This is a genomic window from Pseudomonas sp. RGM2987, assembly GCF_022952855.1.
Lineage (GTDB): Bacteria > Pseudomonadota > Gammaproteobacteria > Pseudomonadales > Pseudomonadaceae > Aquipseudomonas.
The window spans coordinates 53,779-103,785 of sequence record NZ_JALJDX010000221.1; the positions used below are offsets into that span (position 1 = coordinate 53,779).

78 protein-coding genes and 2 tRNA genes (2 of these 80 cut by a window edge) are annotated in these 50,007 nt (G+C 59.6%); 47 read left to right on the top strand and 33 right to left on the bottom strand.

The features are described 5' to 3' along the window. From purC to RGM2987_RS25510, 3 genes are all read left to right on the top strand, one after another. A protein-coding gene (gene purC / locus RGM2987_RS25500) for a phosphoribosylaminoimidazolesuccinocarboxamide synthase (RefSeq protein ID WP_245145629.1) crosses the window boundary here: on the top strand, positions 1 to 384 show its 3' portion. 330 nt of this gene lie to the left of the window's left edge; only the last 384 of its 714 coding nucleotides appear in the window; the start codon falls outside the window, past its left edge; it ends in the stop codon at positions 382 to 384. Positions 385 to 467: 83 nt separating this feature from the next. Next, positions 468 to 557: transfer RNA gene (locus tag RGM2987_RS25505), tRNA-Ser, on the top strand. A 110-nt stretch (positions 558 to 667) separates the two neighbouring features. Beyond that, entirely contained in the window at positions 668 to 1,645 is a 978-nt protein-coding gene (locus RGM2987_RS25510; RefSeq protein WP_245145630.1) for a site-specific integrase, read from the top strand. Positions 1,646 to 1,647: 2 nt separating this feature from the next. On the opposite strand, the gene RGM2987_RS25515 is transcribed toward RGM2987_RS25510, so the two are convergent. The 27 genes from RGM2987_RS25515 to RGM2987_RS25645 all read right to left on the bottom strand — a co-directional run bounded on the left by RGM2987_RS25515 (position 1,648) and on the right by RGM2987_RS25645 (position 15,584). Continuing rightward, entirely contained in the window at positions 1,648 to 1,899 is a 252-nt protein-coding gene (locus tag RGM2987_RS25515; RefSeq protein ID WP_245145631.1) for a hypothetical protein, read from the bottom strand. A gap of 37 nt (positions 1,900 to 1,936) precedes the next feature. After that, positions 1,937 to 2,092, bottom strand: coding sequence for a hypothetical protein (locus tag RGM2987_RS25520; protein WP_245145632.1), 156 nt, complete (start codon positions 2,090 to 2,092; stop codon positions 1,937 to 1,939). Positions 2,093 to 2,129: 37 nt separating this feature from the next. Beyond that, positions 2,130 to 2,513, bottom strand: a complete 384-nt coding sequence (locus RGM2987_RS25525; RefSeq protein WP_245145633.1) for a hypothetical protein — start codon at positions 2,511 to 2,513, stop codon at positions 2,130 to 2,132. Between the two features lie 49 nt (positions 2,514 to 2,562). Beyond that, positions 2,563 to 2,889: a hypothetical protein gene (locus RGM2987_RS25530; protein ID WP_245145634.1), complete on the bottom strand. Its 327-nt coding sequence runs from the start codon at positions 2,887 to 2,889 to the stop codon at positions 2,563 to 2,565. Positions 2,890 to 2,935: 46 nt separating this feature from the next. Next, the gene (locus RGM2987_RS25535) at positions 2,936 to 3,346 is read right to left on the bottom strand and encodes a hypothetical protein (protein ID WP_245145635.1); all 411 of its coding nucleotides are present in this window, start codon (positions 3,344 to 3,346) and stop codon (positions 2,936 to 2,938) included. Continuing rightward, the gene (locus tag RGM2987_RS25540) at positions 3,343 to 3,720 is read right to left on the bottom strand and encodes an ASCH domain-containing protein (RefSeq protein ID WP_245145636.1); all 378 of its coding nucleotides are present in this window, start codon (positions 3,718 to 3,720) and stop codon (positions 3,343 to 3,345) included. The genes RGM2987_RS25535 and RGM2987_RS25540 overlap by 4 nt, the downstream gene beginning before the upstream one ends. A 67-nt stretch (positions 3,721 to 3,787) precedes the next feature. Continuing rightward, positions 3,788 to 4,723, bottom strand: a complete 936-nt coding sequence (locus RGM2987_RS25545; protein WP_245145637.1) for a hypothetical protein — start codon at positions 4,721 to 4,723, stop codon at positions 3,788 to 3,790. Further along, positions 4,720 to 5,034 (bottom strand): DUF4406 domain-containing protein, encoded by a 315-nt coding sequence (locus RGM2987_RS25550; RefSeq protein WP_245145638.1) that lies wholly within the window; start codon positions 5,032 to 5,034, stop codon positions 4,720 to 4,722. The genes RGM2987_RS25545 and RGM2987_RS25550 overlap by 4 nt, the downstream gene beginning before the upstream one ends. A 44-nt stretch (positions 5,035 to 5,078) precedes the next feature. Then, the gene (locus tag RGM2987_RS25555) at positions 5,079 to 6,002 is read right to left on the bottom strand and encodes a DNA cytosine methyltransferase (RefSeq protein ID WP_245145639.1); all 924 of its coding nucleotides are present in this window, start codon (positions 6,000 to 6,002) and stop codon (positions 5,079 to 5,081) included. Positions 6,003 to 6,016: 14 nt separating this feature from the next. Next, on the bottom strand, positions 6,017 to 6,796 hold the full coding sequence (locus RGM2987_RS25560; protein ID WP_245145640.1) for a DUF2786 domain-containing protein: 780 nt from the start codon (positions 6,794 to 6,796) through the stop codon (positions 6,017 to 6,019). A 71-nt stretch (positions 6,797 to 6,867) separates the two neighbouring features. Further along, a complete protein-coding gene (locus RGM2987_RS25565) occupies positions 6,868 to 7,869 on the bottom strand; it encodes an RNA-directed DNA polymerase (protein WP_245145641.1) in 1,002 nt (333 codons plus the stop codon). Positions 7,870 to 8,239: 370 nt separating this feature from the next. Then, positions 8,240 to 8,596 carry a four helix bundle protein gene (locus RGM2987_RS25570; RefSeq protein ID WP_245145642.1) on the bottom strand — a complete coding sequence of 119 codons (357 nt, stop codon included), beginning with the start codon at positions 8,594 to 8,596 and terminating at the stop codon, positions 8,240 to 8,242. A gap of 53 nt (positions 8,597 to 8,649) precedes the next feature. Beyond that, on the bottom strand, positions 8,650 to 9,270 hold the full coding sequence (locus tag RGM2987_RS25575) for a DUF1566 domain-containing protein (protein ID WP_245145643.1): 621 nt from the start codon (positions 9,268 to 9,270) through the stop codon (positions 8,650 to 8,652). Positions 9,271 to 9,348: 78 nt separating this feature from the next. Continuing rightward, positions 9,349 to 9,954 (bottom strand): DUF1566 domain-containing protein, encoded by a 606-nt coding sequence (locus RGM2987_RS25580; RefSeq protein ID WP_245145644.1) that lies wholly within the window; start codon positions 9,952 to 9,954, stop codon positions 9,349 to 9,351. A gap of 26 nt (positions 9,955 to 9,980) precedes the next feature. After that, positions 9,981 to 10,292: a hypothetical protein gene (locus RGM2987_RS25585; RefSeq protein WP_245145645.1), complete on the bottom strand. Its 312-nt coding sequence runs from the start codon at positions 10,290 to 10,292 to the stop codon at positions 9,981 to 9,983. Positions 10,293 to 10,367: 75 nt separating this feature from the next. Further along, a complete protein-coding gene (locus RGM2987_RS25590) occupies positions 10,368 to 10,832 on the bottom strand; it encodes a hypothetical protein (protein WP_245145646.1) in 465 nt (154 codons plus the stop codon). Beyond that, positions 10,829 to 11,071 carry a hypothetical protein gene (locus tag RGM2987_RS25595; RefSeq protein WP_245145647.1) on the bottom strand — a complete coding sequence of 81 codons (243 nt, stop codon included), beginning with the start codon at positions 11,069 to 11,071 and terminating at the stop codon, positions 10,829 to 10,831. The genes RGM2987_RS25590 and RGM2987_RS25595 overlap by 4 nt, the downstream gene beginning before the upstream one ends. 7 nt (positions 11,072 to 11,078) lie before the next feature. Next, on the bottom strand, positions 11,079 to 11,642 hold the full coding sequence (locus tag RGM2987_RS25600; protein ID WP_245145648.1) for a siphovirus Gp157 family protein: 564 nt from the start codon (positions 11,640 to 11,642) through the stop codon (positions 11,079 to 11,081). Beyond that, positions 11,639 to 12,370: a hypothetical protein gene (locus tag RGM2987_RS25605; RefSeq protein ID WP_245145649.1), complete on the bottom strand. Its 732-nt coding sequence runs from the start codon at positions 12,368 to 12,370 to the stop codon at positions 11,639 to 11,641. Before RGM2987_RS25605 ends, RGM2987_RS25600 begins: the two co-directional genes overlap by 4 nt. Before the next feature lie 42 nt (positions 12,371 to 12,412). After that, the gene (locus RGM2987_RS25610) at positions 12,413 to 12,742 is read right to left on the bottom strand and encodes a hypothetical protein (RefSeq protein ID WP_245145650.1); all 330 of its coding nucleotides are present in this window, start codon (positions 12,740 to 12,742) and stop codon (positions 12,413 to 12,415) included. Positions 12,743 to 13,185: 443 nt separating this feature from the next. Further along, positions 13,186 to 13,356, bottom strand: a complete 171-nt coding sequence (locus RGM2987_RS25615; RefSeq protein WP_245145651.1) for a hypothetical protein — start codon at positions 13,354 to 13,356, stop codon at positions 13,186 to 13,188. After that, positions 13,353 to 13,544 (bottom strand): hypothetical protein, encoded by a 192-nt coding sequence (locus tag RGM2987_RS25620; RefSeq protein WP_245145652.1) that lies wholly within the window; start codon positions 13,542 to 13,544, stop codon positions 13,353 to 13,355. Before RGM2987_RS25620 ends, RGM2987_RS25615 begins: the two co-directional genes overlap by 4 nt. Further along, positions 13,541 to 13,969 (bottom strand): hypothetical protein, encoded by a 429-nt coding sequence (locus tag RGM2987_RS25625; RefSeq protein WP_245145653.1) that lies wholly within the window; start codon positions 13,967 to 13,969, stop codon positions 13,541 to 13,543. The genes RGM2987_RS25620 and RGM2987_RS25625 overlap by 4 nt, the downstream gene beginning before the upstream one ends. A gap of 21 nt (positions 13,970 to 13,990) precedes the next feature. Continuing rightward, on the bottom strand, positions 13,991 to 14,188 hold the full coding sequence (locus RGM2987_RS25630) for a hypothetical protein (protein WP_245145654.1): 198 nt from the start codon (positions 14,186 to 14,188) through the stop codon (positions 13,991 to 13,993). A gap of 21 nt (positions 14,189 to 14,209) precedes the next feature. Beyond that, complete coding sequence (locus RGM2987_RS25635) at positions 14,210 to 14,503, bottom strand: hypothetical protein (RefSeq protein WP_245145655.1); 294 nt, start codon at positions 14,501 to 14,503, stop codon at positions 14,210 to 14,212. Positions 14,504 to 14,704: 201 nt separating this feature from the next. Then, positions 14,705 to 15,307, bottom strand: coding sequence for a DUF1566 domain-containing protein (locus RGM2987_RS25640; protein WP_245145656.1), 603 nt, complete (start codon positions 15,305 to 15,307; stop codon positions 14,705 to 14,707). A 76-nt stretch (positions 15,308 to 15,383) separates the two neighbouring features. Next, positions 15,384 to 15,584: a hypothetical protein gene (locus RGM2987_RS25645; protein ID WP_245145657.1), complete on the bottom strand. Its 201-nt coding sequence runs from the start codon at positions 15,582 to 15,584 to the stop codon at positions 15,384 to 15,386. Positions 15,585 to 16,090: 506 nt separating this feature from the next. Between RGM2987_RS25645 and RGM2987_RS25650 the strand changes: the two genes are divergently transcribed. Next, positions 16,091 to 16,396, top strand: coding sequence for a DUF1654 domain-containing protein (locus tag RGM2987_RS25650; protein ID WP_245145658.1), 306 nt, complete (start codon positions 16,091 to 16,093; stop codon positions 16,394 to 16,396). Between the two features lie 52 nt (positions 16,397 to 16,448). Here the strand turns inward: RGM2987_RS25650 and RGM2987_RS25655 are convergent, their stop codons facing one another. Next, on the bottom strand, positions 16,449 to 16,865 hold the full coding sequence (locus RGM2987_RS25655) for a superinfection immunity protein (RefSeq protein ID WP_245145659.1): 417 nt from the start codon (positions 16,863 to 16,865) through the stop codon (positions 16,449 to 16,451). A 137-nt stretch (positions 16,866 to 17,002) separates the two neighbouring features. Here RGM2987_RS25655 and RGM2987_RS25660 point away from each other — a divergent pair, with 137 nt between their 5' ends. Further along, entirely contained in the window at positions 17,003 to 17,224 is a 222-nt protein-coding gene (locus RGM2987_RS25660) for a hypothetical protein (protein ID WP_245145660.1), read from the top strand. A 66-nt stretch (positions 17,225 to 17,290) separates the two neighbouring features. Here RGM2987_RS25660 and RGM2987_RS25665 read toward each other — a convergent pair whose 3' ends face one another. After that, entirely contained in the window at positions 17,291 to 17,623 is a 333-nt protein-coding gene (locus RGM2987_RS25665) for a hypothetical protein (RefSeq protein WP_245145661.1), read from the bottom strand. Positions 17,624 to 17,989: 366 nt separating this feature from the next. Beyond that, the gene (locus tag RGM2987_RS25670; RefSeq protein WP_245145778.1) at positions 17,990 to 18,853 is read right to left on the bottom strand and encodes a LexA family transcriptional regulator; all 864 of its coding nucleotides are present in this window, start codon (positions 18,851 to 18,853) and stop codon (positions 17,990 to 17,992) included. 82 nt (positions 18,854 to 18,935) lie between these two features. Here RGM2987_RS25670 and RGM2987_RS25675 point away from each other — a divergent pair, with 82 nt between their 5' ends. The 13 genes from RGM2987_RS25675 (at position 18,936) to RGM2987_RS25735 (ending at position 24,903) form a co-directional block, all read left to right on the top strand. Then, complete coding sequence (locus RGM2987_RS25675; RefSeq protein ID WP_245145662.1) at positions 18,936 to 19,175, top strand: helix-turn-helix domain-containing protein; 240 nt, start codon at positions 18,936 to 18,938, stop codon at positions 19,173 to 19,175. Between the two features lie 29 nt (positions 19,176 to 19,204). Next, positions 19,205 to 19,393 (top strand): hypothetical protein, encoded by a 189-nt coding sequence (locus tag RGM2987_RS25680; RefSeq protein ID WP_245145663.1) that lies wholly within the window; start codon positions 19,205 to 19,207, stop codon positions 19,391 to 19,393. 20 nt (positions 19,394 to 19,413) lie between these two features. Further along, on the top strand, positions 19,414 to 19,653 hold the full coding sequence (locus tag RGM2987_RS25685; RefSeq protein ID WP_245145664.1) for a hypothetical protein: 240 nt from the start codon (positions 19,414 to 19,416) through the stop codon (positions 19,651 to 19,653). A gap of 168 nt (positions 19,654 to 19,821) precedes the next feature. Continuing rightward, entirely contained in the window at positions 19,822 to 20,550 is a 729-nt protein-coding gene (locus RGM2987_RS25690) for a Rha family transcriptional regulator (RefSeq protein WP_245145665.1), read from the top strand. Beyond that, entirely contained in the window at positions 20,547 to 21,332 is a 786-nt protein-coding gene (locus tag RGM2987_RS25695; protein WP_245145666.1) for a DnaT-like ssDNA-binding domain-containing protein, read from the top strand. The genes RGM2987_RS25690 and RGM2987_RS25695 overlap by 4 nt, the downstream gene beginning before the upstream one ends. After that, on the top strand, positions 21,329 to 22,114 hold the full coding sequence (locus RGM2987_RS25700; protein ID WP_245145667.1) for a replication protein P: 786 nt from the start codon (positions 21,329 to 21,331) through the stop codon (positions 22,112 to 22,114). Before RGM2987_RS25695 ends, RGM2987_RS25700 begins: the two co-directional genes overlap by 4 nt. After that, a complete protein-coding gene (locus tag RGM2987_RS25705) occupies positions 22,111 to 22,563 on the top strand; it encodes a hypothetical protein (RefSeq protein ID WP_245145668.1) in 453 nt (150 codons plus the stop codon). Before RGM2987_RS25700 ends, RGM2987_RS25705 begins: the two co-directional genes overlap by 4 nt. Then, the gene (locus RGM2987_RS25710) at positions 22,560 to 22,757 is read left to right on the top strand and encodes a hypothetical protein (RefSeq protein ID WP_245145669.1); all 198 of its coding nucleotides are present in this window, start codon (positions 22,560 to 22,562) and stop codon (positions 22,755 to 22,757) included. Before RGM2987_RS25705 ends, RGM2987_RS25710 begins: the two co-directional genes overlap by 4 nt. Beyond that, entirely contained in the window at positions 22,747 to 23,217 is a 471-nt protein-coding gene (locus RGM2987_RS25715) for a hypothetical protein (protein WP_245145670.1), read from the top strand. The genes RGM2987_RS25710 and RGM2987_RS25715 overlap by 11 nt, the downstream gene beginning before the upstream one ends. After that, positions 23,214 to 23,444, top strand: coding sequence for a hypothetical protein (locus RGM2987_RS25720; RefSeq protein WP_245145671.1), 231 nt, complete (start codon positions 23,214 to 23,216; stop codon positions 23,442 to 23,444). The genes RGM2987_RS25715 and RGM2987_RS25720 overlap by 4 nt, the downstream gene beginning before the upstream one ends. Beyond that, a complete protein-coding gene (locus RGM2987_RS25725; protein WP_245145672.1) occupies positions 23,441 to 24,037 on the top strand; it encodes a recombination protein NinG in 597 nt (198 codons plus the stop codon). Before RGM2987_RS25720 ends, RGM2987_RS25725 begins: the two co-directional genes overlap by 4 nt. Then, the gene (locus RGM2987_RS25730; protein WP_245145673.1) at positions 24,034 to 24,705 is read left to right on the top strand and encodes a hypothetical protein; all 672 of its coding nucleotides are present in this window, start codon (positions 24,034 to 24,036) and stop codon (positions 24,703 to 24,705) included. The genes RGM2987_RS25725 and RGM2987_RS25730 overlap by 4 nt, the downstream gene beginning before the upstream one ends. Positions 24,706 to 24,817: 112 nt before the next feature. After that, a tRNA-Ser gene (locus tag RGM2987_RS25735) sits at positions 24,818 to 24,903 on the top strand. Positions 24,904 to 25,199: 296 nt separating this feature from the next. Here RGM2987_RS25735 and RGM2987_RS25740 read toward each other — a convergent pair. Next, on the bottom strand, positions 25,200 to 25,622 hold the full coding sequence (locus RGM2987_RS25740; protein ID WP_245145674.1) for a type II toxin-antitoxin system HicB family antitoxin: 423 nt from the start codon (positions 25,620 to 25,622) through the stop codon (positions 25,200 to 25,202). A gap of 51 nt (positions 25,623 to 25,673) precedes the next feature. Beyond that, positions 25,674 to 25,853 (bottom strand): type II toxin-antitoxin system HicA family toxin, encoded by a 180-nt coding sequence (locus RGM2987_RS25745; RefSeq protein ID WP_245145675.1) that lies wholly within the window; start codon positions 25,851 to 25,853, stop codon positions 25,674 to 25,676. A gap of 199 nt (positions 25,854 to 26,052) precedes the next feature. On the opposite strand from RGM2987_RS25745, the gene RGM2987_RS25750 reads away from it, so the two are divergent. The 24 genes from RGM2987_RS25750 to RGM2987_RS25865 all read left to right on the top strand — a co-directional run bounded on the left by RGM2987_RS25750 (position 26,053) and on the right by RGM2987_RS25865 (position 43,347). Further along, a complete protein-coding gene (locus RGM2987_RS25750; protein WP_245145676.1) occupies positions 26,053 to 26,382 on the top strand; it encodes an MFS transporter in 330 nt (109 codons plus the stop codon). Next, complete coding sequence (locus RGM2987_RS25755) at positions 26,379 to 26,723, top strand: hypothetical protein (protein WP_245145677.1); 345 nt, start codon at positions 26,379 to 26,381, stop codon at positions 26,721 to 26,723. Before RGM2987_RS25750 ends, RGM2987_RS25755 begins: the two co-directional genes overlap by 4 nt. Before the next feature lie 58 nt (positions 26,724 to 26,781). Continuing rightward, positions 26,782 to 27,132 (top strand): hypothetical protein, encoded by a 351-nt coding sequence (locus RGM2987_RS25760; protein ID WP_245145678.1) that lies wholly within the window; start codon positions 26,782 to 26,784, stop codon positions 27,130 to 27,132. A 136-nt stretch (positions 27,133 to 27,268) separates the two neighbouring features. Beyond that, positions 27,269 to 27,742 carry a proteasome subunit beta gene (locus RGM2987_RS25765; protein ID WP_245145679.1) on the top strand — a complete coding sequence of 158 codons (474 nt, stop codon included), beginning with the start codon at positions 27,269 to 27,271 and terminating at the stop codon, positions 27,740 to 27,742. Next, positions 27,708 to 28,331, top strand: coding sequence for a putative metallopeptidase (locus tag RGM2987_RS25770; protein ID WP_245145680.1), 624 nt, complete (start codon positions 27,708 to 27,710; stop codon positions 28,329 to 28,331). Before RGM2987_RS25765 ends, RGM2987_RS25770 begins: the two co-directional genes overlap by 35 nt. A 31-nt stretch (positions 28,332 to 28,362) precedes the next feature. After that, on the top strand, positions 28,363 to 28,824 hold the full coding sequence (locus tag RGM2987_RS25775) for a DUF2280 domain-containing protein (RefSeq protein ID WP_245145681.1): 462 nt from the start codon (positions 28,363 to 28,365) through the stop codon (positions 28,822 to 28,824). Further along, entirely contained in the window at positions 28,811 to 30,109 is a 1,299-nt protein-coding gene (locus tag RGM2987_RS25780; protein ID WP_245145682.1) for a terminase family protein, read from the top strand. The genes RGM2987_RS25775 and RGM2987_RS25780 overlap by 14 nt, the downstream gene beginning before the upstream one ends. 2 nt (positions 30,110 to 30,111) lie before the next feature. Beyond that, the gene (locus RGM2987_RS25785) at positions 30,112 to 31,503 is read left to right on the top strand and encodes a DUF4055 domain-containing protein (protein WP_245145683.1); all 1,392 of its coding nucleotides are present in this window, start codon (positions 30,112 to 30,114) and stop codon (positions 31,501 to 31,503) included. Further along, positions 31,504 to 32,619, top strand: coding sequence for a hypothetical protein (locus RGM2987_RS25790; RefSeq protein ID WP_245145684.1), 1,116 nt, complete (start codon positions 31,504 to 31,506; stop codon positions 32,617 to 32,619). Beyond that, the gene (locus tag RGM2987_RS25795) at positions 32,616 to 32,864 is read left to right on the top strand and encodes a hypothetical protein (RefSeq protein WP_245145685.1); all 249 of its coding nucleotides are present in this window, start codon (positions 32,616 to 32,618) and stop codon (positions 32,862 to 32,864) included. Before RGM2987_RS25790 ends, RGM2987_RS25795 begins: the two co-directional genes overlap by 4 nt. 128 nt (positions 32,865 to 32,992) lie before the next feature. Then, entirely contained in the window at positions 32,993 to 33,763 is a 771-nt protein-coding gene (locus RGM2987_RS25800) for a hypothetical protein (RefSeq protein ID WP_245145686.1), read from the top strand. A gap of 13 nt (positions 33,764 to 33,776) precedes the next feature. Next, entirely contained in the window at positions 33,777 to 34,949 is a 1,173-nt protein-coding gene (locus RGM2987_RS25805; protein ID WP_245145687.1) for a P22 coat - protein 5 family protein, read from the top strand. Positions 34,950 to 34,995: 46 nt separating this feature from the next. After that, positions 34,996 to 35,322 (top strand): hypothetical protein, encoded by a 327-nt coding sequence (locus RGM2987_RS25810; protein ID WP_245145688.1) that lies wholly within the window; start codon positions 34,996 to 34,998, stop codon positions 35,320 to 35,322. 3 nt (positions 35,323 to 35,325) lie between these two features. Continuing rightward, entirely contained in the window at positions 35,326 to 35,820 is a 495-nt protein-coding gene (locus tag RGM2987_RS25815) for a DnaT-like ssDNA-binding protein (RefSeq protein ID WP_245145689.1), read from the top strand. Then, positions 35,820 to 36,209: a hypothetical protein gene (locus RGM2987_RS25820; RefSeq protein ID WP_245145690.1), complete on the top strand. Its 390-nt coding sequence runs from the start codon at positions 35,820 to 35,822 to the stop codon at positions 36,207 to 36,209. The genes RGM2987_RS25815 and RGM2987_RS25820 overlap by 1 nt, the downstream gene beginning before the upstream one ends. Continuing rightward, positions 36,206 to 36,775, top strand: coding sequence for a hypothetical protein (locus RGM2987_RS25825; protein ID WP_245145691.1), 570 nt, complete (start codon positions 36,206 to 36,208; stop codon positions 36,773 to 36,775). The genes RGM2987_RS25820 and RGM2987_RS25825 overlap by 4 nt, the downstream gene beginning before the upstream one ends. Beyond that, a complete protein-coding gene (locus tag RGM2987_RS25830) occupies positions 36,775 to 37,197 on the top strand; it encodes a phage tail terminator-like protein (protein ID WP_245145692.1) in 423 nt (140 codons plus the stop codon). Before RGM2987_RS25825 ends, RGM2987_RS25830 begins: the two co-directional genes overlap by 1 nt. 69 nt (positions 37,198 to 37,266) lie before the next feature. Continuing rightward, positions 37,267 to 37,914, top strand: coding sequence for a phage tail protein (locus tag RGM2987_RS25835; RefSeq protein ID WP_245145693.1), 648 nt, complete (start codon positions 37,267 to 37,269; stop codon positions 37,912 to 37,914). Positions 37,915 to 37,923: 9 nt separating this feature from the next. Further along, positions 37,924 to 38,307, top strand: coding sequence for a phage tail assembly chaperone (locus RGM2987_RS25840; protein ID WP_245145694.1), 384 nt, complete (start codon positions 37,924 to 37,926; stop codon positions 38,305 to 38,307). 47 nt (positions 38,308 to 38,354) lie between these two features. Beyond that, a complete protein-coding gene (locus tag RGM2987_RS25845; RefSeq protein WP_245145695.1) occupies positions 38,355 to 38,618 on the top strand; it encodes a DUF1799 domain-containing protein in 264 nt (87 codons plus the stop codon). A gap of 22 nt (positions 38,619 to 38,640) precedes the next feature. Further along, positions 38,641 to 41,478, top strand: a complete 2,838-nt coding sequence (locus tag RGM2987_RS25850) for a phage tail tape measure protein (RefSeq protein ID WP_245145696.1) — start codon at positions 38,641 to 38,643, stop codon at positions 41,476 to 41,478. Beyond that, positions 41,478 to 41,816, top strand: a complete 339-nt coding sequence (locus RGM2987_RS25855; RefSeq protein ID WP_245145697.1) for a phage tail protein — start codon at positions 41,478 to 41,480, stop codon at positions 41,814 to 41,816. The genes RGM2987_RS25850 and RGM2987_RS25855 overlap by 1 nt, the downstream gene beginning before the upstream one ends. A gap of 11 nt (positions 41,817 to 41,827) precedes the next feature. After that, positions 41,828 to 42,580 (top strand): phage minor tail protein L, encoded by a 753-nt coding sequence (locus tag RGM2987_RS25860; protein WP_245145698.1) that lies wholly within the window; start codon positions 41,828 to 41,830, stop codon positions 42,578 to 42,580. A 2-nt stretch (positions 42,581 to 42,582) separates the two neighbouring features. Then, positions 42,583 to 43,347 (top strand): C40 family peptidase, encoded by a 765-nt coding sequence (locus RGM2987_RS25865; protein WP_245145699.1) that lies wholly within the window; start codon positions 42,583 to 42,585, stop codon positions 43,345 to 43,347. A gap of 172 nt (positions 43,348 to 43,519) precedes the next feature. On the opposite strand, the gene RGM2987_RS25870 is transcribed toward RGM2987_RS25865, so the two are convergent. After that, positions 43,520 to 43,996, bottom strand: coding sequence for a hypothetical protein (locus RGM2987_RS25870; protein ID WP_245145700.1), 477 nt, complete (start codon positions 43,994 to 43,996; stop codon positions 43,520 to 43,522). 577 nt (positions 43,997 to 44,573) lie between these two features. Between RGM2987_RS25870 and RGM2987_RS25875 the strand changes: the two genes are divergently transcribed. The 5 genes in view from RGM2987_RS25875 to RGM2987_RS25895 are tightly spaced (at most 59 nt apart) and all read left to right on the top strand, a layout consistent with a single transcriptional unit that may run on beyond the window. Then, on the top strand, positions 44,574 to 44,924 hold the full coding sequence (locus RGM2987_RS25875) for a hypothetical protein (protein WP_245145701.1): 351 nt from the start codon (positions 44,574 to 44,576) through the stop codon (positions 44,922 to 44,924). Between the two features lie 59 nt (positions 44,925 to 44,983). Further along, positions 44,984 to 45,595: a tail assembly protein gene (locus RGM2987_RS25880; protein ID WP_245145702.1), complete on the top strand. Its 612-nt coding sequence runs from the start codon at positions 44,984 to 44,986 to the stop codon at positions 45,593 to 45,595. 57 nt (positions 45,596 to 45,652) lie between these two features. Next, positions 45,653 to 49,222 carry a phage tail protein gene (locus RGM2987_RS25885; protein ID WP_245145703.1) on the top strand — a complete coding sequence of 1,190 codons (3,570 nt, stop codon included), beginning with the start codon at positions 45,653 to 45,655 and terminating at the stop codon, positions 49,220 to 49,222. Next, positions 49,219 to 49,605: a hypothetical protein gene (locus RGM2987_RS25890; protein WP_245145704.1), complete on the top strand. Its 387-nt coding sequence runs from the start codon at positions 49,219 to 49,221 to the stop codon at positions 49,603 to 49,605. The genes RGM2987_RS25885 and RGM2987_RS25890 overlap by 4 nt, the downstream gene beginning before the upstream one ends. Beyond that, positions 49,606 to 50,007, top strand: the 5' portion of a protein-coding gene (locus RGM2987_RS25895; RefSeq protein ID WP_245145705.1) for a hypothetical protein. Its footprint extends 324 nt past the window's final position; the window shows 402 of its 726 coding nt (coding positions 1–402); the start codon lies at positions 49,606 to 49,608; its stop codon lies beyond the right edge, outside the window.

Genomic DNA, 50,007 nt, shown 5'->3' on the forward strand with positions numbered 1-50,007 from the left:
CTGAAGCTCAACCCTTACACCTTCGAACTGTTCCTGAAGGACGACGCCAAGGGCGACCCGTTCATCAACGAATCCCACGTCGTGGCCTTCGGCTGGGGCACCGCCGAGCAACTGGCGCGCATGAAGGAGTTGTCCCTCAAGGTCAACGAAGTGCTGACCAAACTGTTTGATGACGCCGGCTTGCTGCTGGTGGACTTCAAGCTTGAGTTCGGTGTGTTCAGCGACGGCTCCATCGTCCTGGGCGACGAATTCAGCCCGGACGGCTGCCGCCTGTGGGACAAGGACACCAAGAAGAAGATGGACAAGGACCGCTTCCGCCAGGGCCTCGGTGACGTCATCGAAGCCTACGAGGAAGTCGCCCAGCGCCTGGGTGTACCTCTGTAATCAACGCAAGCATCTGATAGCACGGAAAAAAAATCGCTCGGGGGTTCGCTTCCGGCGAATGTGCTGGTATGATGCGCGCCACTGGAGAGATGCCGGAGTGGCCGAACGGGACGGATTCGAAATCCGTTGTACTGGCGACAGTACCTAGGGTTCAAATCCCTATCTCTCCGCCATATTCAAAGGCCCCGAGCGCTTAGCCGCCTCGGGGCTTTTTTGTATTTGGGGGAAATCTGGGGGAATGGCTTCCCTTGCGATTCCCCCAGCCGCACTTCAATATTCCCCCATGGCCTATTACGAAAAGCGTGGCGACGTCTGGCGAGCCCAGATCCGTCGCAAAGGGTACCCAACACTTTCAGCCACCTTCGACACCAAAGCGGAAGCCCAGCGATGGGCCGCCGAGATCGAGGGCGATATGTCGCGCTCGCGATTCGTCGACACCAGGGAGGCCGAGAGCACCACGCTCAATGAAGCGCTGACCCGGTACGTCAACGAGGTGAGTGAGGGCAAGAAGGGATCAGCCCAGGAGAAGGTCAGGGCGAAGAAGTGGCAGAAGTCGGAGTACGCCGGCAAGTCACTGGCGGCAATCCGCTCGAGCGATATGGCAGCGTTCCGCGATGCCGAGCTGAAGGCCGGCAAATCAACTGCAACGGTCCGACTCAACCTGGCGCTGATCAGCCACCTTTATACAGTCGCGGCAAAAGACTGGGGGATTCAGGGGTTGAAGAACCCGTGCACCGGAATCCGAATGCCCAAAGGCAGTAAGCAGCGGGAGCGCCGCCCTAGCACTGCCGAACTCAAGTTGCTGTACAAGCACGCGGGAGCGGTCAATGCCGAGCTTCCGGTGATCATTGAGCTTGCGGTCGAGACGGCCATGCGCCGGTCAGAGCTGGTCATGCTCAGGAAGGACCAAATACGGGGGAGGGTCGCATTCCTCGAGGACACGAAGAACGGCGAGCGCCGATCCGTCCCGCTGTCAACGCGGGCGGTGGAGCTCTTGGAAGGATTGCCGACGCCAATCGACGGCGGCCGGTTCTTTCATTTGAAGCTGGACAGCGTCAGCAATTACTTCGCCCTGGCGTGCGAGGCAGCCAAGATCAAGGATCTTCGCCTGCACGACATGCGCCATGAAGCGACCAGCCGCCTGTTCGAGCGTGGCCTGTCCATCATGGAAGTGGCGAGCATCACCGGTCACAAGACCTTGGCGATGCTCAAGCGGTACACACACCTTTGCCCGACCGCTCTCGCCGAGAAGCTGGGGTAGCATCACGCCACCCCGCGCAGCGTCGGCGGTGGCTGCCGCTTCCTGCCGACCTTCGGCGCCTTATTCTCCCCATCACGGCAACTGCGCAGAAACTCGCGCACATCCTCTTTGAGCCAGCAATGCCTGGTTCCCATCTTGAAACCCTTGGGCAACCAGTCAACGCCCCGGCGGATCCCCTCCCTGACCGAAGCCTCTGTTCGGCCAAGCATCTTGCCCAGCCCCTCTACGTAAACAATCTCTGCTTCTTCGCTCATTTGTTGCTCCTGAATTCGATGCCCGGCGGGGGGGGGGTCAGTGAATGGTCACGCTGTCCTGCCCTACGGCAACTTGGCGAGCCTGCTGTTCGGTGCGGAAGGACATGTGCTGCTTGATGCCTCCGCAGTCGGCGACGACCCACCAGTAACCGCCAAAGCGGTGTGGGCCCTTGATGATTCTGGTGATGGTCACGATTCGCTCCGTGCCGCGCTTGGCGGCAGAAGGTGGGTTATTCGGGTTTTGCGGGGAACCACTCGTTGTCGTATTCGAGCTGGGTCACCAGTTCAGGCGTGAGGCTCGGCAACTGGCGTTCGAAGACCAGGTATCCGTATGGCTTTTCAATCCAGCCAGGCGCCTCTTCCATAAACTTCTTCTTGTAGATCCGAAGAAGGTGGTCAGCTGCTTTCTCGAATTCCTCCTCGCGATAATTCCCTTCACAGATGATCCCGTTGCTGACGCGCCACACGGTGCGCTTGGGCTGGGCCTCGGCGGCCTTGATCTTCTCGGCCATCTGGTCGCGGGCGTAGCGCATCTGGTCCAGGGTCAGGGTCTTCACCCAATCGTCGGTGCCGATGCTCATCGAACAGCCGTGGTGACACTTAATTTCAGGCATAGGAACTCCTCGCCCGCCGTTCATCGGCAGGCATGTAGGGGGAGTGGGGTTAGGAGGTGGCTTTGCCGATTTGGGCAGCAGCCCTGACGATGACGCGTCGGGTGGCCGCGCATGGATCAATACCGCACAGTTCTTCCAGCATGTCACGATCGGTGTGCGCAACAGCCAGTTTTCCGGGCTCTGCCGGAAACGGCGGATAGACGCATATCCCGAGGCTCACAGCCAGGCGCAGCGCATCACCGTCGTCTGTGAGCGGGTTCCAGCTACCGGCATAGCGCATCCCGTTAAACATCTCGTAACGCTGGTAAGCCTCCGACCATTCGATTTGCAGACCGACAGCCTTGGCGGCCAGCTCAAGTAGTTCGCGGTCACTCATGGCTTCGGCCCCCTGTATATGTTCCAGGCAATGAATAGGAGGGCGGCTACTGGGAGCATGGCGTCACCTCCTTGATATGGCTATCGACCCATTTGCGCATCCGCTGCCAGCGCTGTTCTGGGGTTTCGTTCCAGCCACACTCGTCGTTCTCGAACACGACTTCGGCGGCCATGGCTGGCGCTATTCCGAAGGCCCCCGACACCGCCTCTCGGCAATGCGCGTCGATGGTGCTCATGTCGATGCCGCGCTTTGCGCCGAGAACACCTAGGGTGCAGAATTGACCGTCGGCTTCGAGGGTGTCTGCCACCAGCCGCTTTTCAGGCATGGCGTCCAGCGCCTCGCGCAATTCGACCAGGAAAGCCTGACCGCGCTTTCCCTTCAGCGCCGAATTCACGGCACCCCTCCAGCAGATCAGATCCCATCCGCCGCAATCATCGCTGTATCCGCTGCGGCTCATGGCGTCACCAGTTCGTCAGGTACTTCGAAAAAATTGAGCTGACCCTTGAAAGGCGTGAAGGGCAGCGGCTTCGGATCGCGCAGGACGAAAGCTTTCTGGCCCATGTACCAGGGCGAGTCGCTGGTATCCAGGTTATCGACCAGCTCGACAGACCCGACGATTCCGCCACGCAGCAAATCCTCAAAAGGCGGCAGCCTGACGCCGAGCGGACCAGCTACCCAACTTGCTGAGTTGTACTCGGCACGGGTCATGCCCATGGCTGCATGTACCAGGAACCGACCGCGGTGCTTCGTGGGCCAGCTACGGTTTTCGATGTCCTTGCCGCCATGGATGATCAGCCAGGCCCAGGGCTGGCGAATTGAAAGAGCTTTCATTTGGCAATACCTGTTCCATCCCGCCACATGGGCAGGCTTGATAGGGGAAGGGGTTATAGAGGGGTGTTCAGGGTTTGACGGAGTCTGTGCTGTCGGCCAGGGCGACCTTTATGCGTTCGCGCAGCGGTTTCGAGTACCCACCTTTGAGCATAGCGTCGAAGCAATCACGCAACAGCGCATCCCGCTCGGCCAACTGTCGCTTAAACTCTGCGCGGTCCATGTCGTAGTTATAGTCGCTTTGGGAGACCATCAGATCAAGGCGCTGAACCTCGGCTAGCGTCTTGGCGTGGTTCGCCGCTTCTGTATCCAACTGGGCGCGCAGGGTGTCGCGCTCGGCTTCACGCTTAAGATTTAAGTCATGCCAACGCTCAAGCGTCTCTTGAGCGGTTGCCAACCCAGCCCGCAACCGCTCAACCTCGCCCGCATCAGCGTGGGTGTAGAGCAAGAATTCGCCACCTGTTTTCCGGCACGCTTGCAGCCATTGCTGATCAACGATGCTGACCCCGTACTCCCCGGCGCCACCCCACAAGCGCTCCGCCTCAAGCTTCATAACAGGCTTCGCCACCGGCTGCGCATCAGCACGATTCACATTCTCCCTGAGCGCTTGAACAAAATGGCGCTCAGGTTCGGTCAAGGCGATAGCGTCCCCCACTATCTGTGCATCGGCTTGCGGCGGTACAGCGGCCAACTTCCCCTCCAGCTCGTCGATGCGCTGGTCTGCCGTGGTCAGGCGCTGTTGCAGTTCGTTGATCCTCAACTGTTGAGTGTTCCAGGCCAGGGCAGCGTTATCGCATTCCTCCGGGCCGACCTGCTCGCAATGGGGGCAGCGGGCGTCTTCGTGATCGCCGGTGTCGGCAATCTGTCCGCCGCCAAGGCAATGGAAGCTGGGGTAGACCTCGCCGCAACCTTGGCACTCGACCACGAACGGGCCGCCTGTGTTGTCATGCGTCACGAGGCCCAAGGCCTTGCGCTGGGGTAGGTTGTTGCAATGCGCTTCGCTCATCCTGCAATCTCCATCGATACCAGATCATGGGCGTCTACAACCTTCATGCAGAGGGCTTTGGCTATGTGCACCTCCAGGCTGGCGCCGCGGGAGTCCTGCCAACCAGGCAGGGTTGCCACGGTGTCGCAGTCCATCAGGGCAGCGATGTCCCGGCGCATGCATTCGCTCCAGGTGCCGCCGGCGGGGTTGAGTTCGGCGGGGTTGGTGACGATGTGCCCGGCTTCGCGCAGGCTGGCGGCCATGGCGTGGAAGGCCGGGAAATTCAGGTCGAGGATGTGGGTCATCGGACCCGAGATATAAATCCGTTTCACGGGGAGTCCTTGCCGGGCCAAGCCCGGGCGGTGGAGTGGGGGAGTTATGCGGCTCGCTTCAGTTCTTCGATGACAATCTTTCCGGCCAGCGGCGGTACCGCGTTGCCGGTCATGTGCATGGTCAGTCGGTGGTTATCCGGGCGCTTGGTATCTGGCCCGAATGACTGAGCAGCCAGGGCCTCGTCAGCCGAGAGCATCCGCATCTCATCGCCACGCACCAGGGCCCAGCGGTCCAGGGTGGTGATGGTGCCGATAGGGCGATCCAGGCTTCGGCCAGTGAGGCCAGAGCCCGAGCCGTAGTAAGGCATGATGAATCGCTCACCGAAGCGCTCACGGCCATTCTTCACGCGCAACAGCGTCGACTCGGCACGCCCCGGCTTATCGATCCTGCTCCACTTCCCTGCGTCGAAGTCGAGGATGTCGCGGGCTGGGACGTGCTGGCATTGGGGCAACTGCAAGAACAGAGGCGCCTTGCTGAGCGAGCAGACCATGAACATACGGACGCGGTGCTGTGGCACGCCAAGGTCGGCGCAGTCCACGATATGGGGCGCAAGCGCGTAGCCGAGCCGCTGCATTGCATCAGCCCAGGCGGGATACAAGACCCAGTCCATGAACTCGGGGACGTTTTCGATGATAGCGAATTCCGGCCGGTTCACCTCTGCGTTCGATACTGGCGCCCAGGCCGTTGATCGCGAGTTGTCATGTTTCGGGTTCCCGTTATCCCGGCCGCGGGCCTTGGTGTGACCCTGGCAGCAGGGAGCGGCGAGCATCAGGTCATGTTTCGGCACTTGCGACCAGTCGGCTTGGTGTAGGTCCTGGCAAGCATGTTGTGTTTCAGGATGGTTGGCAGTGTGCCATTCCACCGCGTCGGGCCAGTGGTTGGCTGCCCAGAGCACTTGTACGCCCGCATTGCGAGCGCCGGTGGACAATCCGCCGAAGCCGGCGAACAAATCAATTGCGGTGGTCATGGGGTTCTCTTCTGTCAGGCCGTTGCGGATAATGCGAATACTTCGTCGCCGCCCCGGGCGATGCCAGCGTGCAGCTCAACGTTGCGCCCGGCGAGCATTCCAGCGATTTGGGCATTCGTATCTAACTCGACACCCTTGCTTTTCCGGGACTCCCTAATGTCTTGAGTGGCGAGGTATTCGCTGATCAATGCCTTGTCCTGCGCCTGAATCGCTACGAGCTCCTGGCCGCTGGCGGGATGGCCTGCCGGATCGTCGTCGCATTGAGGAACAAGCGCTTTCAGCTTCGACTGGACCTCCCAGACCCACGCCAATGCAAAGTGATCGCCGGCAGTCTCTGCCGAATACTGACTCTGATGAACTCCGGACCTGACTGCTGAGCAGTACTCCTTGCGCGCCTGGGTTAGCTTGGTGTGCAGCGCCTCATACGCGTACAGGGCGATGTTCTGAGCGGGAGAAACGCCGACGAATGTCGCGCACTCAATGACCTGGCCTTTCGCTGGACTCCACTTCCAGTGCCGCAGGGTCGTGCAGTTGAATGCTTCTGCCACGGCGATGCTCAACTGCTGATCCCACGCCGGGCGTCGCTTGGCGCGGAACAGCGCGGACTCGACTTCGCCGACGTCGCTCAACTTCACATCCATTTCGGTAAGCCGGTACTCGCGCATCAATGCCTGCGCCTGGCGGAGCGCCGTGGCGGCCTCGTTCTCGTTGGCGCTCTGGGCCAGTGCCAGGCAGTGCTTGATCTTGCGGATCGCACGCTCGAGTTTCTTTTCGTCGATGGTGTTATCGGTCATGGCTTCGCCTCGCCAGGGTGGCGTGAAGTGGGTTTGTGGGCTATTGGTTGATGGCCCGGCATGGGGCCGGATCAGCGTTTCTGGTAGGTCTTGGTCAGTGCGCCGTTGACGACATGGCCGCGCTTCAGCACGACGCGAGCCAGTGCGGCCCGGTCTTTCTCACTGTGGCTGGCCTGGCCGAGCAGGCCGAAGTAGCTGTTGGCAGTTTCGCGCAAATCCTCTGTCGGCGCTGCTGCTGTTCGCTTCAGTGCCTGGGCCAGCGATCGTTTCCGCGTTGTGCGCCTCCACGGCTTGATGACGTGCCCGACGAAGTCAACGCCCCGGTCAACTGGCTGCAGGATGGTCTTGCTGGGGTTCAGCTTCGCGCCCAGACCGGGCAGGAACGCCTCGACCTGGGACTTCCACTCATTGAGTTGTTGCGGCGACTCATGCAGGAACACGAAGTCATCGACGTACCGGATGTAGTGCTTGGCGCCGAGCTGGTGCTTGGCGAACTGGTCCAGGGCGTCGAGGTAGATGTTGGCGAAGAACTGCGACGACAGGTTGCCGATGGGTAGCCCGAGGTGCGCCGGCTGCGCGGTGAGGCGCTTATGCTGCGGCACCCGATTGAACAGATGAGCCGGGCTGCGCACCTCGTAATCCTCGCGAGGGTCGTGCATGAGGATCGTTTCGGCCAGTTCGAGCCACCAGGGCTCACTGATCCTGGCGGCCAACTGCCGGCGCAACACCTGCTTGTCGATGGCGACGAAGAAGTTCGCCAAGTCGCATTTCAAGTAGAACACCGGCTTCGACCAGTTCTGGCTGGCGCTGCGGATCTTCGACTCAAGGCGCTTGGCGGCGTACAGCGTTCCGCGCCCTTGGATACAGGCGCAACTGTCCGCTATGAAGCTGCGTTCGATCCGTGGACCGATGTGGTTGTAGAGCAGTTGGTGAACGATGCGGTCCCGAAAGGCTGCCGCCCATACTTCCCGGGCTTTCGGTCGGGTGACCACGAAACAGATTGAGCGGCCTGGCCGGTAGGTGCCGGCGATCAGGTCGCGGTGAAGCTCTACCAGGCTCCGCTCCAGGTCCATTTCGAAAGCCAGGGCGCTGGCGCTGTTGCGCTTCGTGCGGCGGCAGTCGTAATAGGCCTGGACCAAATCGGAGAACGGGTAGGGACCAACAGTCGAATCTGCGGACGGGGCGGACGCGGAACTCGTTGTTCTTGTCGTTGTTGTTCTGATTGCCATCATCGAAGTTCATGTTGAATGCGTTGTTGGCGGAGCGCTGCGACCTGTCGTGCTATCTACGTCGCCAAGCCGGAGGCAAAGCCGATCAGCAAGGAAACTGCGCGAGACCTACACGGACGCTTTAGACCGGCGGTATCTCTTGTGCACATGGCGGTGGCCCAGGGGCCAGCGGCACGACCAGATTCAATTCGCACAGACCTGAAAGCCGTAACTCTCAGGTGGCGGGCGCGGTTGGGGTGTAGCGTTTCCAGGCATTCGCCTGTTTGCCAATTGAGGTGGTTACCTCGATAGCTTTGGCGTGCTGCGGGACACTGATGAATCGACTGTCCTTGAACAACCTCATCAGGAACTCGATCACTTGGACCTTCTCAACCAGCGAGGTCAGGTGTGGATGCTTGTCCCGGGTCGAGTTGGCCCGGGCAATCAGCATCAGGACATCGATGCACTCATCAATCACCCGCTTGCCGAGTGACTGTTTCAGATCGCGGGGAATGTTTCGTGTCAGGTTCGTAGCCATCTGAAGCAGGCCCATTGAAACCTGATAAATCTGCAACTCCGTGTGCATCGCCATCGGCGCGCCCTCCTTGGGCAACCGGCCGCAAGCGGCCGGATTAAATAAGCGAATTAATCAATCAATTGACTGCGGACGGGGCGGACGCGGCACTCGTCGTTCTTGCCGTAGCTGTCCTGAAAGCCATCATCGAAGCCCATGGTGAATGCGTTGTTGGCGGAGCGCTGCGAAGATGACCAGTAGGCGCGATCCTGGAACGCCTCGGGGCTGCCCTCGCGAAAGGCTTCGACGCTGGTCTGGGTTGGCGATTCAGCGCTGTACAGCTGGCCCACAGGCTCACTGTTCGGGTTGTCACCGCTGCGACCGTATTCCCAATTCGCTTCGGTGGTCGGCTTGAAGTGGCGGTATTGCAGCTCCTGAACATCCCGCGCCGGGATCGCCCAGTCGGTGAAGCCGCCGATGTCCAGCACCAGGACCTTCTGTGCCAGCTCACTGCCAGCGGCTGCCATAGCCTCGGTGTTGGCCCGGCTGTTGGTGAAGCTGTCGGCGCCTTCGATCTTCTCGCCGTACTTGCCCCAGGCACCAACCAGCTCATGTTCCGCGCCGGCGGTGATGTTCAGATAGCACTTGCCGGTCTCCGGGTCGCGGGTGATGCCGGAGAAGAACCCGCCGCCGAAGGGCTGGCCGATTTCCGGGATGGTCACTGCTGGGATTGCTTGAGCTGCTGCGGACATGGTCTTTCCTCTTTTCGAAGGCAACAAAAAAGGCGCTGCTGCGCCCCGGTGCCGGATCAAGAGCGGATGAATGAAGGATTAAATAAAGAATCTGCGGACGGGGCGGACGCGGAACTCGTTGTGCTTGCCGTAGTAGTGCTGACCGCCATCATCGAAGTACATGAAGAATGCGGTGTCGGCGGAGCGCTGCGAACTCGACCAGTACCAGGTGTCCTTGGCGAATAGGTCGGGCACATTCACCCAGCAGTGGTACAGCTCGGCACAGGCCGGCAGGTAGAAGTCGCTGTGCCCGTCAGCCTCATGCGCAGCGCAGGCACTGGCGGCCGGGTAAACCGTTTCCTCGTAGCACATGAGGTCGGTGTTGAGGTTCCCGTTCGTTTTGCTGGTGCTGACCAGGTCAATGCCGCGACCACCCCACTCATGGTTACCCACGTCTTCCTTGGCGACGATCAGGTAGTGCGCCGGCACATCGCCGCGAGCCGCTACCAGGCCAGCGTTGTACCCGCCTTGGCCGGGCCAGTACTCACCCAGTCCAGGGATGGCGGTGGGCTCGACCTGCTGCACGTTGGCTGCTGGCGGGAGAGAGCCTGCGAGTAGGGTGGCGATTGCAATCTCTGCCAGCCTTGGGCGGGCCACTTTGAAGTGAATGCCATTGTGTTCCAGTTTCACCATTTCGGCTTTCATGGGGTTTCCTCGGGTTGGGAACAGAATTATTCGTCGTGACAGATGCGAAGGGCTTCGCGGTCGAAGGCCAACTTCAATTTCCGCGACACGTTTTCGGGTATCACGTATTCGTGTCGCGGCGGGGCGAAGAATTGCGCCGAACCTTTCGGGCCAAGCGCATGCAGATGATGCAAGGCCAGGGTCATTGCTTCGCCCTGTTCCTCGATCTGGTGCCAGGCCATCAGGTCAGCCAGTACCTGCCGGGTGCCAGCCATGCAATGCAGCCGGATTTCCTCTTCGCCGCGGCTCCTTCGCTTCGCCGCGGTCTTCGCTGATCGGTCTTTCTGCGTTGCCGCCATGGCATTTCTCCGTAATTCCGCTGGCCGGCAGTGCCAGCCAGGTCTGTCGTTTGCGTTGCTGGGTTCGGAAACGTCTCACGCTGCTACCTTCACCTGGTTCCAGGCGCCGACGGCTTCGAATATCCGGTAGGCCTGGGCGTCGTCCAGCGACACCGTGTCGGGTATCGCGATCCAGCCAGACGCCACCAGATGCTGCGGGTTGGCGCTGTCGCGGATCTCGCTGTAGCAGTGCTCGATCACTTCCTCCAGATGGTCGGAGAGGTACATGCCGTCTGGCGTGACCTCTATCGACTTCAGGTAGCGATTGCCGGTGTGGTCGTCACACAGGGCGCTGAGGTAGATGGTCCAGCGGTGAGCGATCTCACACACGGCCTGGCCGATCTTTCCGGGCGCGATGTTCTTGAGCGACTTGTAGTTGATCATCCCTTGGCGGCCGCTGGGGTCGATGTTCACCACCGCTACGTGATTGACCCGGACCAGGGAGCGGCAGGAGCGCTCAACCCTGGCCTTGAGGTTGTTGGGCTTGCGTGGCTTGCTCATAACGCCTCCGTCATCTTACGCACCGCCCGGCGCTCAGCCAGGGTAAGCTTGCGCGGTTTGCGCTTGAGGACCGTTTCAGGGTCTATTCGGGTTGAGCGGGCCGGCGGGATTGGGTTGCGCGGCGGGCTTGGCAGTTCGTCTATCTGGCCGCCTGCCGCCAGGAACTGGGCGATTCGATCCGAGATCGCGTCCGCCTGGGGTCGATTGTGCTCGACCAGGCTGAGGTGGTTGCTGATCATGGTGACCTCACTTAATGCGTATGGAGCTGTCGCCGCGCTCAAGGTGCGCCCAGGTCGGCTCCGGCAGGAGTTCCTGCTCGGCGTCTTCGCCAGCGGCAATGCGCTTGCGCACGGCCTCGTTGTGCTCGCGGATCTCCTTGAGTTTTGCGGCAATGGCAGCTTTATCTGGCGCAAATGTGGTTTTCGGGACGACGTAGTCCTCTGGCAACTCGTCTTCCTTGTCCACGATCACTTTCTCCTTGCCCTGGGCTAGTGTGATGGTGAACAGCGGACGCTTGATGGATTTGAGGTTGGCTGCCTCCATGTTCCTGCGGAGGTAATCGCTGATCTGCGCCACACTGTTGGTCTTGATGCGCTTGAGTTCGGCCAGGCGCTCGATCTCGTTCTCGATCGCAGTGACATCGCTTTCGATATTTCGGCGCAGCATGACGATGTTGTCGGCCTTCACCTCGAACTCGCCTTGGATCTCGTCCATAGCGTGCTGCAAGGCCTCTTTCAGGCCCTCATCATCGGTGTCGGCCATGCCCTGGAGTTCTGCCAGCTTGCCGGTGAGTGCGTAGAGTTGAGTCATGCTGCAGTCTCCTGTTTCGGCTCAGTCAGTTTTTTCCATTCCAAGGAAACCCGGGCTGCGCCTTTCTCGTCCTTGCGCAGGGTGAGCTGGCGGACGGCCACGTCGTGGATCTTCTTGCGCTCATGCGGCGTTTTCGCGCCTTGCATGTTCTCAATAACCGACTTGATGTAGTCGAGGCGCTCAAGCTTTTGGCGCTCTTCTTCTTCGACTCTGTTTTCGGCTTTTTCGAGAGCCACCTCATCTCGCACAGCATCGACATACGCGGCGTCGTCGAACAGACCCATGTGGATGTCAGCAGCAAAACCGAGCGGCTGAAGGCATTTGCCGATAGCGTCGGTTAGCGATTTTTTGGCAGCTTCCCAGTCAGTGATGATCTTGCCGCCCTGGAGCAGAACAAATGGTGTATGCCCGTAGTGCTCCACGGTGCACTTCTGGCCGTCTTTTCCCAGATACCAGAGCTGTATCTTGATGGTGTGAAGCTTGGCGTTGATGATCGGCGCGCTGGGCCATTCCTTCGTTGGAGCCAGAAGCGGAGCACCCTCGTCGAAGCGATCCTCAAGCACTGTCCAGCCCCAGCCCTCGCCGCACGGGCCGAAAATCTCGGTAGCCTTGCGCATGAGGTAGGTGGGCTTGATGGCGGTGCCTTTGAAGCCGCCCATTCCGGTGAAGTTCTTCGTAGCGCTCGGGTCGGTCGTGCCGACCTGATCCCAAATTCTGGTGTTGGACATGACTGTTCTCCGCGCCACCGGAGAGGGGCGCTGTGAAGGGGGTTATTGGGTGGCTTTGGCGATTGCTGCGCGAAGCTGCAGGATTTCCCGGAACTCCATGTCCTCGGCTCGATCGCCAATCCCAGGCACGTAGTCGAACGAGGCAATGAATTTCGCCCAGGCATCTACCGTTTTTTGTGCGGCGGCCAGAAGGTCAGGCGCGGCGGCCATAAGCCGCGCATCAGCTGTGCGGCGACAGTAGTCTGCAAGGTCCAAATTAGTTGCTGACAGGACTATCGATGGCTCAAAAGACGCGCCGACGATCTTGATAAAGCCGGGGTAATACCCATCGACCACTTTCCACGGACCGGGCGTGTGGCTTGATTCAGGCATGACTAAATCCTTGCCGCGACGTGCGCAGCGCTTGAAGATGTGAGTTAGGAGGTGATGCGATCGGCGTAGGCGCTTGCGAGCATCCAGGCCGTGCAGAGAAGAAGGACGATTGCTGATCCGCGCCAGGTGTAGAGCCTGCGCAGGCGTTGGATTTTGATCATGATGACGGCTCCAGGCTGAGCAACCTTTCTCCCAGCGTTATGCGAGCGGCTACTTTGTCCCGGTCAACGCCTGTGATACTGGCGATCCCGCCGAGGCTGAGCCCCTGACGCCGAAGCCTTGCACAGCGTTTGGCGAGTGCCTGCTGGCGCTTCTTGGCGCCTTCGCCGCTCACCGCAGCACCTGGGACAGTTGCGGAATGTCGCAAGCGTGGCGACGGTCCTGTACCGCGCCGTAGGCAATCATGGTCATGAGCAGGGCGGTGAGGATCCAGGTGATGATCTTCATGGCCGAGCTCTCACTTCAACACGACCGGCCTTGATTGCTGCTGCAAGCTTGGGCGGGAGCTTCGAGACGGGGAGCTCGCGCGGCAGGCCGGCGCCAAGAATGGTCAGGCTCCGCTCGATCTCAGCAATCTGCTCGTCAATCAACGATTTAACCGGTGCAGTGCTCATGACGCCTCCTTGCGCTGCCTGGTCGGTTTCAGGAGGCGCTTGCAGTAGTGATTGAATTCCTCGACGGATATGACGCTGCCTTCCATCATGTTGGTGATCATGTGCAGCACGACTTTTTGGGCACCGTCAGGGCTGTCGGGGTGCTCCAGGCTTTCCAGCGCTTCGTCGATCAGGATGTGAGGGCTCATAGTTCGTTGTCCTCTGCCTGGGCGATCAGGGCGTCATCGGCCAGGGGCTCAATAAGGGCCTGTGCGATTTCGCCGATCTTGCCGAGCGGGTGGTCACTTGGCCCGCGCAGTTCGGCGTAGGCAGTCCTGTCGACCTGGCCCCGCTCGGCAGCCAGCAGCAGATATCCGAGCGCCGGGGTTCCTACCTCGCCGTCGGCAAGCCTGCCGTTCGCGAACTCATCAATCGCCAGTGCGAGCTGGGCCTGAGTCACACCCTGCGGCTTGCGCATCCGGCGCTGAAACGAAACGTCGACGCCGAACCGGACAAGCTGCTCGACCGCGTTGTAGATCCATTCCGCCCGGGCAACTTCCTGTGGGCTCTCGCTCACCGGTGGAGGCAACTGAGCGTCGTAACGCTCCTGGCTGAGTTTCAAAGCTGCGTTCATGGTTGCCTCCAGATCGGCGGGTCAGTCGTGGTAGTCAGGCTCGTAGGCGTAAGAGCTTGGGTTCGGGTGGCTGTGGTTCTCTTCACCGCACACCCGGCATTCCAGATAGCTGCAATCGAAGGTGCCATTCACTACGCCCGGATCGCCGCCCCAATCGCTGACAAGTTTCCAGTCATGGTCGACTTCGCCGTCGATGACCTCACATTGCTTATCGCTCATGGCGACCTCCAGTGTTTGGGGTTAGGCGGAGCGGGCGGCGAGCATGGCGTCGGCCAGCTTGTAAGCTGTGCTGGCGGTTTCGTTCTCGCAGCCATCCATGCCAAGCAGGCACGGAGCGCCTGCGGTTGATATGAGGCCTTGCAAAGCCTTAGCCGCGAAGTAATCGCGGACGGTCAAGCCGAAACAGGTGCCGTGGCCGCCATACTCGCTGGCCGCAACTGGGAAGGCAGGATTCTCACCCTCTTCAAGAGCAGCGTTGTATCGATGCTCGGCGCCTTCAATTTGGCGATCCATTTGAGCTGCCATGTATTCCATGACTGAGTCCTCTGTGGTTGATCCAACAAAACTCGGATGCACTCATCCGATCCGCTGGTTGCCGATGGGCGCGGGGGAGAGAGCTGACGGGTAGAGGCGGGGAAGGATGCAGGCGGCCGGCACTGCCCGGCATGTATCAGGCCTGACCGCTCGTACCTGAGCAGCCCCGCGATTCACCTGCGATGAAAAGCAATAAACGAATCAACGAATAGGTAATCTGCGGACGGGGCGGACGCGGAACTCGTTGCTCTTGCCGTAGCTGCTCTGATTGCCATCATCGAAGGACATGAAGAATGCGTCGTAGGCGGAGCGCTGCGAAGATGACCAGTGCCATTCCTTCTCAAATAGCTCTGGGACGTTCGCCATGCACAGGGCCAGCTCGCTGATGGCGGGCAGGTACAGATCGCTGTGGCCTTCGATGGTCAGGCCGTCACACCACTGCGCGGCAGGGTGCTCCTCAGCGGATCCCTCAACGAGGTGCAGAGTGTTCGCCAGGCCATCGCGGCGGCTGGAGGCTTCCGTCTCGTCGACCTCGTATCCGCCGTAGGCCAGCTTCTGGCCCAGCACGGCCTGGCTGGTCGGGACGATCAGGTGGTAATCAGGCTGGCCGCTCTCGCCGCGCATCACCCCGGCATACACGCCACCCTGGCCTTTCCAGTACTCGCCGATGGCCGGGGCCGAGATTGAAGTTGGCGCCGAAGAAACATCCATCGCCAGGCTGGCGAGCTTCAGCACAACAGCTTCGTCAGGGCTGCTGATCATCAGGTCGCCACGGGTGTAGGTGGTCAGTTGAATTGCTTGCATGTGGGTTATTCCTTGTCGGGGGATGTTCGGTTGACTTCCCGTCTGGCCCTGTCGCCAAGGCCAGCCAGTGAAATCTTCACTCAGGCACCCTGATCGGCTGTTGATCGATGACCGTTATCGATCCTCGATCTGTCACCGCGATCCTGGCGGTCAGTCCTGGGTTGAAGTCAGCAAGACGGGGATGGGCTTGGAAATCCACAACCCTTCCTGTGCGATCGCCGATGCCGAGGTAGATCAAGTCACCTATCTGAATTTCACTTCCGCGTTTCGTTGGCATTTCGTGTCTCCTGGTCGTCATCCCAAAGCCCGCTCTTCGAACGGGCTTCAGTGATGCTTTCCGCCGTGACCCGCTACTGGCGTCGGTCACCGGCTCATTCATCTTGTTAAACAGTCCGCGGATCTTCCCGACTGCACTCTTGTTCTCGCACGGATCTAAGCTGCTCCGGCCGGGTCGAGGCACGACTTTCGTCGCTTTTACCCGTGGGTCGATTAAGGCTCGACCTCGCTAAACCTTTTTGATGCTGGGCCGGTTTTGATCCGGCAAGGGGTGTCACTAAAGAGCGGCAGGTCTGTTTAGGCCCTGGCGAGGCGCTGTGGCGTCTCGATGGATTAAATATGAACCAACAGTTCACATTAGGTCAAGTACCAAAAGTACATATTTTTAGAAAAGTACACAAAGGACCCACAAGGCGCTCCGCTTGGTTCAGCCATTTACCAGCGGAAACACCTTCGCTATAGTTCCGTTTACTGGATGGATATACAGCTAATGGGGAGGTTTGAATTATGGATGCAATGAAGCTTGAAGGTGCGGCAGGGCAGGGGATGAGTGGAATGGAAAGGCTTGGCCTCCGGGTATCATCAATGATCAACCACCCGGTCGCGCAGATTCAGCGCTGGGTGACGATCCACCGCCTGGATACGGATGGGGAGCGGGAATGGAAGGAGGTGCTGGGGCTCTTGGCCGAAACTGACGGCATCGACATGGCACGCAATGAGGACGGATCGGTGACACTGCGATGGGAGCCAATCGCGGAAGAAGATCGGCTGGTGGAGGCTGTTGAGCCACTTGAGGCGGCAGCACCCTTTTGAGGTCGCACAGAAAAGCCCGCTTTGATAGCGGGCTCTTAACCAGTGCGGGGAGTTAGGCCGGCTGCTGGTCCAATTCTGATCCGCAGTATCTGCACTTCACTGCGGCATACTTGATTGTCTCCGCACAGTACGGGCATACCTTTGTCTCGCCGAGGTGCAAGGAATCGCCGGATGGAGCTTCCGGGAAACCGCTGGCCTTGGCCCACTCAACCGGCGTCGGCCTGCTCAGCGCCCATACAAAGGCAGCGATCCAGCCTACAAACGTCCAGCCGGCCAACAGGTTCAGCGCAAAAATCGCAGCACTTCTTGGATGCTCTCCCATTGCGCAGATCGCTGGGTAAAAGTACATGGCAATTGCGCATGGAAAAAATACGATAGTAGCGATCATGGCGATATTGTTCGTGCCGCTTCCGATCAGATAGCTGACCAGGCAGACCGACGCGAGGATAAACAGACCTAAAATTTTCATCGTTACACTCCATGTGACATCCGACCACTTTAACATTCGTGGCTTCGCGCCACCATCTGCTGCGCCGTCAGTCGCCAGTGCTGAACGGCTGTTGCCATGCGACCTCTACCGTTTCACACACCGTCGAGGCGAAACCCGTGAACGACCATCGAAGAGACCAGGCTTTGGCTGCCTGGCGCAAGCTGTTGGAAGAGCCAGAAATCCGAATGGATGTCGAGGAGCAGTATGAGGAGCTGCTGAAGATGGCCGACGACTTCAAGGTGCAAGGTCTTATAGACAGGCACGACTGGAGAGAGCTGGTGGAGGAGGCGGGCGCCTTCTACGCACATGCGATCGAAGGGATGGCCGAGGGCACGTAGCGGAAGGGCAGAAACTGAAAGCCCGGCGCTGGCCGGGCTTCTAGCGGAACTTGCATGCCGACTGCTTCAGCTTCCGCTAAATAATTTTGTAAGCCCAAATGTGATAGCGCATGCAAGGCCAGTCATAGCAATTGCCGTGGCTACGCACCACTTGAGCATGCTGAGTTCCGTGTTAGCGAGGTCTGCCTTCGTGGCGGAATGCTTGTCGATGGACTCGACCTTCACCAAAATCAGGTTGAGCTTTTCCTTGATCTCGGGGAGAGATTTTTCAAGTGCCGCTACGCGAGCTTCCATATCGCCTCCTCCTGGTGGGTTCTCGCCTCCAGTATGGTCTCCGCCACCTGAGTTGTCACTGGAGCGCTTGTTACCCCATGACGTGAGCATTATCACTTCACTCATCGCCCGTCTCCTTGCCCAGCTTCCACTGCCTAAGCTTATAGGTTGCTATTTGACCGAAATGCCCACAATTTGGGCAGATCACCGCAGTAGATGTGTGCAGATTTCCACAGAGTGATTCGGTCCTGAATATTTGAAGGCAGGGATTGGCAGTTTCTCCTTGCTCCTCATCATTGTCGGCGGCATCCTGCATCGCGATCTCCCAACCTCCCTTCCAATCACAGTGCGGGCATTTGGTGCTCCGCTTGCGATCAGTCAAAAACTGGATTAGGTCGTTAACGCGAAGTGGCGGAGCGGATCCATCCTCGTGGAGCGGCAACCCGCCCACGTTGTCAATTCGTCTCATGCCAGCCATATCCGTCCTCAGCGTTAAACAAGGTTAGCGTTCCAGACCAGCAGCACACGGGCTTGGATGTATGTGTCTTCAGCCCGGATCGTTTGCGGAGGGTGCCGGGGGTTGTCGGATATCATGCTCAGCTGCTCATCGCCCATCCACTGGAGGCGCTTGATATACAGGTGCCCCTCCCAGGAGAACATGTAGATCCCATCCCCAACGAACTCACGGATGCTGATGTCCACCAGCAACGGGTCGCGGTGCTTGATCGTCGGCGCCATTGACTGACCCCAGCCAGTGACGATCTTCAGGTGGAAGTGTTCTTTGAACTCGACGCCCATCTCGCGCAGGTGCTGCGGACTGACGCGCACGTCCTGGAGCATTTCCGGATAATCATGAGGGATCTGCCCGCCGCCCATTGCGGCACGGACGTCGTAGTGGGCAATCCAGACTTCGTCACCGACGGCGCCAGGTCGGTAGTAATCGATCTCCAGCGCGCCGCCATCATTCGCCTCGGCGACCGCCTGAAGTCGCCTGCGCGCATCATCCGAAAGCCCTTTCCCTTGTGTAGCGAGCATGTTGCGAACGATATCTGCGGCAGAGGTGGCTGGAGAATCTGTGCCGACAGGATCACTGCTCGGCGTTTTCGGCATGAGCGGATCGTCTCCCGCACCATGCTGCAACCACTCAATTTTCACGCCCAGGGCGGCCGCGATGGCGCTCATTTTGGCCGGCCCTGGCAGTGACTCGCCATTGAGCCATTTGCTTGCTGCCTTGGGCGTCACTTTCGCAATTTCAGCCAGGCGCGCACCAGCTCCCCACTGATCTATGCCGTGGGCGGTGAGAGCCTTTTTCAGGCGAGCAACGAAAGCACTGCGAATTTCTTCTATATGAACCATCGGTTCAGCATCGCACGGCCTTGCATGTACTTTCAGTTCCGACATAATATGTACTGCAAGTTCATATTTAACTGGAGGCTCTATGCGGCCGCTCAAGAAATCGATCGACGACGCCGGCGGTGTTCCAGCGGTTGCTCTGGCCTGCGGAAAGACCCCTCGCGCCATTTACAAGTGGCTCGTTGCGGACGCTTTGCCGCGCACCGAGTACACCGGCGAAACCCAGTACGCCCAAAAAATTGCCGAGCTGGCTGCCTCCCAAGGCAAGCCGTTTGATACCGCCTGGCTGCTCGCCGAGGCGCACCCCAGAAAATCCGCCGCTTAAACCATTTCATCAGCCGCAAGGAGCAACACATGTACGAGATCCGCAAACACCTGAACCACAACGAAACAAAGGTTCGGTTGAACGATGAGTACGACGAGTACCTGAGATCACTGGCAAAGATCCACGGCACCCAGAAGGCCGTCATCGCCCGTGAAATTCTCAAGGCTGCGATCCAGCAGATGAGGGAAGAGCTTACCCGTACTCAAGACATGGCCTGAAGGCCCTCAATGGAGGCTTTATGCCTGAAAGAAATTGCGAGTTGCTGCTGCAGCAAATCGCGGATGAAGAAGACATCACATTCCTAAGTGAGGCTGCCGCTCAGCTTGGAATTCCTATCGAGCAGCTGACCAAGGAGACCATCGAAAAACACATCACCGATAGAACAAGACCCAAGACGATGACAGGGACTGTTCAGTCCTTCAGGCGGCCATACAGCCCGTCCAGAAATCGGACTGATGAGGGCCTGAAAAGTGAATGACCACCAAATCGCAGGCACAAAAAAACCGACGGTCGAGGTCGGCTTTTTCATTTGCGTACTGCTTGTAACTCTGTGAGGCCGATTATGCACACACCAAATACTGATGTACAGGCCCTCAAAAAGCCCGCGACACATTTTCACCATTCGCAAAACGTGTCGCGACCCACCATGTCGTCCCGCGAGATCGCGAACGTCACCGGTAAGCGTCATGACAATGTGAAGCGGGACATCGTCGCGATGCTCAAAGACCTCAAAGTCGATGCACTCAGTTTTGAGGACATCTACCTAGACGGTCGGAATCGCGAACAGGTCCAGTACCTGCTCGACCGCGAGCATACCGATTGCTTGCTCACTGGCTACAGCGCGCCCATGCGCATGAAGGTGATCCGTCGCTGGCGTGAGCTGGAGTCGCAACAGGGTGCCCGGGAACAGGTATTGCTCAACGGCACAAAGGTAGTGGGTGAAATCGCCATCATGGAATGCTTCACCCGGCTGCTGAAGCCGGCGCCTTCCTGCCAGATGGCAATGCTGACGAAGATTGCCCAGAACAACGGCCTAGACCCGAAGTTTCTCCCGGGCTACGCCGTAGACGCCGCCCCCGATGCCACTGGCGGTTCATCGATGCCCACCAAGGCAGCCACCGCCCTGATCAAAGATCATTCCATCGGCAGCACCGCGCGTGCTTTCAACCTCGCACTGAAGGCCCACGGTTACCTGGCTCTGCTCCAGCGCAAAAGCTCCAAGGGCGAAATGGTCGACTTCTGGTCCGTGACTGAAAAGGGCCTGAAGTACGGGAAGAACCTCACCAGCCCTCAATGCCCCCGCGAGACGCAGCCACATTGGTACGTGGATCGCTTCCTCGAACTCGCCGGCCTGATCGGCAAAGGACGCCCATGATGGCCCGCATTCGTACTGTGAAGCCGGAGTTCTGGTCGAGCGAGCAGGTTATGTCCTGCCGCCCCATGGCGCGGCTGTTGTTTATTGGTCTTTGGAACTTCTGCGACGACGGCGGGAACCACCCTCTTGCGCCGAGAACCATCAAGGCCCTGGTGTTTCCAGGCGACGACATCACCACCGACGAGGTAAGCAGTCTGCTTGGCGAGTTGGAAGGTGCAGAGCTGATCCAGAGCTACTGGGTGGCCGGCAAGAACTATTTCCATGTTCGCGGCTGGAAGCACCAGAAGATCGAAAAAAAGAACTTCAAGTATCCAAGCCCTCCAAATGAATCCGACAATCAGTCGGAGAACATTCGCCGACAATTCGCCGAGGAGTCGTCGACTGATCGCCGACCGGTTGACCCCGGAAGGGAAGGGAAGGGAATAGGAGAAGATCAACACAACACTCTACGCGCGGAGCAGGAAAATCCCGCCGACCCAAAGGCGCCCAGCGAAATGACCCTGGACTGGGTTCCTGACGAGAAGCTGCTCAAGGCATACGCGTTCCGCATGGCAATCCCAGTATCTGCATTCACCAACGAAGCCACGGCGGCATTCGTCTGTCACTACTCGGCATCTGGTCGCATCGAGACACAAGCCTCCTGGGTCAGCCTGCTGGTGAAGTGGGTGAAGCGCGACACAGCCACTGCCAACAATGTTCACCCGTTTCCCGGACGGCGGCAGGTCAATGGCCCTGACTTCGATGACCAGACATGGGCCGAAAATCTTGAGGATGCTCTATGAGCAACAAGCCAAAGCCGCCGAGAAGCGCTGCGCAGCTCATGAAGGCCGCGGGTGCGACCGAGGATCTTCCAAGCGCCGTGGCTGGATACAATCCGCCGACCATGCCAGCGATCCCCAAAACCTTGCCGCAGGGCACGGTCGGCGTCGTCAATTCGCTGTTCAAGGAGTTGCAGGCCATCTTTCCAGCTTGGAAGCAAGCCTGGCCGACTGACGCCGCGCTGAGCACCGCCAAGCGCAGCTGGATCAAGGCGTTCATCGTCGCCGAGATCAATACTCTGGAGCAGATCCGCTTCGGCATTGAGCGCTGCCGCTCGCTGGGCACGGACTTCGCGCCGAGCGTTGGCAAGTTCATCAAGCTTTGCCAGCCAACGCCGGAAATGCTGGGTATCCCGTCGCACGACAAGGCGTTTCGCGAGGCGCTGGAGAACGCCCATCCAAGCCGGTTCGGAAATCGCACATGGTCCCACGAAGCCGTTCGCCATGCAGCGCTCCAATGCGAGATGCATAACCTCGGCGACCTGATCCCTGAGAAGGCCAGCAAGGTATTTGACAGGGCCTACGACATCACCATCCGCATGCTCATGCAGGGCAAGCCGCTGGAAGACATCGCCATTGGCATCGGCCACGACAGCCAGAAGAGCGAAGTGGAGCTGGCAGAGGAATACGCCAACCAGCGCCAGGCGCGCCTGCTTGAGATACAGGCCATCCCATGCAGCGGAGCCGTGGCGCGCGCCCAGCTCATGGCGAAGTTCGGCAAAAAGATCAGGGAGCAACGGACATGACACTCGACAAAACCAAACTGCAAAAGCTGCTCTGGGCCGAAGCCGCCTCATTCCGTGCTGACTGCGCCGACTGGCAGCGCAACACCGAGGCCCTCCAGGAATTCCTGGGTTCCAAGACCGTGGAGGAAGTGGCGCTGGAGCTACTGGCGGAGAACTGTCGACTCAGATCCGACAATGAGACATGGCGCCTGAGTATCGAGGCAGAGCGCAACGGCCACAACGTTACGGTCCGAAGCCTCCAAGCAGAGCTGGACCGACTGAAGGGGCCCGCGTTCGATCAGGAGTTGGCGGCGCTGCGCAAGGATGCGGGGCGCTGGAGATTCTTTTCCACGCTGGCGAACGACCTGCAAGCATTTCCGCACTCATGGGGGCAGATGACACCCGAGAAGATGGATTTCATGTGCGATGAGGCTATGGCCGCCGCCATGGGCAAGGGAGGGCAGCCATGAACGCATTCAGTGTACTCAGCGTCGTTTTCACAGTGATCAGCCTGCTGCTGATCGGTCTTGTGCTGCTGGTGAGTGAGGACTTCATCATCGCCGCCCTGGCGAACGTGCTTGTCGCCGTCTACCTGGATCACTTGGGTATCGAAAAAGACCTCCGCGATTTTCTGGCTGAAGGGAGGGCAAGCCATGACCGATAAAATCAGCGTCAACTGCCAGGCCAAACTCTCCGAGGCCATCACCAAGCTCAGCACCATGTACCGGGACAAGAAGTATGTGGTGGTCTCTCTACGCCCGGGCAAGGACCGCACGCTCGACCAGAATGCCTTGTGGTTCGCGATGTACAAGCGCATTTCCGAAATGACCCAGATCGGTGATCCGGCCGACGCCCGGCGGTACTGCAAGTTGCACTTCGGCGTGCAGATCCTTCTCAACGAGGATTCCGGGTTCCAAGCAGCCTGGTACCGGGTCATGCGCCATCTGCCCTACGAGGAGAAGCTGGCCCTGATGGGCGAGCACAAGCTCTTCGGTCCGGACGGCTTCCCAGTGACCAGCCTGTTCAATCGTGCCCAGGGCATCCAGTACACCGACCGGATGGCCGCGTACTTCACCGGCCAGGGCGTGGTGTTCAGTGACCTGCTGAGCGAGGTGGCGGCATGAGCAGGCGTGACTGGTACGACCGTCGAATGGATAAGCGCGTTGCTCTGCAGATCGCAGAAGAGCAGGGGATTGTTGCCGACAGTTCGGAACTGCGCGCAACCCTGGTCGCCAAGATTCACTCTGGCGAAATGACCATTGAGCAGGTGCAGGCCGAGCTGCGGAAGGTGAAGCGCGAGGCCAAGAAAAATGGCCTGAAGACGCGCGACCAGATATGGAGGTCCGCATGAGCCGTACAGCCAGCACCCTTACAGCCAAGCAGCCTCGCCCGAAGAAATGCGCTGTCCAGACCTGTAGAGCCTCATTCGTGCCTCGGGCCAGCTTCCAAACCTGGTGCTCGCCGGACTGTGGCCTCGCCATTGCCCGCGCCAAGCAGGAAAAGCAGCGCAAGTCTTTTGCCCAGCGCGAACGCCGGGACATCAAGGTCCGAAAGGAGAAGCTGAAGAGCAGGGCGCAGCATATGCGTGAGACGCAGGTCGCGTTCAACACCTGGATCCGCCTACGCGATGCCGGCCTGCCATGTGTGAGCTGCGGCCGGCACCACGACGGCCAGTATCACGCCGGCCACTACCGGACAGTCGCCGCCAGCCCAGAGCTGCGCTTCGAACCGCTGAATGTTCACAAGCAGTGCGCGCCCTGCAACAACCATAAGTCCGGCGACATCGTGAACTACCGCATTGAACTGGTGAAGCGCATCGGCGCAGAGGCTGTCGAGTGGCTGGAAGGCCCGCACGAACCGAAGAAGTACACCGTCGAGCAACTAAAGGCGATGACCGCCGAATACCGGGCAAAGACCAAAGAGCTGAAGAGGGCTGCAGCATGATTTATCGAGACGTTATTTCCGCAGTAATCCGTGCGCTGGCGTCCGAGACGATCAACAGCGCCGGCGGCTGTGACTACACACCAAAGGTCCAGGCCAACAAACTCAAGGGAGAGATCGTAGGCAAGGAAGCGGCATTCCTCACGGATTGCTGGGTGTTTGGCCGGTTACATTCTTGCCTTGCGCCGAAACACTGGATGGCCTTGAACGCCTGCTACTCGACGCATATGGCCTCGAAGGTGGGGGCAATTGGCAGAATTGTGTCGCACGTGTCTTCGCCGGCGCCGCGCCTGTTCCTGACCAAGGCAGTGACCGCCTGGGCATATCCGCAGTTGGGCGGCGCCGAGCGCGCCCCCGCCGGGAAGGTGTCGCTCGAGGTCGATGATGATGCACCAGCATGGAGGAAGGCGGCGGTGTCGAAAGCACAGAGGGCGATCAACGCCAAGCTGAAGCAGCGCCAGGAGGCTCCATGCGAAGGCGTCATCATCCTGCCAGCCCATAACTACGATATGAATACCTGGGATGTGGATGGCACCCCAGAGCGCACGCGTCGTGACTGGCGCCGCAAAATATTCAAGGGGCTGGATAAGCTCGTCAATGAGGCGCTTTTGGAGGCCGGTGAGATCCTGACAAAGGAAGGCGTTTTCTTCGATGATCAAGATGCCGCATAAGGGCCTTGACAGGGCCTGCCGGTTCGCCGATTATTCACCCATCCTGTCATTCCTGCGTGTGTAGGACTGACTAAAAAGAACCCCGGCCATCGTGTCGGGGTTTTTCGTTTCTGGAAGGTGGCGCCCAGTGATGGGCAATCCGGTTTGAACCCGGAGCTATCGGAAACGGTAAGAGTTCGACTCTTTCACCTTCCGCCAATTTTGCTGACTGAATGTGCGCTGGGACGCACACGGGACTGTAAATCCTGCGCCGAGTGCTATGTGGTTCGATTCCATCAGGCAGAACCAGTTTCACCTGTAGCCAGGACAGCCTTCGGGGCGGCCTGGACGCGGTATAGCCGGAAGTCACGCGTCACGAAAGAACACCGGCAGCCCGCGCACCCTGATCCATCATGCTTGCGGGGTGGCGCGAGACTGGCCTGGCGAGATCGATGCATTGGGGCGTCGACGCTGGGCCAGCCTTCGGCAGACAGCGGGAAAGACCGCGCACCTATTCAGGCCGCCTCGACAGACAGCGTAATACGCTTGCCGAGCGCGGCCAGGGCTTTCTCGATCGCTTCCATCTTGGATGTGTGCAGAAAGTCCACCAGGCGATCGCCCTGGGTCTGGGCAGCACCCAGCATCCGGCACAGATCGGCCTTGCGCATATCACGCTCCATCATGGCGTTCCACAGCGCGATCTTCGCCACAGTCACCGCTGGCAGGTGAACGACGTGCTCGCCTTCCTGGGGAGCGGATGCAGAAGGAATCGCCCGGCGCTGATCAACATACAGAGACAGAGTTGTCTCTATAGCGTCCATCGCCTCACGGATCGCATGCTCGACGTCATCGCCAAAGCTGTTTAGCTCTGGCAGATCCCGGCAAAAGACGGCCACACCGGTCTCGTCCTGTTCAAATCGAATTGCAAAGTCGTACATGGTCATTCCTCGGAGGTGATCGTTCAGCTTGCAGAATGGCGAAGGGGGCCCTTAGAGCCCCAGTTGTTTAATGATCGCCTTGCGGGTCGGTTCCGGCATTTCCTTGGAGCCGTGATCCGCGAAGGTTGTCTTTTTGCCGTTTGGGGCGGTGACTTTGAAGTGGCTTCCTTTGCCTGCTTCGAAGGTCACCCCTTGGGCCTTCAACCATCGTCTGAACTCGCTGAACTTCATCACCTCGCCTCGTTGTTTGGATGAGGGCAGTATACAACAAATTTGTGGTAATACAACAGTTTTGTTGTGTTTCGTTGGCGCCTATTCAGGGCCTCTGCATTTGCAGGGGCTTTTCGTTGTCGGCTCCCCACACCCATTGCCTCAAGCTGGGAGTACAGCGGATGCCGACCTTTTCAATCATGCCCACGGAGTCGAGCGCATGGAGTTTCTACAGCGCCTGTTCGATAAGCTCGACTGGGCATTTGCGGGATTGCTTGGCGCAATCGCTGCCAGCTTCTGGCACCGGGACGACCTGGTGGACCGAAAGGCCTGGGCCATCTTCATTTTCTCGGGTGCGGTCTGCGCCCATTACCTGACGGGTCTGATCAGTTCCTATTTTGGGGTGGTCGAGCCGCGCAGTGTGGCGGGCGTCGGTTTCCTCCTGGGCACCTTCGGCGGGTCGCTCATTGCAGCAATCACCCGGGCCATCAAAGCCGCCGACCTCTGGGCCTTCATCCGCCAGCGGTTCGGAGGAGGGAGTGGACCATGAGACTCGAACTGATCAATTCAATCGCCTGCGCCTTCATCGCGCTGTGGGCGTTCTGGTGCGTGGTGAGCGGGAAGGTGAGGGACGGCATCCTCGGGAAGCTGATCTATTCCACGATCGCCATCAGCGCATACGTGGTCACCACTGGGCACAACAGCTTCCTGTTTGGGCCCACCATCGCCGGGCTGACGCTGCATATCGCCCTGGCCCTGGCCGGCGTCCGCCACCTGTTCATGGTCACCTACTGGCAACGGGTCAAGGCCTGGATCTGCCGGCACCTGAACTGCGAGCACTGCATGGGCTGCGATAAGGCGCCGGGCGGGACCGACCGTCGGGCCAAGTAGGTCGCGACACGTTTCGCGAATCAGCAAATTGTGTTGCGACACGCGACGAGGAGAGGCTATGCCCCAAGAATACGTTGGAACCAAGCAGGTAACGGCTTTCCCATTCGAGCATCAAGATGGGCGTGAGGGCTACAAAGTCCAGTATGAGGACGGCTACACCAGTTGGAGCCCGAAGGACGTTTTCGAAAAGGCGTACATCGGTATCGGCCAGGTGAAAGAACTTCCGCCGCATGTGCAGCGGATGATCGGGGAGAAGGCTCAGAACGATGACCGTCTTGCCAAGCTGACCGCCTTCATCAAAACCCCAGGCTTCCGCGAGTTGAGCGCCAAGTCGCAAGAGCTGCTGACTACTCAGGCCGGCGCCATGGGTGAGTTGTCCGAGATTCTGGCTGAGCGTATTGCTCTCTGATGAGGTGATTCATGGGCAAGCTGCCTGATATGACTGGTGCGTTCGTCGTAGCTGGAGTGATTTGCGCTGTCGCTGGCTGGGCATTGATCCAGGGTGCGATCTGGATTGGCTCGCACATCAGTCTGGGGTGGATTGCATGACGACCATTGCCTATAAAGACGGCGTGATCGCCTACGACTCGCGCGTCACTCGCGGCTCACTCATCGACCACGACGACTACGAGAAGCTTATCCATAGGAATGGCCATCAGTTCCTGTTTACGGGTTGCGGTGCAGACTTTGCCGCTCTGATGGACGAGTTTTTCGGTGTGAAGGTCAGCGATAAGCCGCTCGACGCGAACGGGATGGTCGTCACCAACGGCAGGCTCTGCCAGATTGGACGCGACGCCGAGAGCGGATTCTGGATGGACGATGTGTGGATGGAGCGTCCATTTGCCATCGGTAGCGGGCGCGACTTCGCACTAGCCGCAATGGATATGGGCGCAACGGCCAAGCAGGCTGTCGAGGCTGCCGCGAAGCGTGATGTCTACACCGGCGGCACGATCCGCACACTGATCATTGACGAGGGGAGGGTTGATGCAAAGACCACTCCCGCCGCCGTCACTGCTTGAGCTGTCCGAGCTGTCCGACTTTGGTATCCGCCTGACACCTGCACCTGAGATCTGGGAATGGCTCCAAGCCGAGATCCTTGCCGACACCGGACGCATCCATAACCCAGACCATGCGCATCTGATCGACGCTGACATCCAGGTCATGTGGGCATCTTCGAGCTTCAACAAGCAGGGCCGCACAGTCCTGGGCCAGGCCGAGCAGGTAGCGTTCCGCGCCGGTGGCTGGCAGAAGGCCCGGATGGAACAGCAGATGCGTGACTGGTTCGGCGATGTGCCGGCCTACATCATCACTCTGGCTGCTGACTACTGCGCCCAGTGCAGCGACACCGACTTCTGTGCCCTGGTAGAGCATGAGCTGTACCACATCGCCCAGGCGAAGGATGAATATGGCCAGCCCAAGTTCACCCGGGAAGGATTACCTAAGCTTGAGATGCGTGGGCACGACGTGGAAGAGTTCGTCGGTGTGGTCCGCCGCTACGGTGCGAGCCCAGACGTTCAAGCGTTGGTGGATGCTGCAAACAGTCCTGCTGAGGTGGGGAAATTGAACATTGCGAGGGCCTGCGGAACCTGTCTGCTCAAGTCGGCCTGATTCTGGACAGGCTCTGGACGGATGAAAATCTATGGCAGCCCTTCAAAACGACGTGAAGGCCTTTATCGTTCAGGCCCTGGCGTGCTTTGACACGCCTTCGCAGGTGGTTGAAGCAGTCCAGAAAGAATACGGGGTCACCGTTACCCGTCAGCAGGTGGAGACACACGACCCAACAAAGACCTCAGGCAAGGGGCTGGCCGCGAAATGGCAAACCCTGTTTCACGACACTCGGAAGCGGTTCCGCGAAGAGACGGCCGATATCCCGATCGCCAACCGAGCCTTCCGCTTGCGCGCCATGAACCGGTTTGTGGAGAGGGCTGAGTCGATGAAGAACATCGTCCTCGCCATGCAGATCCTGGAGCAGGCTGCGAAAGAGACAGGCGATATGTTCGTAAACCGCTCCAAGAAGGAAGAAACCGGTGACGAGCCAATAATCCCGACTCGCATCCAGGTTGACGTAGTGGATGCGAGGAAGCCGAATGCCGAGCCTTAACGTTCCCCAGGCTCAGTTCCTCACGCTGCCCCACAAGTTTCGTGCGTTCGTTGCCGGGTTCGGATCGGGAAAGACCTGGGTCGGCTGCTCGGCGCTGAGCAAGCACTTCATGGAGTGGCCCGGCGTCAACGCTGGCTACTTCGCACCGACTTACCCGCAGATCCGTGACATCTTCTATCCTACGATGGAGGAGGTGGCCTACGACTGGGGACTGAAGACCAAGATCAACCAGGCGAACCACGAGGTTCACATCTACAGCGGCCGGCAGTCACGCGGCACTGTGATTTGCCGGTCGATGGAGAAGCCGCAAACCATCGTCGGCTTCAAGATCGGTCACGCCCTGGTGGATGAGCTGGACGTGCTGACGTCGATTAAGGCGCAGCAGGCCTGGCGCAAGATCATTGCCCGGATGCGTTACAACCTGCCCGGGCTGAAAAATGGCGTAGACGTCACCACGACGCCGGAAGGCTTCAAGTTCGTATTCCTCCAGTTTGTAAAGCAGTTGCGCGACAAGCCGGCGCTGAAGGACATGTATGGCCTGATCCAGGCCAGCACCTTCGACAACGAGTTAAACCTGCCCGACGACTATATCGCCTCCCTGATGGAGTCGTATCCGCCACAGCTGATCATGGCGTACCTGAAGGGCCAGTTCGTCAACCTGACGTCCGGCACCATCTACACGGCCTATGACCGCAAGCTGAATCAATGTTTCGACACAGTCCAGCCCGGCGAGCCGCTGTTTATCGGGATGGACTTCAACGTCGGCAAGATGGCGGCAATAACCCACGTCAAGCGCGACCAGGGGTTGCCCAGGGCCGTGGATGAGCTGATCGACGGCTACGACACGCCCGACATGATCCGCCGTATCAAGGAGCGCTACTGGCGCCACAACGGCAACAACTACGAGAAGACCTGCGAGATTCGGATTTACCCGGATGCCTCGGGTGGATCGAGGAAGTCGGTCAACGCTAGTGAAACTGATATCGCGATCCTGCGTCAGGCTGGTTTCTCGGTCATCGCTCCGGATGCAAACCCGCCTGTGAAGGACCGGATTAACGCAATGAACGCCATGTTCTGCAATGCGCAGGGTGATCGGCGCTACCTGGTGAACCCGCTGCGTTGCCCGACCTATGCAGATGGCCTGGAGCAGCAGGTATGGTCGCCCAATGGTGAGCCTGACAAAAAGTCCGGTAATGACCACGCGAACGACGCCGGCGGCTACTTCATCCACTACGACTACCCGATCATCAAACGAACCGCATCCACCGCACCTCTGAGAATCTGACCATGTCTGACGACCCAAGCAAAACGCTACCGGCAGTGGACGCCATGCGCGCAGACTGGGACATCGTCGATCCTTTGATGGGCGGCACCCGGGCGATGCGCGATGCAGGCGAAGCGCTGCTGCCGAAGTGGCCGAAGGAAGAGGCTGACGATTACCAGAAGCGCCTGAGCCTTTCGACCCTGTTCCCGGCTTACCGGGAGACGGTGAAGAACAACGCCGGTCGCGTGTTTGCTGAGCCAATCGTGCTGGGCGAAGACGTTCCGCCGCTGCTGAAGGAGTTGGCCGAAGACTTCGACCGCCAAGGCAACAACTTACAGGTATGGGCCAAGTCCTTCTTCACCCAGGCCCTGTCGCACGGCTTATGCCATGTGCTGGCCGAGTATCCAAACATCAAGCCATCTGGCGATGAAGGCCAGTTGGTGACCCTAGCCGATGCTCAGGCAATCAAGGCTCGCCCCTATGCAATCACCATCCGGCCCCAGCAAGTCCTTGGATGGCGCGCTGCCAACAAGGACGGCGAGTTCGTCCTGACCCAGTTCCGCTACATGGAATCGGTCGAAGAGGATGATGGCGCCTTCGGCATCAAGACTATTCCGCAAATTCGCGTCCTGGTGCCTGGCGGGTGGATGACCTATCGCCAGGAAGAGAGAGAAGGCAAAAAGCAGTGGGTTCAGGTTGGAGAGGGGGCGACAAGCCTCGACCATATCCCGCTGACCACGCTCTACACCGACCGAACGGGCTTCATGACGGCCAGGCCGCCACTTCTAGAACTGGCCTACCTCAATGCCAAGCACTGGCAGTCACAGAGCGATCAGGACAACATCCTGCACGTCGCCAGGGTGCCCATGCTGGCAATCTCGGGGATCGACGACGATACCTGGGAGCTGAAAGTCGGCACGGCGAACGCCACCAAGCTGCCGAAAGATGGCGAGATGAAGTGGGTCGAGCACACTGGCGCCTCTATCGAAGCCGGCCGCACATCATTGGCCGACCTTGAAGACCAGATGCGTGTCGCTGGGGCCAAGCTGCTCCAGCGCGACAAGCAGGCCGTCAAGACAGCCACACAGGCCGAAGAAGAGGCAGCTCAGGAGCTGAGCCCGCTCCAGGCCATGGCCAGCAGCCTGGAAGATGCCCTGGACCAGATCCTTCAGCACTTCGCCGAGCTGAGCGCGCTGCCTAAAGGTGGTCATGTGCAGGTGAAGGGCAACTTCGACGTGGACTTCGCACCAGAGACGACCTTGCCGCTGCTGCTCAACATGGCCTCACAGGGCCGCCTCTCTGACGAGACGCTGTTCTCCGAGATGCAACGCCGCAACGTGGTGTCGAGCGACATCAAGTGGGACGACGAGAAAGCCAAGATTGCCGAACAAGGGCCGAGCCTCGGAGTACTGTAAATGCCAGCCGTCAACCAGGTAATCGAAGACGAGCAGATCGCCCATGCGGTTAGCCTCGAAAAGTACAAGGTTGGCGTGGTCCGGCGGATCATTGCGCTGCTGAATCGGTCGGATGCCGACCTTTCGGCGGCCCTGTCCGCTGCGCTGGAGCGTCTACCGCCTGAATCCTTCACCGTGGAGCGTCTGGAGCTGCTTCTGGACCAGGTCCGACTGATCAACAGTCAAGCGTATGCCTCAGTGGCTGAAGCGCTACAGGCAGACCTGAAGGAATTGGCAGGGTACGAGGTTGGCTGGCAGCAAACGCTGTTCGAGAAGGCCATCCCTGAGCCGGTGCTGGTCCGCTTCCCGATAGCTAGTATCAGCGGCGAGCAGGCCTATGCTGCTGCGATGTCCAGGCCATTCCAGGGGCGTCTGCTGCGCAACTGGGCTACAGAGATCGCCGCCGACCGCATGGTTAAGGTTCGCAACGCCATCCGCACCGGTTACCTGGAAGGCAAAACCACCGACCAGATAATCCGCAGCATCCGCGGCACTCGCGCTACTGGATACGCTGACGGCTTCCTTGAGCGTCCGCGCAAAGATCTTGTGGCGGTCGTCAGGACGGCCGTGGGCCATACTGCGGCCACCGCCAGGGACGAGTTCATCAAAGCCAACGAGGAGATCGTCAAGGCCGACCGCTGGGTGTCTACCCTCGACAACAAGACCTCACCGATGTGCCGAATCCGCGATCAGCTCCAGTACACGGCCGTGACGCACAAGCCAATCGGCCACAAGATTCCCTGGCTGCAAGGCCCGGGCAAGATCCACTGGTGCTGCCGGTCGACGTCGGCGCCTGTGACCAAGAGCTGGAAAGAATTGGGCATGAACATCGATGAGATGACCCCGGCTCAGCGTGCCAGCATGGACGGCCAGGTCCCGGCGGGCACCACGTACAGCGAATGGCTCAACCGACAGTCGGAAGCCCGTAAGATCGAAGTTCTCGGCCCGACTCGCGCCCAGTTGCTGAAGGATGGAAAGCTCGACCTGGACGACTTCTATTCGCCCACAGGCGAATGGTTGACGCTAGACCAGATGCGCGCCCGTGACGCTGCGGCATTTGCTAAGATCGCGGCATGACCGACAAGCCCCGCTTCCACGTAATCGACGGCACCGCTCCTCCGGATACCCCGGCCGAGCAGGTGCGCAAGCGTGTGCGTGCGATGCCGAAGCCAGCGACGATGGTCCAGTGCCACCGGTGCGGCGGGCGGGAAGTGATCGAATCCAAGATCGGTATCCTGATGAAGAACGGACGGCCAACTGGCGGGACGAAGGTGCTGCTTTGCGTTGGGTGCCTGCTCAACGGCGAGCGCGTCACCCTTTAGCACCAAAACGAATTCAAACAGCCCTGGCATCCGCCGGGGTTTTTTATGCCCGCGATTCACACAAGCCTCGTCGATGACGGGGCTTTTTATTTGCCGCCAGGCGGCCAACAGACCCAAGGGGTTAGCAGATGTTTATTTTCGGCAAGTGGTATCCGCTGATGGCGGAAGAGGGTGGCAGTGAAGGTGGCAACGGTGGCGGTGGTGGCGGTCAATCGACCGAAATCACCCCAGAAATCCAGGCACTCATCGACGCTCGCGTGGGTGAGGCAGTTGGCGGCCTGAAAACCAAGAACTCCGAACTGCTGGGCAAGCTGAAAAGCGCTGGCGATCAACTCAAGACCTTCGAAGGCATCGACCCCGAGGCTGTCCGTGGGATCTTGTCGAAGTTCGCCAATGACGAAGAGGCTGGCCTGATCGCTGCCGGGAAACTGGACGAAGTACTGGACAAGCGCACCACGCGCATGAAGGCGGGCTTCGAACAGGAAACCGCGAAAGAGCGCACCGCTCGCGAAGCTGCCGAGGCTCGGGCCGACAAGTTCAGCCGCCGAGTGCTGGAAAACGGCATTCGCGCCGAGGCTACCGCTGCCGGCCTGCACCAATACGCAATCGATGACGCGCTGCTCCGCGCCAGTGCGACCTTCAAGCTCGACGACGAGGGAAACCCAGTCGCCGTGGAAGACGCATTCGGCAAAGACGGCAAACCGCTGACGCTCAAGGAGTGGTTCAGCGACATGAAAGAAAAGGCGCCTCACTGGTTCCCGGCCTCTGCCAATGGCGGTGGCTCGCAACAAAGCAACGTGAGCATGGGCGCCAAAACCATGAAACGAACCCAATACGAAGCCTTGAGCCCCCTCGATCAGCGAGCGGCGATCAAGGCGAACATCAAGATTGTCGATTAAGAGGTAGTACCGCATGGGCACTTTGACCCTTACCAACCTCATCCCTTCCATTCAGGAAGCGATGGACGTTGTATCCCGCGAGCTGGTCGGTTTCATCCCGGCCGTGTCCCGCGACTCCACTGCAGAGCGTGCAGCTGTAGGTCAGGCAGTTGTATCGCCGGTAGTTGGTGCGATGGCCGCCGAAGACCTGGTTCCGGCGGCTTACGCTGCTGATACCCCGAACCAGACCATCGGCAACGTGCAGATGACCATCAGCAAGGCGCGGTCGGTGCCCTTCGGTATCACTGGCGAGGAAACCCTGGGCCTGCGTAATGCTGGCACCTTGGGCGACATCAATGCCCAGCGTATCGCCCAGGCCATCCGCACCCTGACCAACGAAGTCGAAGCTGACCTCGCTGCCCTGCACGTCAACACCTCGCGCGCCTACGGTACCGCCGGCACCACGCCGTTTGGTACCGCTGGTGATCTCACCGATTTCTCGCTGGCTCGCAAGATCCTGGACGACAACGGCGCCCCGCAAAGCGACATGCACATGGTTCTCGGTGGCGCCGCTGTGGCGAACATCCGCGGCAAGATGTCCACCCTGTTCCAAACCAACACCGGCGGCGCTCAGTCTGAGGCTCTGCTGCGTCAAGGTGCGCTGGGCGAGTACCAGGGCATGCTGCTGCACAACTCGGCCCAGGTGAAGGAAGGCGTCGCGGTCGGCACCGGTGCCGCAGCCACCACCAACGCCGCCGGCTATGCTGTTGGCGCAACTGTCATCACCCTGGCTGCGGCTGGCACCGGCACCATCCTGGCGGGCGACATCATCACCTTCGCGGGCGACACCAACAAATACGTGGTCGTCTCGGGTGATGCTGACACCTCCAACGGCGGCTCCATCACCATCGCCGAGCCCGGCCTGCGTGTTGCCATGAGCGCTGCCGCCAAGGCGATCACCGTCGTTGCGGCTGGCACCCGCAACATGTTCTTCCACCGCTCGGCGATTCAGCTGGCCACTCGCGCACCTGCGATGCCAGACGGCGGCGATGCTGCTGACGACGTGATGCTGGTCACTGACCCTGTGTCGGGCCTGACTTACGAGTTCGCGATCTACAAGCAGAAGCGCCAAGTTCGCTACGAGATCAACCTGGCCTGGGGCGTGAAAATGATCGCTCCTCGTCACTCGGGCATCCTGCTGGGTTAACCGAACGGCTCGGGGCTTCGGCTCCGGGCCTTAAATGGAGAGTGACATGCCACTTATTCAAGTTGAACCATGGGGTGAAGGGCAGGGTGATTTCGTTGAGATCGATGATTTCGACTTCAACCCTGAATTCCATCGGCTGTTCAGCGCTGACTCGTCTGGCAGCGACAAGCTGACCGCCGCACAGCTCAAGGACAAGCTGACCGCGCTGGGCATCGGCTTCAGGAGCAACGCATCTCGAGATTCTCTTCAGGAGCTACTGGACGCACACGAAGCAGTTGTCGCGATCAAGGCAAAGCTGACTGAGAAGGGTATCGAGTTTGCCCAAGATGCTGATCTTGCCACCTTGCAAGCGCTGTTGCCCGCCGAGGAGTAAGTCATGGCTCTCGTCATCGAAACAGGCTCGATCGTTCCAGGTGCCGAGAGCTTCGCCACGGCTGCCGAGCTGGTCACGTACGCGGAGAACTTCGGCAGGGTCATCCCAGCCGATACACCAGCGCAGGAAGCGCTGCTGCGCCGGGCCGCGCTCGAAATGAACGCCAAGCCATGGAAGGGGCGCACCGTCAGCTCGGCCCAGGCACTGTCCTGGCCACGGTATGAGGTCTGCCTGAATAAGTGGCTGCTGCCGTCCGACGCCATCCCGGCACAGGTCAAGGCAGGGCAAATGGCCCTGGCCACGGAAATTTACGCGGATGACCTTTCCCCGCCGGAACAACGCCTTGGCGCGATTGCCCGGGAGAAGGTCGGCCCACTCGAAACCGAGTACTCGACTGCAAGCCCCATCATCAGCAAGGCCGCCGCTGTTCGGCAGTCATATGCGCAGTTCTCTGGGCTTCTGCAGTCATCCAGTCAGATCTCACTGAGTAGAAGCTGATGGCAGACATCTACGATCGGGCGAAGGCGAGTGCGGCGCGGATGTTGGCGCCTCGCTCAGCCGGCGGGAAGGGCCTGGAGTTGACGCTGACCCGAGTCACAAAGGGTGAGTATGACCCCGAGACAGGAACAAGCCCGGTCACCACCGACCTGTTCCAGGGCTCTGGCTTCCGTGAGAACTACAAGAACAGCGACATCGACGGCGCTCGAATCAAGCAGGGCGACGTCAAGATCCTTGTTTCCCCGGTTCAGTTGACCGGTGCGGACATGCCGCTCCCTATCACCCTCGACAAGATCCTCTTCGACGGCGAAACCTACACGGTACAGAACGTCGAACCCTGGGATTACGCCGGCCTCAGCGTCGGCTTCAGTGTGCAGGCCCGAAAATGAGTTTTGCATTGGATCTGAAGGCATTCGCCGAGAAGGCCGAGGCCAATGCCGAGACCGTCATCAAGAAAGTCGCCATCGACCTGCTGAGTGCCGTCGTGGACCGCTCGCCGGTCGGCAACCCAGAGCTATGGGCGGCCAACTCGGTATCAGTTCAGTACAACAACGAAGTCGCCAGGCTCAATGCTGAGCTTCGCAGTGACCCTGCGAACTTGTCCAAGAACGGCCGCATGAAGCCCGGGCGCCTGATCAAGGACGGCATGGACCTGTCCGCCGGCGCTGGGTATGTAGGAGGCCGGTTTCGCGGTAACTGGCAAGTGTCATTCGATACGGCGAAGACTGGCACGCTCGAGCGCATCGACCCGACCGGGCAGGACTCAAAGGGCGACGGCACTACCGTTATCCAGGGCTTCACCACTCAGGTCGGCACCATATGGATGATGAATAATCTGCCGTATGGGCAGCCGCTGGAGTACGGGCACTCAAGCCAGGCGCCCGCCGGTATGGTCCGCATCTCCGTCCTTGAGGTGCAGATGTTCATCACAAAGGCCATCTCGGAGCTTCCATAATGTCAGACCGAATCATCAGGAGCCTCTTCGACGGGCGCCTGAAGGCGTGGGCGACTTCTCGCGTTCCTCCGCTGCCGATCGCTTACGAGGATGTGGCATTCACGCCGCCCGCCGATGGATCGCCCTATCTGAGCAGCTTCCTACTGCCGGCCAACACGACCAGCGACGACCTTGAAGGCAAGCACACGGCTTACCGTGGCGTCTACCAGGTCAGCGTCGTGACCAACGCCGGCGAGGGGCGCGGCGGCGCCAGCCTGATCGCTGACGAGCTTGCCGCGCTGTTCCCCAACAACCTGGCCATGGCCAAGGCGTCGTTCACCGTCTACACACGGTCGCCGATGTCAACGGCGCCGGCGCAACAGGGCGACACCACCACGGTACTCCCACTGACGTTCGCCTACCGCGCCGACACCACAACCTAATCCGCCCATTGGGCAAACCCAGAACCCGCCCTTGAGCGGGTTTTGTCATTTCTGCATAGAGGAATCCCCATGGCCGTAAAATTGCCAAACGGTGCGACGTTCGAGCACGCCGCCACCTACGCCACCGCACTTCCTGTCACCGCAACATCCAACGCATCTGAAGCCATCTGCACCGTTTCCGGGGCGACTCTGGTGGCTGGTGACATCGTGCTATGCACCTCGACCTGGACGGCGCTGAACAACAGAGTCGTTCGCGTGAAGGCGGCAACTGCCACCGCGATCACCCTGGAAGCAATCGACACCACGGACACCACCGTTTACCCGGCCGGCTCCGGTGTGGGCAGCCTCAAGAAGGTCCTGACCTGGGTGCAAATTCCGCAAGTGACCGACTTCGCATCCGCCGGCGGCGAGCAGAACTACACCGATGTCGCATTCCTCGAGGCCCAGCAAGGCTTCCAGATCCCGACCGACAAATCTGCCGCCAGCATGACCATCACCGTCGCCGATGACCCGACCCTGCCATACGTGCCCGTCGTAACTGCTGCCGATGCGGCTCGAACTGTCCAGGCTGCGCGCCTCAACCTTCCCGGCATCGACAAGATTTACTACGGGGTCTACACGTCGTTCTCGAAGCAACCAGTGATCTCTCGCAACAACGTGATGACCAAAACGGTTTCGCTGGCTCAGCAAGCCGACCCAACCCGTTACACGTCGTAAGGAAACCACATGGCCAGCTTCAAGATCGCGCAAAACGCCACGTTCAAGGCCCAGGTCGAGATTCCTCGCGTTGGGCTCGACCCGATTTCGACGGAAGTCGAGTTCAAGTACCGCAACCGCAAGGAGCTGTCCGCCTACTACGACAAGTGGAACGCGGTGCGCGATGCGGCAGCCCGGGAAGCCATGAAGGACGGCGCAACCTGGGAGGCGGCAACTGCTGCTCAGATCGCGCTGGAAGTCGCCCAGCTCAAGGAGATCCTGGTCGGCTGGGATTTCGAGGAGGCATTCAATGACGAAAGCCTGCTGGAACTGGTCTCCGGCTTCCAGGGCGCTCCTGCTGCGCTGCTGGATGCATACCAGAAAGCCTACGTGGTAGCTCGACGGGGAAATTGATAGCCGCGGCGCGAAGCCTCTATGAGCCGAGCGCCACAGCCGAAGACATGGCGAAGCTTGGCCTGACGCTGGCAGATATTGCAGAGGACGATGTGGAAATTTGGCCGGACAACTGGCCGGTCTTCCGCCTCTTCAACGCGCTGTCCACCCAATGGCGCACCGGTGCCGCTGGAGCGACCGGGCTGGACTACTCCGTCATCCGCGAAGTGGCAGTGCTCATCGGCATCAAGAAGCGGCAAATCCCCGAACTCTTTCCTGACCTTCAAGTAATGGAGGCCGAAGCGCTCGCTGTCATGGCTGAGGCGAAGTGAAGAACATTGTCAGGAGAATGGTATGACACAAGACATCGCCAGCCTTGGGATCAAGGTAGAAACCGGTGACGTAGCCAAGGCGTCCACGGAGCTGGATAGCCTGGCGCAGGCCGGTGCGAAGGCCGAGAAGGCCACGGAAAGCCTGACCACCGAAAGCAAGAAGGCTGGCGCTTCCATCAAGGTCCTGGCGGCTGAGACGAGAGCCGCCGAGGTGGCTACCGCAAAACTCGCTAAGCAGACCGAAAACACCGGCATATCCGCGAAGCAGACGGCAAACGCGCTGCGCGGCGTCCCGGCCCAGGTCACTGACATCGTGACCAGCCTTCAGGGCGGCCAGGCACCACTGACGGTCCTGCTGCAACAGGGCGGGCAACTCAAGGATATGTTTGGCGGCATCGCTCCGGCGGCGCGGGCACTGGGCGGCTATGTCGCCGGCCTGGTCAATCCGTTCACCTTGGCGGCAGCAGCGGCTGCGGCGCTGGGCCTGGCCTATTTCAAGGGAAGCGAAGAGGCCCCCGCGTACAGCAAGGCTCTGATCCTCACCGGGAATGCCGCCGGCACCAGTGGTGATCAGCTTTCCTATCTGGCTCAGCAAGTGTCCGCCACCATTGGGACGACCGGTGCGGCAGCGGAAGTGCTGGCGAAGCTGGCCGGAAATGGCAGGATCGCAAGTGAAAGTTTCGGTAAAATCGCGACCGAAGCGCTGGAGATGGAAAAAGCCACCGGCAAGGCGATTGATGAAACGATCGCCGAGTTTGCCAAAATTGCGAAAGACCCGGTTGCCGCCGCAAAAGAACTCAACGACCAGTACAACTTCCTGACGGCTTCGGTCTATTCGCAGATCGTTGCACTGAAGGAGCAGGGCGACACTATCGGCGCGGCCAAGCTGCTGACCGATACCTATGCCGACACCATCAAGACCCGTGCGACGGATGTAACCGCCAATTTGGGGCTGATCGAGACCGCCTGGAAAAAGGTCAAGTCTGCTGCCGCCGGCGCGCTTGATGCGACCCTTGATGTCGGGCGCGCGCAGAGCATGGGCGAGCAGCTTGCCGAAGCCAGGGCGAAGTTGGCTGATCTTGAGCTGAAAACTGGCGGAAACAGTATCGTTTCCAGAAGCAGCGCCGTTACGCAGGAGCGAGAGCTGCTGAAGAGCACCATTGAAGCTCTCACAAACCAGCTCCAAACCCAGCAGAACATTGGCAAAGCCCAGAAGAACTACAACGACATTCAGCGCGAAGGGATCGAAGCGGCAGGCAAGCTGAAGGCCATCAGCGACTCCAACCTCACCAATGAGGAAAAGCGGAACAAGCTGATCAAGGAGTACAAGCGGGACGTTGAGGCGCTACGCAAGGCAGACCCAAACAGCCCGCTGGTGCAGGCCGACGTCGTCGCCAAGAACATCCAGAACATCAATGACAAGAACAAGGACCCGGCTGGGAAGGCAAACCAGCTCAACCTGTCGGGCTACAACGACGCGCAGAACGCCATCAAGGACTTGCAGGCCACCTACTCGAATTCCGAGAAAGAGCTGGAGGCTCAACAGAAGGCAGGGCTCATCACTCAGCAGGGCTACATCGACCAGCGCACTGCGCTGATTCGGGCTGAGCGGGAAGAGGTGACAGGCGCCTACCAGGCGGAGATTGCAGCGCTCGAAGCGGTCAAGGAAAAAACCGGCACTACTGGTCAGCAGCGCATCGAGCTGGACCAGAAGATCGCCGACGCGCGCACCAACATGATCAAGGCGCAAAAGGATGCCGACAGTCAGCTGGAAGTGCTCGCCACCAACGAGGAAGGGCGCCTCAAGAAGCAAACGCTCGCCATCCAGACCTACACCAGCGCGCTCCAGCAGCAAGTCGTAACCCTGCGCCAGCAAGGGCAGCGGGAAGCGGCGAGCCTGGGCATGGGTGACCGCCAAAGGAACTTACAGAGCCAGCTCAACGGAATTGACGACAAAGCAAATGCCCAGCGCATCGACCTGGCAAACCAGTATGGCGACGGTTCCCGGGGCATGAGCCTCGACGAATACAACGCCAAGCTCCAGGCCATCGCGAAGAGCCAGAAGGATCTGCGCGACACCGTCACGCTCAATTTTGACGATATGACGGAAGCCCAGGGTAGCTGGGCCGCTGGCGCATCGTCGGCATGGCAGAACTACCTGGAGTCGGCGCGGGACGTGGCAGGGCAGACAAAGAGCCTGTTCACCAATGCCTTCAGCTCCATGGAAGACGCCATCGTCAACTTCGCCATGACCGGGAAGCTGTCGTTCGCCGACTTCGCCAAGTCGATCCTGGCGGACATGGCGCGCATCGCTACTCGGGCGGCGGCCTCCTCGGCAATGGAAGCTCTGTTCGGGCTTGCTGCATCTGCCGCTGGCTCGTATCTCGGCGGCGCGTCGTCGGCTGGGTCTACCCAGGCTGGGTACTCAGGCGACCTGTCAAGCTTTACCCCAGGCAGCATTCAGGCCAAGGGCGGCGCTTGGTCGGGCGGCGTGCAGATGTTCGCCAATGGTGGCGCCTTCACCAATTCCATCGTCAGCAAGCCGACCGCGTTCGGCATGGCTCGCGGCGGGATTGGTGTCATGGGCGAGGCTGGGGAGGAGGCAATCATGCCGCTGACCCGGACGGCTGGCGGCAAGCTGGGCGTCATGGCCATGGGTGGCGGTGCCGCAGGCGCGACCCAAATCAATGTCGAGGTTCACATCGATGGTGACGGAAATGCGTCGTCCACGGCGGATGCGCCTGGCTACGACTTGTTTGGCAAGGAACTGGCGACGTTCGTAGAGCAGAAATATCAGGAGCTGCGCACCAAGGACATGCGCCAAGGCGGCGTGATCAACAATGCAATCAAGGGGCGGTGATGGCTATCGAGCGTTTCACCTGGGCGACGGAGAAGGGCGTGGAGGGCGAAATCACCCAGCGCGTTCGCTCCAAGCAGTTCGGCGACGGATACGAGCAGTCGGTCGAGGATGGCCTCAACAACCGGTCGCAATCCTGGCCGGTCACCTTTACGGGTATGAAGGGGCAAATCAAGGACATTATGGCATTCCTTGACCGGCACAAAGGGGCGAAGGGTTTCCTCTGGGAGCCGCCCCTTGGCGAGCTAGGTCTCTACAAGTGCAACGGCTACAAGCCTGCGCACCGTGGCGGCCAAGTCTATGCCATCACCGCCACCTTCCAGCAAACCTTTCACCCTTGAGATAACCGCCCATGGCATTGATCGCGGACATCCAGAAACTGGAGCCCGGCGGCGAGATTCGCCTGTTCGAAATTGACGGCACCGAGTACGGCGCGGATTACCTGCGCTTCCACGGACACGCCATACCGCACACGCCTGAGGAATTGCTCGCCTATGAGGGCTCCGTAGACGATCTGCCGGCCAAGTCGATTATCTGGCAGGGCCAGGAGTACGCAGCGTGGCCGGTCCAAATCGAAGGTATTTCCTCGAGCAGCGACGGCTCTGCATCCCGGCCGACTTTTGCTGCGGGCAATATCAACGGGCGGGTCACCGCGCTTTGCCTGGCCTTCGAGGACATGCTGAAGTTCAAGCTGACGGTCCGCGAGACTCTGGCGCAATACCTGGACGCGGCCAACTTCCCCGATGGAAATCCAACCGCCGATCCGACCCAGGAAGCGCTTGAAATCTGGTACATCGACCAGAAGACCAGCGAGGACGGTGAAGCCGTGATCTGGGAGCTGTCATCCCCAGGCGAAATTGACAATCACGGGCTGCCCGGGCGGCAGATGACGACCTTCTGCCACTGGGCTATGACCGGTGGATACAGAGGCCCGGACTGTAACTACACCGGCGCCGCCATGTTCGACGACGAGGACAACCCCACGGATGACCCCGCGCTGGATCAGTGCAAGGGCTGCCTGTCGTCCTGCAAGTTGCGCTTCGGCGAGAACGAAGAGCTCAGTTTCGGTGGATTTCCCGCTGTGAATTTGATCTCAAGGAGCTGACCATGCGCAAACACATCTTGGGCGCGATCCAGGCGCATGCTGCGGCTGAGTATCCGAAAGAGTGCTGCGGCCTGTTGCTGGCCGTCGGCCGGAAGCAGCAGTACTTCCCGTGCAAGAACACCGCTACCGAGCCGAACGAGGAGTTCCGCATTGATCCGGAGGAATACGCTGCGGCGGAAGACCTGGGCGAGGTGATCGGGATCGTTCACTCCCACCCGGACGCCACAAGCCGGCCATCTCCGCGCGACCTGGCGATGTGCGAGACAACAGAGCTGCCCTGGCACATCCTGAGCTGGCCGGAGGGCGATCTGCGGACGGTGGTGCCCACCGGCGAGACGCCATTGCTCAAGCGTCCGTTCGTCCACGGCGCCTGGGACTGCTGGCAGGTCTGCGCGGATTGGTATAAGCGTGAGTGGGGGCTGGAATTCGAAGCCTTCAAGCGCGCCGACGGCTGGTGGGAGAGCAAGGACAACGCCAGCCTGTACGAGGCGAATTACGAGGGTGCCGGCTTCTACCGGGTCGATCAGCCGCAGCGCGGCGATATGGTCGTCATGGAGGTAGGCCGGACGGTTCACCCGAATCATGCCGGGATTTTCCTCGGGGGCGACCCAGTGCTGCCTGGCGAGGACGCCGAGACATTCGGCCCCGGGCCATTCCTGCTGCACCACCTGTACGGCAGACCGTCAGAGATCATCGTTTTCGGCGGGCCATGGCTTGACAGAACGCGCCTGATCCTCAGGCACAAAGATGCACAACCAGTCCCATGATGCGGCAGGGCCGCAGGAGGCACCCGTGGATAAAAAGCCCGAGACTCGAGTAGGTGCGATGAGGGCCTGTAGCACTGAGAAAAGCCAAGGCCCATCGGGTGGATTCATCCAAGCTGTTCCAGTCTGGTTTGGCCGTGCTTTTATAAAGCATGAAAGCTCAGCAAGGGCCGAATTATGCGACGTAGATACGGTAGATGTTATCCTGGAAATCCATGACTAGCCTGCCGGTCTTTATTACCAGAACACCGATAATCAAGCTCTCACCGTGGTCGCCATCGTCCACGAGGCTGGACGAGAAGACATCGGTCTCATACTGATTTCCAGTTTCTGGCAGGAATATGTGCGCCAGATGCTGGGTTGACTCAGTCCACCCGCCACCGTTTCGTAATCTCGCAGTTCCGATTTGTGGACAGCCGGCTTCGGCGATCAGTTTTGGCGTTGCGTAGTTATTGTCGGCGCCCGTATCGACCAGCGCATATACCGGTTTTAACCCATTGATAGTTCTTGGTCCGCCACCGTGTTCGGGGTCGTATCTCAGAGCTGCGATGACGACCGGCCTACCAGGCGGGCGGTCGTAGGCTTTGCCGTCTTTTCGTAGAAACCTGATTTGTGCGAATTTTGCTCCTTCCGGTATCGCGTATCCGTTCATTTTTTCTCCATAGGTTCAAAGCGCCGTGTTGGAACATCCCAGTCCTTGGGCTTGCAAACGAAGGACTGGGGAATCCTTCTATGAGTTCACACTGCAACCGGTGGCGGACCTGCGGCTGAGCGGGCGCGGCACGATGGCCTTTATGAACTGCCTAACTGTTGGCTATTGGTGATTAATCAGTCGGTCGAGTAGTTGCACCAGTTGATGCTGGTGGCGTTATTTGCTAGGTAACCTACCAAATCCTTTCGTCCCCAGAAGGTGAGCCTTCCATCTGATGATTGCATTGCCAGCACTATGGGGACCTGAGGAAAAAATCTTCCATAGTAGGTGCTCACCTCTTCTTTGGACTTATCGGATGACACCGCTGCCTGCCGCACCACCACTGACGCGAAAGACGTTCCACCCACAACGAAATATGCACCCCTGAAATCGGACATCTAAATCCCCAACATTTTCTTTTGAAGGCATAACGCTACTACTATCGGATCCAATCCTGTTACTGGGCTTTCGTCCATGCTGGATGCCCAGACAGCTTGTGGGGTGATATCTTGGGGCAATCTTCCACAGGAGTGACCCCATGAGATTTTTTGTAGGCGCGGTAGCTTTTGCTTTGCTGGCTGGCTGCATGGCGCTCACCATGAACGAGGCTCGCCAGGAAGGACCGTACAGGGTGCTGACTTCCAAGAACACTGATGCGGCGCTGGCTAAGTGCGTCCAGTACGAATGGCAGAACCAGTCGATCTTCGGCGGCACGCCTGGCGCGACTCTTCAGCCAGGCCGAGACTCCGGATACACGGTCTTCACCGAGGGCTCTCAATACTTTGTTGATATTCAGCCAAAGGGCTCTGGCTCCGAAGCGAAATATTACGTGGTGGTCGGCAACTGGATCGCCGATAAACGACTGTCCGCACTGCAAAGCTGCCTGTAGGGGCGCAATACTTCATCCAGGCTCGCTTCGGCGGGCTTTTTTATTGTCTGGAGAAACCAATGACGGCACTGGCCATCAACTACCAACCCATGACCACAATCTTGCTTTATGGGCAGCTTCGGCGGTTTGGGCGCTCATTCAGGATGTCTGTGCGGACGCCAGCAGAGGCGGTTAAAGCTCTTTGCGTACAGATTCCAGGGTTCGAGCGCTTCCTATCCAACGCCAAGTCTAAGGGGATTGAGTTTGCCGTCTTTCGCGGCAAGACGAACCTGGCGGAAAAGGAACTTGGATTCACGGGTGAGGGCGATATTCGCATTGCGCCCGTTGTCACCGGGAGCAAGCGTGGTGGTGCACTGCAAACCATCATCGGCGCAGTCCTGATTGTTGTTGGCCTTGTTATCACCGGCGGCACTTTCGGCGCCGGGGCTCCTTTCGGCTCGGCCCTGATCATGATGGGCGGTTCGATGGCTCTGGGAGGGGTGATCCAGATGCTCAGCCCCCAAGCCGGCGGACTGAAAACCAGCGCGGCGCCGGAGAACACGCCGGGCTACGCCTTCGGCAGCGCGAAGAACACCACGGCGTCTGGCAACCCGGCACCGCTGTGCGCGGGACGCCGGCGGTGGGGCGGAGCAGTCGCCAGCGCCGCGATCTACGCGGAAGACCAGACGTAACAACTACCGCAGCACAGCAGCCGCCCTCGGGCGGTTTTTTATTGCCTGGAGAAAAGCATGGGCGCATCACTTAAGCAGGACATTTACGGCGCCAAGGGCGGGTCCGATAAGCCGAAGACGCCGACCGAGGCGCCAGACAGTCTGCGCTCCGTAGCTATCGCCAAGATGCTGATTGCTGTTGGTGAGGGCGAGTTTGCAGGCACGCCGACCGCCAAGGACATCTACCTGGACAACACTCCGCTGCAAGACCCCCAGGGAAACATGAATTTCCCGAATGTGAAGTGGGAGTGGCGCACCGGATCGGTTGATCAGAGTTATATACAGGGAATCCCGTCGGTAGAGAACGAGACCACGATCAGTACCGAGCTGCGCAGTGGTACACCGTGGGTTCGGGCGATCAGCAACACCCAGCTTTCGGCTGTTCGTGTGCGCTTCGCGTGGCCGGCGCTCCAGTCCGTGGATGCCAGCGGCAATATCAATGGGTATCGCATCGAGTACAAGGTTGAGCTAGCCACCGATGGCGGCGCCTACCAGCAGGTCTTAAGCGAGGCCGTGGACGGGAAAACCACCAGCATTTACGAGCGAACCCGCCGCATTGACTTGCCGAAAGCAACGTCCGGCTGGTTGATGCGCATCACCCGAATCACGCCCAACCAAAACAACAACAAAATTTCGGACACGATGCAGATCGCTGGCTTCACTGAGGTGATTGACGCAAAACTGCGATACCCGAACACCGCGCTCCTTTACATCGAGTTTTCGGCCGAGCAGTTCCGCAGCATCCCGGCGGTGACGATTGATTGCGATGGCCGCAAGTGGCAGGTGCCGAGTAACTATGATCCGGTATCCCGCAGCTATAGCGGTATCTGGGACGGAACCTTCAAAGAAGCGTGGACCGATAACCCGGTCTGGCACACCTACGGCATCACGACCAACGATCGTTTCGGCCTGGGCCGTCGCATCAAGCCTTGGATGGTGGACAAGTGGGAGTTGTACCGCATCTCGCAGTACTGCGACCAACTGGTTCCGGATGGGAAGGGCGGCCAGGAGCCACGCTTCATTTGCAACCTGAACCTCCAGAGCAAAGCAGACGCCTGGTCACTGCTGCGCGATATTTCGACGATCTACCGGGGCATGACCTACTGGGCCCAGGGTCAGGTGTTCACCCTGGCTGATATGCCGCGCGTCACCGACTTTGACTTCGCATACACCCGGGCGAATGTCATCGATGGCAAGTTCACTTACTCCAGTGCGTCTGAGCGCACCCGGTACACCAGGGCGCTGATCAGCTACGATAACCCGCTGAACAACTACGACACCGACGTCACGGCGGTAACCGACCAGAAGCTCCAGAGACGCTATGGCGACAACCCGTTGGAGATCAGCGCCATCGGTTGCACCCGCGAGTCCGAGGCGCAGCGCCGGGGCAAGTGGGCGTTGCTCACCAACTCCAAGGACCGTGCCGTCACCTTCAAGGTCGGCCTCGACGGGCGTATTCCGCTGCCTGGCTACGTAATCCCGATCGCCGACGAGCTTCTGGCGGGCCGCGCAATCGGCGGGCGCATCTCGGCGGTGAACGGAAGAGTCATTACTTTGGACCGCGACACCCAGGCCAAGCCAGGTGATCGGTTAATCCTCAACCTGCCAGACGGCAAATGTGAAGGACGCACCGTTCAGTTGGTCAGCGGCCGGCAGGTAACCGTGACACTTGCCTACTCCGTCGCTCCCGAGCCTGAACTGGTGTGGGCGCTTGACGCGGATGACCTGGCTATCCCGCTGTATCGGGTGGTCACCGTCGCCCGACCAGAGCCCGGCGTGTTCGAGATCTCGGCCGTCCAGTACGACCCAAGCAAATTTGCCCACATCGACACCGGCGCACGTCTGGAGGAGCGGCCGATCAGCGTCATCCCGATCACCGTCGTTCCGGCGCCGGCCAGCGTCTCGCTGTCTGCGACTTCGGCTATATCCCAGGGACTCGCTGTCGCCACCATGACCATTACCTGGCCCGCCGTGCCCGGGGCCGTGGCCTATGACGTGGAATGGCGCAAGGACAGCGGCAACTGGATCAAGGTCCCCCGCACCGGCTCGACTGGTGTGGACGTGGTGGGCATTTATGCCGGCGCCTACGTGGCCCGCGTGCGTGCGGTGAGTGCCTTCGACATCTCGTCGACCTGGCGCAATTCCGTGCTCACCGACCTAAAGGGCAAGGAAGGCCTCCCGCCGGCGGTCACCAGCCTGACGGCAACGTCGCTGCTGTTCGGCATCGGCCTGAAGTGGGGCTTCCCTGCTGGCGCCGAGGACGCCCAGCGGACGGAGATCTGGTACGGGCCTACGAACGTGCTGGCGAACGCCACGAAGCTGGCCGACCTGGCGTATCCGCAGAGCGACTATGCGTTGCAGAGCCTGCTGGCGGGCACGACGTTCTTCTTCTGGGCGCGCCTGGTGGACCGGACCGGGAATATCGGCCCTTGGTATCCCGTGGTCAACGGGGTGATGGGGCAGGCCAGTTCGAACGCCGGCCCGATCCTGGATCTGATCAAGGGACAGATCACCGAAACCGAACTTGGGCAGGACCTGCTTGATGAGATCGAAAAGATCCCAGGCCTTCAGGCTCAGATCGACGCGCTCGACGACATCCTGGTCTATGACCCGACAAAGGCATATGCCAAGAACGATATCGTGCGCCTGGGTCAGCGGCTTTATCAAGCCAAGTCGGCCGTGCCGGCCAATAGTCCGCCGCCAAACCTGACGTACTGGGCGGATGTCGGTCAGTCGGTCGAGACGGCCAACGGCCTGGCGCAGCAGGTGGCGACCAACACCGCCGATATAAGCGAGATTGACGGAGTGGTAACCGCCCAGGCCACGGCCTTTGAGGCGTTACGGGCTGCTTATCGCGACGACAACGGGGAAGGGGACCTTGCCGATGCGCTTAAGGGTTGGACTAGCACGGCGGCAATCGCCACTGAGGCGAAGGTTCGGGCTTCAGAGACGGAGGCTTCAGCCAAGCGCCTGACCACGCTGGATGCGCAGGTGGCTGACAACGCCGCCAACGTGACCCAGCTGGAACAGGTGGTGGTCACCAATCAGCAGGCGACCGCGCAGCAAATTACCCAGCTCAGCACCACGGTCGGCGACCAGCAAACCGCTATCGAGCAGAACGCATCGATCATCAATGATGTGGACGGCAAGATCGCGGCGAGTTGGTCGGTGAAGATGCAGTACAACTCCGGGACCGGGCAGTACATCGTCGCGGGCTTCGGGCTGGGCATTGAAAATGGGCCCGCTGGACTGCAAAGCCAGTTCCTGGTCAGTGCCGACCGGTTCGCCATCGTCAACACCATCGCTGGCGGCTCCATCTCGGTTCCGTTCGCAGTGCAGGGCGGCCAGGTGTTCATGAACTCTGCCTTCATCCAGGACGGCAGCATCACGATGCTGAAGATTGGCCAGTACCTTCAATCCGACAACTATGTCGCCGGGGTGCAGGGCTGGCGTCTGGATAAAGCTGGGAATCTTGAGTTCAACGGACCCGCCCCTGGCGGTGGACGCCTGTCCATGACCAATCGCGCGATCAAGGTCTACGACCAGAACGGCGTGAAACGTGTCCAGTTGGGAGATTTATCGGCATGAGTTTCGGCATAAATGTCTGGAACGGGAGCGGGGCGCTCACACTGGATATGGGCGATTTCACATTGCAGAAGTTGGCTGTGATGGTGCTGCCTGCCAATCCTTCAGGTGGCGTAGTCAGGCCCGCGCCGCGCACCGATTATATTTTGATGGATGTAGCTGGATACAACCCATCAACGTGCTTTGTAACTATAACGCCGCGCTATTACAACACCGGAGCGCAATTTGGAAGGTCAGTAATTCCAACCTATAAAGATTTGGGGGGTACGCAGATTGCGATATTCACATATGCGAACTACAGAATGCCAAATGGCACTGGGGGTTGGATAGAGCAGTGGGTGGAAAGCACAGTCGAGTGCGTTATTGAGGTGGTTAGGGTGATCTAGATGGCTGATTTCGGCTTGTCTGCTGTTAATGATTTTGGGTCGGTGGTGATATCCAGCGAATACAAGATAATGGTGTTTTCGGAAAGAGGTACTTTCAAGATACTTTCCCAGTACACCGACGCTGAAGGCTTTGGTGCGGTTACGTTCGTGAAGCCGATCACTACTCAGGAGCCGCCTCAGATCTTCGTCAGGTACGTGAGCGGGGTGCATGCTGACCTTGGTCTGTTCACCACCATTCTTGGAGGTCCTGGCTCCTGGACTGGATTCCAAGTTGTTTCTGCGGTAAGGGGTAACCCCAATCTGCAAAATTACAATATGGAATATGTCGTTTGCATGTATTCAAATTTGAGGAGTGTTTCAAATTATGGAATAGAACTGTACGACTATCTGGGTGGGGTTATC

Excerpts from the sequence above, each read along its gene's own strand:
- RGM2987_RS25755 (WP_245145677.1), top strand. The coding sequence starts at position 26,379 with ATGAGACTCGAACTGATCAATTCAATCGCCTGCGCCTTCATCGCGCTG.
- RGM2987_RS25800 (WP_245145686.1), top strand. The coding sequence starts at position 32,993 with ATGTTTATTTTCGGCAAGTGGTATCCGCTGATGGCGGAAGAGGGTGGC.
- RGM2987_RS25765 (WP_245145679.1), top strand. The coding sequence starts at position 27,269 with ATGACGACCATTGCCTATAAAGACGGCGTGATCGCCTACGACTCGCGC.
- RGM2987_RS25645 (WP_245145657.1), bottom strand. The coding sequence starts at position 15,584 with ATGCCAACGAAACGCGGAAGTGAAATTCAGATAGGTGACTTGATCTAC.
- RGM2987_RS25820 (WP_245145690.1), top strand. The coding sequence starts at position 35,820 with ATGGCAGACATCTACGATCGGGCGAAGGCGAGTGCGGCGCGGATGTTG.
- RGM2987_RS25730 (WP_245145673.1), top strand. The coding sequence starts at position 24,034 with ATGATTTATCGAGACGTTATTTCCGCAGTAATCCGTGCGCTGGCGTCC.
- RGM2987_RS25695 (WP_245145666.1), top strand. The coding sequence starts at position 20,547 with ATGATGGCCCGCATTCGTACTGTGAAGCCGGAGTTCTGGTCGAGCGAG.
- RGM2987_RS25810 (WP_245145688.1), top strand. The coding sequence starts at position 34,996 with ATGCCACTTATTCAAGTTGAACCATGGGGTGAAGGGCAGGGTGATTTC.
- RGM2987_RS25775 (WP_245145681.1), top strand. The coding sequence starts at position 28,363 with ATGGCAGCCCTTCAAAACGACGTGAAGGCCTTTATCGTTCAGGCCCTG.
- RGM2987_RS25855 (WP_245145697.1), top strand. The coding sequence starts at position 41,478 with ATGGCTATCGAGCGTTTCACCTGGGCGACGGAGAAGGGCGTGGAGGGC.
- RGM2987_RS25585 (WP_245145645.1), bottom strand. The coding sequence starts at position 10,292 with ATGGCGGCAACGCAGAAAGACCGATCAGCGAAGACCGCGGCGAAGCGA.
- RGM2987_RS25630 (WP_245145654.1), bottom strand. The coding sequence starts at position 14,188 with ATGAGCGATAAGCAATGTGAGGTCATCGACGGCGAAGTCGACCATGAC.
- RGM2987_RS25840 (WP_245145694.1), top strand. The coding sequence starts at position 37,924 with ATGGCCAGCTTCAAGATCGCGCAAAACGCCACGTTCAAGGCCCAGGTC.
- RGM2987_RS25830 (WP_245145692.1), top strand. The coding sequence starts at position 36,775 with ATGTCAGACCGAATCATCAGGAGCCTCTTCGACGGGCGCCTGAAGGCG.
- RGM2987_RS25535 (WP_245145635.1), bottom strand. The coding sequence starts at position 3,346 with ATGAGCCGCAGCGGATACAGCGATGATTGCGGCGGATGGGATCTGATC.
- RGM2987_RS25590 (WP_245145646.1), bottom strand. The coding sequence starts at position 10,832 with ATGAGCAAGCCACGCAAGCCCAACAACCTCAAGGCCAGGGTTGAGCGC.
- RGM2987_RS25885 (WP_245145703.1), top strand. The coding sequence starts at position 45,653 with ATGGGCGCATCACTTAAGCAGGACATTTACGGCGCCAAGGGCGGGTCC.
- RGM2987_RS25625 (WP_245145653.1), bottom strand. The coding sequence starts at position 13,969 with ATGAACGCAGCTTTGAAACTCAGCCAGGAGCGTTACGACGCTCAGTTG.
- RGM2987_RS25580 (WP_245145644.1), bottom strand. The coding sequence starts at position 9,954 with ATGAAAGCCGAAATGGTGAAACTGGAACACAATGGCATTCACTTCAAA.
- RGM2987_RS25665 (WP_245145661.1), bottom strand. The coding sequence starts at position 17,623 with ATGAGTGAAGTGATAATGCTCACGTCATGGGGTAACAAGCGCTCCAGT.
- RGM2987_RS25865 (WP_245145699.1), top strand. The coding sequence starts at position 42,583 with ATGCGCAAACACATCTTGGGCGCGATCCAGGCGCATGCTGCGGCTGAG.
- RGM2987_RS25650 (WP_245145658.1), top strand. The coding sequence starts at position 16,091 with ATGGATGCAATGAAGCTTGAAGGTGCGGCAGGGCAGGGGATGAGTGGA.
- RGM2987_RS25770 (WP_245145680.1), top strand. The coding sequence starts at position 27,708 with ATGCAAAGACCACTCCCGCCGCCGTCACTGCTTGAGCTGTCCGAGCTG.
- RGM2987_RS25565 (WP_245145641.1), bottom strand. The coding sequence starts at position 7,869 with ATGGACCTGGAGCGGAGCCTGGTAGAGCTTCACCGCGACCTGATCGCC.
- RGM2987_RS25525 (WP_245145633.1), bottom strand. The coding sequence starts at position 2,513 with ATGCCTGAAATTAAGTGTCACCACGGCTGTTCGATGAGCATCGGCACC.
- RGM2987_RS25720 (WP_245145671.1), top strand. The coding sequence starts at position 23,214 with ATGAGCAGGCGTGACTGGTACGACCGTCGAATGGATAAGCGCGTTGCT.
- RGM2987_RS25845 (WP_245145695.1), top strand. The coding sequence starts at position 38,355 with ATGGCGAAGCTTGGCCTGACGCTGGCAGATATTGCAGAGGACGATGTG.
- RGM2987_RS25670 (WP_245145778.1), bottom strand. The coding sequence starts at position 18,853 with ATGGTTCATATAGAAGAAATTCGCAGTGCTTTCGTTGCTCGCCTGAAA.
- RGM2987_RS25880 (WP_245145702.1), top strand. The coding sequence starts at position 44,984 with ATGACGGCACTGGCCATCAACTACCAACCCATGACCACAATCTTGCTT.
- RGM2987_RS25710 (WP_245145669.1), top strand. The coding sequence starts at position 22,560 with ATGAACGCATTCAGTGTACTCAGCGTCGTTTTCACAGTGATCAGCCTG.
- RGM2987_RS25750 (WP_245145676.1), top strand. The coding sequence starts at position 26,053 with ATGGAGTTTCTACAGCGCCTGTTCGATAAGCTCGACTGGGCATTTGCG.
- RGM2987_RS25870 (WP_245145700.1), bottom strand. The coding sequence starts at position 43,996 with ATGAACGGATACGCGATACCGGAAGGAGCAAAATTCGCACAAATCAGG.
- RGM2987_RS25655 (WP_245145659.1), bottom strand. The coding sequence starts at position 16,865 with ATGAAAATTTTAGGTCTGTTTATCCTCGCGTCGGTCTGCCTGGTCAGC.
- RGM2987_RS25835 (WP_245145693.1), top strand. The coding sequence starts at position 37,267 with ATGGCCGTAAAATTGCCAAACGGTGCGACGTTCGAGCACGCCGCCACC.
- RGM2987_RS25615 (WP_245145651.1), bottom strand. The coding sequence starts at position 13,356 with ATGAGCACTGCACCGGTTAAATCGTTGATTGACGAGCAGATTGCTGAG.
- RGM2987_RS25890 (WP_245145704.1), top strand. The coding sequence starts at position 49,219 with ATGAGTTTCGGCATAAATGTCTGGAACGGGAGCGGGGCGCTCACACTG.
- RGM2987_RS25805 (WP_245145687.1), top strand. The coding sequence starts at position 33,777 with ATGGGCACTTTGACCCTTACCAACCTCATCCCTTCCATTCAGGAAGCG.
- RGM2987_RS25555 (WP_245145639.1), bottom strand. The coding sequence starts at position 6,002 with ATGACCACCGCAATTGATTTGTTCGCCGGCTTCGGCGGATTGTCCACC.
- RGM2987_RS25795 (WP_245145685.1), top strand. The coding sequence starts at position 32,616 with ATGACCGACAAGCCCCGCTTCCACGTAATCGACGGCACCGCTCCTCCG.
- RGM2987_RS25705 (WP_245145668.1), top strand. The coding sequence starts at position 22,111 with ATGACACTCGACAAAACCAAACTGCAAAAGCTGCTCTGGGCCGAAGCC.
- RGM2987_RS25680 (WP_245145663.1), top strand. The coding sequence starts at position 19,205 with ATGTACGAGATCCGCAAACACCTGAACCACAACGAAACAAAGGTTCGG.
- RGM2987_RS25545 (WP_245145637.1), bottom strand. The coding sequence starts at position 4,723 with ATGAGCGAAGCGCATTGCAACAACCTACCCCAGCGCAAGGCCTTGGGC.
- RGM2987_RS25785 (WP_245145683.1), top strand. The coding sequence starts at position 30,112 with ATGTCTGACGACCCAAGCAAAACGCTACCGGCAGTGGACGCCATGCGC.
- RGM2987_RS25540 (WP_245145636.1), bottom strand. The coding sequence starts at position 3,720 with ATGAAAGCTCTTTCAATTCGCCAGCCCTGGGCCTGGCTGATCATCCAT.
- RGM2987_RS25635 (WP_245145655.1), bottom strand. The coding sequence starts at position 14,503 with ATGGAATACATGGCAGCTCAAATGGATCGCCAAATTGAAGGCGCCGAG.
- RGM2987_RS25640 (WP_245145656.1), bottom strand. The coding sequence starts at position 15,307 with ATGCAAGCAATTCAACTGACCACCTACACCCGTGGCGACCTGATGATC.
- RGM2987_RS25690 (WP_245145665.1), top strand. The coding sequence starts at position 19,822 with ATGTCGTCCCGCGAGATCGCGAACGTCACCGGTAAGCGTCATGACAAT.
- RGM2987_RS25530 (WP_245145634.1), bottom strand. The coding sequence starts at position 2,889 with ATGAGTGACCGCGAACTACTTGAGCTGGCCGCCAAGGCTGTCGGTCTG.
- RGM2987_RS25725 (WP_245145672.1), top strand. The coding sequence starts at position 23,441 with ATGAGCCGTACAGCCAGCACCCTTACAGCCAAGCAGCCTCGCCCGAAG.
- RGM2987_RS25595 (WP_245145647.1), bottom strand. The coding sequence starts at position 11,071 with ATGATCAGCAACCACCTCAGCCTGGTCGAGCACAATCGACCCCAGGCG.
- RGM2987_RS25850 (WP_245145696.1), top strand. The coding sequence starts at position 38,641 with ATGACACAAGACATCGCCAGCCTTGGGATCAAGGTAGAAACCGGTGAC.
- RGM2987_RS25760 (WP_245145678.1), top strand. The coding sequence starts at position 26,782 with ATGCCCCAAGAATACGTTGGAACCAAGCAGGTAACGGCTTTCCCATTC.
- RGM2987_RS25575 (WP_245145643.1), bottom strand. The coding sequence starts at position 9,270 with ATGTCCGCAGCAGCTCAAGCAATCCCAGCAGTGACCATCCCGGAAATC.
- RGM2987_RS25510 (WP_245145630.1), top strand. The coding sequence starts at position 668 with ATGGCCTATTACGAAAAGCGTGGCGACGTCTGGCGAGCCCAGATCCGT.
- RGM2987_RS25600 (WP_245145648.1), bottom strand. The coding sequence starts at position 11,642 with ATGACTCAACTCTACGCACTCACCGGCAAGCTGGCAGAACTCCAGGGC.
- RGM2987_RS25715 (WP_245145670.1), top strand. The coding sequence starts at position 22,747 with ATGACCGATAAAATCAGCGTCAACTGCCAGGCCAAACTCTCCGAGGCC.
- RGM2987_RS25515 (WP_245145631.1), bottom strand. The coding sequence starts at position 1,899 with ATGAGCGAAGAAGCAGAGATTGTTTACGTAGAGGGGCTGGGCAAGATG.
- RGM2987_RS25780 (WP_245145682.1), top strand. The coding sequence starts at position 28,811 with ATGCCGAGCCTTAACGTTCCCCAGGCTCAGTTCCTCACGCTGCCCCAC.
- RGM2987_RS25815 (WP_245145689.1), top strand. The coding sequence starts at position 35,326 with ATGGCTCTCGTCATCGAAACAGGCTCGATCGTTCCAGGTGCCGAGAGC.
- RGM2987_RS25745 (WP_245145675.1), bottom strand. The coding sequence starts at position 25,853 with ATGAAGTTCAGCGAGTTCAGACGATGGTTGAAGGCCCAAGGGGTGACC.
- RGM2987_RS25740 (WP_245145674.1), bottom strand. The coding sequence starts at position 25,622 with ATGTACGACTTTGCAATTCGATTTGAACAGGACGAGACCGGTGTGGCC.
- RGM2987_RS25620 (WP_245145652.1), bottom strand. The coding sequence starts at position 13,544 with ATGAGCCCTCACATCCTGATCGACGAAGCGCTGGAAAGCCTGGAGCAC.
- RGM2987_RS25825 (WP_245145691.1), top strand. The coding sequence starts at position 36,206 with ATGAGTTTTGCATTGGATCTGAAGGCATTCGCCGAGAAGGCCGAGGCC.
- RGM2987_RS25860 (WP_245145698.1), top strand. The coding sequence starts at position 41,828 with ATGGCATTGATCGCGGACATCCAGAAACTGGAGCCCGGCGGCGAGATT.
- RGM2987_RS25790 (WP_245145684.1), top strand. The coding sequence starts at position 31,504 with ATGCCAGCCGTCAACCAGGTAATCGAAGACGAGCAGATCGCCCATGCG.
- RGM2987_RS25610 (WP_245145650.1), bottom strand. The coding sequence starts at position 12,742 with ATGCCTGAATCAAGCCACACGCCCGGTCCGTGGAAAGTGGTCGATGGG.
- RGM2987_RS25560 (WP_245145640.1), bottom strand. The coding sequence starts at position 6,796 with ATGACCGATAACACCATCGACGAAAAGAAACTCGAGCGTGCGATCCGC.
- RGM2987_RS25875 (WP_245145701.1), top strand. The coding sequence starts at position 44,574 with ATGAGATTTTTTGTAGGCGCGGTAGCTTTTGCTTTGCTGGCTGGCTGC.
- RGM2987_RS25700 (WP_245145667.1), top strand. The coding sequence starts at position 21,329 with ATGAGCAACAAGCCAAAGCCGCCGAGAAGCGCTGCGCAGCTCATGAAG.
- RGM2987_RS25605 (WP_245145649.1), bottom strand. The coding sequence starts at position 12,370 with ATGTCCAACACCAGAATTTGGGATCAGGTCGGCACGACCGACCCGAGC.
- RGM2987_RS25685 (WP_245145664.1), top strand. The coding sequence starts at position 19,414 with ATGCCTGAAAGAAATTGCGAGTTGCTGCTGCAGCAAATCGCGGATGAA.
- RGM2987_RS25675 (WP_245145662.1), top strand. The coding sequence starts at position 18,936 with ATGCGGCCGCTCAAGAAATCGATCGACGACGCCGGCGGTGTTCCAGCG.
- RGM2987_RS25570 (WP_245145642.1), bottom strand. The coding sequence starts at position 8,596 with ATGGCGATGCACACGGAGTTGCAGATTTATCAGGTTTCAATGGGCCTG.